The sequence below is a fragment of the Pseudomonas sp. P179 genome (assembly GCF_000478485.2).
Lineage (GTDB): Bacteria > Pseudomonadota > Gammaproteobacteria > Pseudomonadales > Pseudomonadaceae > Pseudomonas > Pseudomonas aeruginosa.
Genome location: NZ_KI517354.1, coordinates 5,351,463 through 5,407,150 on the forward strand (window position 1 = coordinate 5,351,463; position 55,688 = coordinate 5,407,150).

50 protein-coding genes and 1 riboswitch (2 of these 51 cut by a window edge) are annotated in these 55,688 nt (G+C 69.3%); of the genes, 26 read left to right on the forward strand and 24 right to left on the reverse strand.

Annotated elements, in window-relative coordinates; genetic code table 11:
* Both HMPREF1224_RS36975 and HMPREF1224_RS36980 read right to left on the reverse strand, forming a co-directional pair.
* A protein-coding gene (locus HMPREF1224_RS36975; protein WP_010793936.1) for a PAS domain-containing protein crosses the window boundary here: on the reverse strand, nt 1-1,904 show its 5' portion. Its footprint begins 673 nt before the window's first position; 1,904 of the gene's 2,577 nt are visible here — the first part of the coding sequence; the start codon lies at nt 1,902-1,904; its stop codon lies beyond the left edge, outside the window.
* Between the two features lie 228 nt (nt 1,905-2,132).
* Nucleotides 2,133-2,447: a LasR-specific antiactivator QslA gene (locus HMPREF1224_RS36980; RefSeq protein ID WP_003106944.1), complete on the reverse strand. Its 315-nt coding sequence runs from the start codon at nt 2,445-2,447 to the stop codon at nt 2,133-2,135.
* A 1,031-nt stretch (nt 2,448-3,478) separates the two neighbouring features.
* Here HMPREF1224_RS36980 and aprX point away from each other — a divergent pair.
* From aprX to aprI, 6 genes are all read left to right on the forward strand, one after another.
* Complete coding sequence (aprX, locus tag HMPREF1224_RS36985) at nt 3,479-4,723, forward strand: type I secretion system-dependent protein AprX (RefSeq protein ID WP_010793937.1); 1,245 nt, start codon at nt 3,479-3,481, stop codon at nt 4,721-4,723.
* 86 nt (nt 4,724-4,809) lie between these two features.
* On the forward strand, nt 4,810-6,591 hold the full coding sequence (aprD, locus tag HMPREF1224_RS36990) for an alkaline protease secretion ATP-binding protein AprD (protein WP_010793938.1): 1,782 nt from the start codon (nt 4,810-4,812) through the stop codon (nt 6,589-6,591).
* Nucleotides 6,588-7,886 (forward strand): alkaline protease secretion protein AprE, encoded by a 1,299-nt coding sequence (gene aprE / locus HMPREF1224_RS36995; RefSeq protein WP_010793939.1) that lies wholly within the window; start codon nt 6,588-6,590, stop codon nt 7,884-7,886. The genes aprD and aprE overlap by 4 nt, the downstream gene beginning before the upstream one ends.
* Before the next feature lie 3 nt (nt 7,887-7,889).
* Nucleotides 7,890-9,335 (forward strand): alkaline protease secretion protein AprF, encoded by a 1,446-nt coding sequence (gene aprF / locus HMPREF1224_RS37000; RefSeq protein WP_010793940.1) that lies wholly within the window; start codon nt 7,890-7,892, stop codon nt 9,333-9,335.
* 358 nt (nt 9,336-9,693) lie between these two features.
* Nucleotides 9,694-11,133, forward strand: coding sequence for a serralysin family metalloprotease AprA (gene aprA, locus HMPREF1224_RS37005; RefSeq protein WP_003086731.1), 1,440 nt, complete (start codon nt 9,694-9,696; stop codon nt 11,131-11,133).
* Between the two features lie 246 nt (nt 11,134-11,379).
* Entirely contained in the window at nt 11,380-11,775 is a 396-nt protein-coding gene (gene aprI, locus HMPREF1224_RS37010; protein ID WP_003082543.1) for an alkaline proteinase inhibitor AprI, read from the forward strand.
* A gap of 12 nt (nt 11,776-11,787) precedes the next feature.
* Here aprI and HMPREF1224_RS37015 read toward each other — a convergent pair whose 3' ends face one another.
* Nucleotides 11,788-13,413 carry a methyl-accepting chemotaxis protein gene (locus HMPREF1224_RS37015; protein WP_010793941.1) on the reverse strand — a complete coding sequence of 542 codons (1,626 nt, stop codon included), beginning with the start codon at nt 13,411-13,413 and terminating at the stop codon, nt 11,788-11,790.
* Nucleotides 13,414-13,652: 239 nt separating this feature from the next.
* Between HMPREF1224_RS37015 and lhpD the strand changes: the two genes are divergently transcribed.
* Nucleotides 13,653-14,657: a bifunctional delta(1)-pyrroline-2-carboxylate/delta(1)-piperideine-2-carboxylate reductase gene (lhpD, locus tag HMPREF1224_RS37020; protein WP_003082545.1), complete on the forward strand. Its 1,005-nt coding sequence runs from the start codon at nt 13,653-13,655 to the stop codon at nt 14,655-14,657.
* A 103-nt stretch (nt 14,658-14,760) separates the two neighbouring features.
* Here lhpD and HMPREF1224_RS37025 read toward each other — a convergent pair whose 3' ends face one another.
* The 10 genes from HMPREF1224_RS37025 to HMPREF1224_RS37070 all read right to left on the reverse strand — a co-directional run bounded on the left by HMPREF1224_RS37025 (nt 14,761) and on the right by HMPREF1224_RS37070 (nt 25,763).
* Nucleotides 14,761-16,341: an aldehyde dehydrogenase (NADP(+)) gene (locus tag HMPREF1224_RS37025; RefSeq protein ID WP_010793942.1), complete on the reverse strand. Its 1,581-nt coding sequence runs from the start codon at nt 16,339-16,341 to the stop codon at nt 14,761-14,763.
* Nucleotides 16,342-16,433: 92 nt separating this feature from the next.
* Nucleotides 16,434-17,351: a dihydrodipicolinate synthase family protein gene (locus tag HMPREF1224_RS37030; RefSeq protein WP_003116382.1), complete on the reverse strand. Its 918-nt coding sequence runs from the start codon at nt 17,349-17,351 to the stop codon at nt 16,434-16,436.
* Nucleotides 17,352-17,501: 150 nt separating this feature from the next.
* Nucleotides 17,502-18,536: a trans-3-hydroxy-L-proline dehydratase gene (locus tag HMPREF1224_RS37035; protein ID WP_010793943.1), complete on the reverse strand. Its 1,035-nt coding sequence runs from the start codon at nt 18,534-18,536 to the stop codon at nt 17,502-17,504.
* 25 nt (nt 18,537-18,561) lie between these two features.
* A complete protein-coding gene (locus tag HMPREF1224_RS37040; RefSeq protein WP_003082555.1) occupies nt 18,562-19,284 on the reverse strand; it encodes an amino acid ABC transporter ATP-binding protein in 723 nt (240 codons plus the stop codon).
* Nucleotides 19,281-19,925, reverse strand: coding sequence for an amino acid ABC transporter permease (locus HMPREF1224_RS37045; RefSeq protein WP_003082557.1), 645 nt, complete (start codon nt 19,923-19,925; stop codon nt 19,281-19,283). Before HMPREF1224_RS37045 ends, HMPREF1224_RS37040 begins: the two co-directional genes overlap by 4 nt.
* Nucleotides 19,926-19,935: 10 nt before the next feature.
* Nucleotides 19,936-20,601: an amino acid ABC transporter permease gene (locus tag HMPREF1224_RS37050; protein ID WP_003082559.1), complete on the reverse strand. Its 666-nt coding sequence runs from the start codon at nt 20,599-20,601 to the stop codon at nt 19,936-19,938.
* Nucleotides 20,601-22,343, reverse strand: coding sequence for a cis-3-hydroxy-L-proline dehydratase (locus HMPREF1224_RS37055; RefSeq protein WP_010793944.1), 1,743 nt, complete (start codon nt 22,341-22,343; stop codon nt 20,601-20,603). The genes HMPREF1224_RS37050 and HMPREF1224_RS37055 overlap by 1 nt, the downstream gene beginning before the upstream one ends.
* Before the next feature lie 58 nt (nt 22,344-22,401).
* A complete protein-coding gene (locus HMPREF1224_RS37060; RefSeq protein WP_003082561.1) occupies nt 22,402-23,223 on the reverse strand; it encodes an ABC transporter substrate-binding protein in 822 nt (273 codons plus the stop codon).
* Nucleotides 23,224-23,481: 258 nt separating this feature from the next.
* Complete coding sequence (locus HMPREF1224_RS37065) at nt 23,482-24,279, reverse strand: AraC family transcriptional regulator (protein WP_010793945.1); 798 nt, start codon at nt 24,277-24,279, stop codon at nt 23,482-23,484.
* Between the two features lie 41 nt (nt 24,280-24,320).
* Entirely contained in the window at nt 24,321-25,763 is a 1,443-nt protein-coding gene (locus tag HMPREF1224_RS37070) for an MFS transporter (protein WP_003082566.1), read from the reverse strand.
* 38 nt (nt 25,764-25,801) lie between these two features.
* Here HMPREF1224_RS37070 and HMPREF1224_RS37075 point away from each other — a divergent pair, with 38 nt between their 5' ends.
* Nucleotides 25,802-26,746 carry a helix-turn-helix transcriptional regulator gene (locus HMPREF1224_RS37075; protein ID WP_074198668.1) on the forward strand — a complete coding sequence of 315 codons (945 nt, stop codon included), beginning with the start codon at nt 25,802-25,804 and terminating at the stop codon, nt 26,744-26,746.
* Between the two features lie 36 nt (nt 26,747-26,782).
* Entirely contained in the window at nt 26,783-26,893 is a 111-nt protein-coding gene (locus HMPREF1224_RS45430; RefSeq protein ID WP_371106350.1) for a helix-turn-helix domain-containing protein, read from the forward strand.
* 149 nt (nt 26,894-27,042) lie between these two features.
* Here the strand turns inward: HMPREF1224_RS45430 and HMPREF1224_RS37080 are convergent, their stop codons facing one another.
* Complete coding sequence (locus HMPREF1224_RS37080; RefSeq protein WP_003114959.1) at nt 27,043-27,909, reverse strand: LysR family transcriptional regulator; 867 nt, start codon at nt 27,907-27,909, stop codon at nt 27,043-27,045.
* Between the two features lie 99 nt (nt 27,910-28,008).
* Here HMPREF1224_RS37080 and HMPREF1224_RS37085 point away from each other — a divergent pair, with 99 nt between their 5' ends.
* Entirely contained in the window at nt 28,009-28,911 is a 903-nt protein-coding gene (locus HMPREF1224_RS37085) for a DMT family transporter (RefSeq protein WP_010793947.1), read from the forward strand.
* Here the strand turns inward: HMPREF1224_RS37085 and HMPREF1224_RS37090 are convergent.
* The 5 genes from HMPREF1224_RS37090 to HMPREF1224_RS37110 form a co-directional block, all read right to left on the reverse strand.
* The gene (locus HMPREF1224_RS37090; protein WP_010793948.1) at nt 28,908-30,161 is read right to left on the reverse strand and encodes an NAD(P)/FAD-dependent oxidoreductase; all 1,254 of its coding nucleotides are present in this window, start codon (nt 30,159-30,161) and stop codon (nt 28,908-28,910) included. The genes HMPREF1224_RS37085 and HMPREF1224_RS37090 overlap by 4 nt on opposite strands.
* Nucleotides 30,158-30,394, reverse strand: coding sequence for a (2Fe-2S)-binding protein (locus tag HMPREF1224_RS37095; protein ID WP_003114956.1), 237 nt, complete (start codon nt 30,392-30,394; stop codon nt 30,158-30,160). Before HMPREF1224_RS37095 ends, HMPREF1224_RS37090 begins: the two co-directional genes overlap by 4 nt.
* The gene (lhpB, locus tag HMPREF1224_RS37100; RefSeq protein WP_010793949.1) at nt 30,391-31,506 is read right to left on the reverse strand and encodes a D-hydroxyproline dehydrogenase subunit beta LhpB; all 1,116 of its coding nucleotides are present in this window, start codon (nt 31,504-31,506) and stop codon (nt 30,391-30,393) included. The genes HMPREF1224_RS37095 and lhpB overlap by 4 nt, the downstream gene beginning before the upstream one ends.
* Complete coding sequence (locus HMPREF1224_RS37105) at nt 31,503-32,447, reverse strand: 4-hydroxyproline epimerase (protein WP_003082577.1); 945 nt, start codon at nt 32,445-32,447, stop codon at nt 31,503-31,505. Before HMPREF1224_RS37105 ends, lhpB begins: the two co-directional genes overlap by 4 nt.
* A 116-nt stretch (nt 32,448-32,563) precedes the next feature.
* Nucleotides 32,564-33,232, reverse strand: a complete 669-nt coding sequence (locus HMPREF1224_RS37110; RefSeq protein WP_003114953.1) for a GntR family transcriptional regulator — start codon at nt 33,230-33,232, stop codon at nt 32,564-32,566.
* Between the two features lie 244 nt (nt 33,233-33,476).
* Here HMPREF1224_RS37110 and HMPREF1224_RS37115 point away from each other — a divergent pair, with 244 nt between their 5' ends.
* The 12 genes from HMPREF1224_RS37115 (at nt 33,477) to HMPREF1224_RS37170 (ending at nt 46,665) form a co-directional block, all read left to right on the forward strand.
* Nucleotides 33,477-35,516, forward strand: coding sequence for an FUSC family protein (locus tag HMPREF1224_RS37115; protein WP_014603144.1), 2,040 nt, complete (start codon nt 33,477-33,479; stop codon nt 35,514-35,516).
* Nucleotides 35,517-35,563: 47 nt separating this feature from the next.
* Nucleotides 35,564-35,772: riboswitch (cobalamin riboswitch) on the forward strand.
* A 95-nt stretch (nt 35,773-35,867) separates the two neighbouring features.
* Entirely contained in the window at nt 35,868-37,718 is a 1,851-nt protein-coding gene (btuB, locus tag HMPREF1224_RS37120; protein ID WP_004348772.1) for a TonB-dependent vitamin B12 receptor, read from the forward strand.
* A 63-nt stretch (nt 37,719-37,781) separates the two neighbouring features.
* Nucleotides 37,782-38,393 (forward strand): cob(I)yrinic acid a,c-diamide adenosyltransferase, encoded by a 612-nt coding sequence (gene cobO, locus HMPREF1224_RS37125; protein ID WP_003086769.1) that lies wholly within the window; start codon nt 37,782-37,784, stop codon nt 38,391-38,393.
* Nucleotides 38,394-38,424: 31 nt separating this feature from the next.
* Entirely contained in the window at nt 38,425-39,732 is a 1,308-nt protein-coding gene (locus HMPREF1224_RS37130; RefSeq protein ID WP_003159855.1) for a cobyrinic acid a,c-diamide synthase CobB, read from the forward strand.
* A gap of 1 nt (nt 39,733) precedes the next feature.
* Nucleotides 39,734-40,390, forward strand: coding sequence for a 5,6-dimethylbenzimidazole synthase (gene bluB / locus HMPREF1224_RS37135; protein WP_003082592.1), 657 nt, complete (start codon nt 39,734-39,736; stop codon nt 40,388-40,390).
* Nucleotides 40,387-41,325: an adenosylcobinamide-phosphate synthase CbiB gene (cbiB, locus tag HMPREF1224_RS37140; protein ID WP_003159856.1), complete on the forward strand. Its 939-nt coding sequence runs from the start codon at nt 40,387-40,389 to the stop codon at nt 41,323-41,325. The genes bluB and cbiB overlap by 4 nt, the downstream gene beginning before the upstream one ends.
* Nucleotides 41,318-42,313 (forward strand): threonine-phosphate decarboxylase CobD, encoded by a 996-nt coding sequence (cobD, locus tag HMPREF1224_RS37145; protein WP_003133501.1) that lies wholly within the window; start codon nt 41,318-41,320, stop codon nt 42,311-42,313. The genes cbiB and cobD overlap by 8 nt, the downstream gene beginning before the upstream one ends.
* Nucleotides 42,306-43,778 (forward strand): cobyric acid synthase, encoded by a 1,473-nt coding sequence (locus HMPREF1224_RS37150; RefSeq protein ID WP_003112353.1) that lies wholly within the window; start codon nt 42,306-42,308, stop codon nt 43,776-43,778. The genes cobD and HMPREF1224_RS37150 overlap by 8 nt, the downstream gene beginning before the upstream one ends.
* Entirely contained in the window at nt 43,771-44,292 is a 522-nt protein-coding gene (gene cobU, locus HMPREF1224_RS37155; RefSeq protein ID WP_003123096.1) for a bifunctional adenosylcobinamide kinase/adenosylcobinamide-phosphate guanylyltransferase, read from the forward strand. Before HMPREF1224_RS37150 ends, cobU begins: the two co-directional genes overlap by 8 nt.
* Complete coding sequence (gene cobT, locus HMPREF1224_RS37160; protein WP_010793951.1) at nt 44,289-45,344, forward strand: nicotinate-nucleotide--dimethylbenzimidazole phosphoribosyltransferase; 1,056 nt, start codon at nt 44,289-44,291, stop codon at nt 45,342-45,344. Before cobU ends, cobT begins: the two co-directional genes overlap by 4 nt.
* A complete protein-coding gene (gene cobC / locus HMPREF1224_RS37165; protein WP_003120508.1) occupies nt 45,341-45,925 on the forward strand; it encodes an alpha-ribazole phosphatase family protein in 585 nt (194 codons plus the stop codon). The genes cobT and cobC overlap by 4 nt, the downstream gene beginning before the upstream one ends.
* Nucleotides 45,926-45,927: 2 nt before the next feature.
* A complete protein-coding gene (locus tag HMPREF1224_RS37170) occupies nt 45,928-46,665 on the forward strand; it encodes an adenosylcobinamide-GDP ribazoletransferase (RefSeq protein ID WP_010793952.1) in 738 nt (245 codons plus the stop codon).
* Here the strand turns inward: HMPREF1224_RS37170 and HMPREF1224_RS37175 are convergent.
* The gene (locus tag HMPREF1224_RS37175; protein WP_010793953.1) at nt 46,628-48,133 is read right to left on the reverse strand and encodes an MFS transporter; all 1,506 of its coding nucleotides are present in this window, start codon (nt 48,131-48,133) and stop codon (nt 46,628-46,630) included. The two genes, HMPREF1224_RS37170 and HMPREF1224_RS37175, sit on opposite strands and share 38 nt — an antisense overlap.
* 118 nt (nt 48,134-48,251) lie before the next feature.
* Here HMPREF1224_RS37175 and HMPREF1224_RS37180 point away from each other — a divergent pair, with 118 nt between their 5' ends.
* The gene (locus HMPREF1224_RS37180; protein ID WP_003109279.1) at nt 48,252-48,812 is read left to right on the forward strand and encodes a TetR/AcrR family transcriptional regulator; all 561 of its coding nucleotides are present in this window, start codon (nt 48,252-48,254) and stop codon (nt 48,810-48,812) included.
* 30 nt (nt 48,813-48,842) lie between these two features.
* Here the strand turns inward: HMPREF1224_RS37180 and HMPREF1224_RS37185 are convergent, their stop codons facing one another.
* Nucleotides 48,843-50,663: an acyl-CoA dehydrogenase C-terminal domain-containing protein gene (locus tag HMPREF1224_RS37185; protein WP_003109278.1), complete on the reverse strand. Its 1,821-nt coding sequence runs from the start codon at nt 50,661-50,663 to the stop codon at nt 48,843-48,845.
* Nucleotides 50,664-50,794: 131 nt separating this feature from the next.
* Here HMPREF1224_RS37185 and HMPREF1224_RS37190 point away from each other — a divergent pair, with 131 nt between their 5' ends.
* From HMPREF1224_RS37190 to HMPREF1224_RS37200, 3 genes are all read left to right on the forward strand, one after another.
* Nucleotides 50,795-51,244, forward strand: coding sequence for a MarR family winged helix-turn-helix transcriptional regulator (locus HMPREF1224_RS37190; RefSeq protein WP_010895547.1), 450 nt, complete (start codon nt 50,795-50,797; stop codon nt 51,242-51,244).
* A 73-nt stretch (nt 51,245-51,317) separates the two neighbouring features.
* Nucleotides 51,318-52,517 (forward strand): MFS transporter, encoded by a 1,200-nt coding sequence (locus HMPREF1224_RS37195; RefSeq protein ID WP_003449467.1) that lies wholly within the window; start codon nt 51,318-51,320, stop codon nt 52,515-52,517.
* A 164-nt stretch (nt 52,518-52,681) separates the two neighbouring features.
* Nucleotides 52,682-53,236: a glutathione peroxidase gene (locus tag HMPREF1224_RS37200; protein ID WP_003082631.1), complete on the forward strand. Its 555-nt coding sequence runs from the start codon at nt 52,682-52,684 to the stop codon at nt 53,234-53,236.
* A gap of 58 nt (nt 53,237-53,294) precedes the next feature.
* Here the strand turns inward: HMPREF1224_RS37200 and HMPREF1224_RS37205 are convergent, their stop codons facing one another.
* The 3 genes from HMPREF1224_RS37205 to HMPREF1224_RS37215 form a co-directional block, all read right to left on the reverse strand.
* Nucleotides 53,295-54,569, reverse strand: a complete 1,275-nt coding sequence (locus HMPREF1224_RS37205) for an outer membrane protein transport protein (RefSeq protein ID WP_003082638.1) — start codon at nt 54,567-54,569, stop codon at nt 53,295-53,297.
* 205 nt (nt 54,570-54,774) lie between these two features.
* Complete coding sequence (locus HMPREF1224_RS37210; RefSeq protein WP_003082640.1) at nt 54,775-55,254, reverse strand: hypothetical protein; 480 nt, start codon at nt 55,252-55,254, stop codon at nt 54,775-54,777.
* A gap of 221 nt (nt 55,255-55,475) precedes the next feature.
* Nucleotides 55,476-55,688: the final stretch of a TetR family transcriptional regulator gene (locus tag HMPREF1224_RS37215; RefSeq protein ID WP_003082643.1), read on the reverse strand. The gene runs 381 nt beyond the window's last position; the window shows 213 of its 594 coding nt (coding positions 382-594); the start codon falls outside the window, past its right edge — the gene reads right to left on this strand; its stop codon occupies nt 55,476-55,478.

Genomic DNA, 55,688 nt, shown 5'->3' on the forward strand with positions numbered 1-55,688 from the left:
TCGGTCCGCGCGCCTATTTCCAGGCGGCCGCCTTCGCCCATGGCGTCGCGGGCGTTCACCGCGAGGTTGAGGATGGCCAGTTCGAACTGGTGCGGATCCACAACCACCGCAGGCAGGCGTTCCGGGATCTCGATGCGGACCTCGATGGTCGGGCCGAGCGAGCGCTCGATCAGGTCGTGCATGCCTTCGACCAGCTCGCGCAGGGCCACCGCCTGCGGCTTGAGGGTTTGCCGGCGGGCGAAGGTGAGCAGGCGACCGACGAGGTTCCGCGCCCGTTCGGCGGACTGTAGCGCGCCGTCGATGAGGTCGGTGGAGCGGGCGTCGTCGAGCCGCCGGCGGATCAGTTCCAGCGAGGCCATGATCGGCGTCAGCAGGTTGTTGAAGTCATGGGCGATGCCGCCGGTCAACTGGCCGACCATCTCCATCTTGCGTGCCTCGTGAAGCTGCGCCAGGGCGCTTTCGCGCTGGGCGAGCATGGTCGCGACACGTTCTTCCAGGCTTTCGTTGAGTTCGCGCAGCTCGTTCTCGGCGCGTACCCGCGCGCTGATGTCCATGCACACGCAGAGCAGGCCGCTGGCGGCATGCTGCTCGTCCACCAGCGGCGTGACCTGGTTCTGCACCCACACCGTATCGCCGTCGGGGCGAACGTAGCGGCCGCTCATCTCGAACGCCGCGCCGGTCGCTCCGCCTGGCGCCGCGGGGAGGGCGAAGTCGGCGGGGTCGAGGATGTCCTGCATGCGCAGGCCGAGCAGGGTCTCGCGCGAACGGCCGGCGATCTCGCAGTAGCGATCGTTGACCCGGGTGAAGCGCCAGCTCCGGTCGCATACCGCGATGCCCGCGCTGGCCTGGTCGAACATCGCCGCCAGTTGCGCGGAACTGGTGCGCAGCGCCAGCTCCGCGCGGGCATGGGTGAGCGAGGTCCAGGCCAGCTTGGCGGCTTCCTCCGCCAGGCGGCGCGGATCTTCGCCGAGCGCCTGCGGATGGGCGAAGTGGATCGCCAGCAGCGCCTCCAGCCGGCCGTGGCGCAGCACCGGGACATGCAGCGTGGCGCCCAGCCCCAGGCGCGCGCGGCTCGCCGCCTCGTCGAGACTCATGCCGCGCTCCCCGGCGAGGTCTTCCCGCGCCACGCTGCGTCCGGCATGCAGTTCGCCGGACAGGGTGGCGCCGAACGACAGGTAGCGATGCCGACCGACCGCCGAGCGGCCGTCGTGGAGATAGTCGCGATGAACCTGGAAGGTCATGCCGTCGCCGTTGTCCTCGCCGAAGAATATCCGCGACGCGCCCAGCTCCTCGCCGAGCCGGCGCAGGGCGGTGGCTTCGATCTCCAGGGGATCGGCCAGGGACGGCAGGGTCTGGCCCAGTTCCAGGAGGAACGCCTGGCGGCGTTCGAAACGCACCCGCTCGGTGGTCTCGGTGACGATGCACAGCACGCCGCCGACGGAACCGTCGGTTTCCCGCACCGCCGAATAGGACACGTCGAAATAGACCGTCTCGCCGCGTCCATGGCGTTCGATGTAGAAGGGCCGATCCTTTGCCGCGAAGGTTTCACCGGTCTCGTACACCCCGCGCAGCAGCGGTTCGAGGTCATCCCACAGCTCCCGCCAGTTCTCTATCGCCGGCCGGCCGAGGGCGCGCGGATGCTTGTCGCCGATGCTCGGCGCGTAGGCATCGTTGTACAGGGCGACGAATTCCGCGCCCCAGAACAGCACGATCTGCGCCTTGGCCGGCAGCAGCGTGGCCATCGTCGTCTTCAGGCTCGCCGACCAGGCGTCCGGCGGGCCGAGGGGCGAACTGGCCGCGTCGAGGCTGAGCAACAGTTTCCCGACCGCTCCTCCGTTGGCCAGGAAGGCCGGTGGATGGTCGAGGGTGTTCGGGTCCGGTTCGATGGTGAAAGGCTGTGCCATGTCTGCGGAGTCTTGCTCGGTTCCGGTTGAGGTGGTGGGTCGTATGGAACATAGGAGGGCGGTGGGTGCGCTTGCGTTCAATCCGGCTGGGCGGGATGGCGCACGGGGGCGCTCGACCGTTACCGCGAGGCGGAGCCTGGCGACGATTTCGTACGCGGTGCCCGAGACCGCGATGGAGACCTGACGTCGGGGCGAACGACGCCACCGGCGTCATTCGCCATGGTCGGGTCAACCGGAACGTCGATCGGCTACCAGGCGCTGCTGCAGGCGCGTCAGGAAGGCCACTTCGAAGGCGGTCTTCTGCATCGGTGTGGGCAGGCTGTCGCGGCCGAAGGCGAAGGCGGTCCAGAGCTGGCCTTCGATCTGGTCGGCAAGCCAGTTCTCGGCCTGGCGGACGCCCTTGTCGATGGCGGGCTGGGCGGGAACCGGCCAGAGCAGGGAGAGACCGGGTTGCCGGTCGGCGGGGGGAATCTCGACCATCAGGTCCTTGTAGCGTTCGATGATTGCGTCGACGTGGGTCTTTTCCTTTTCATCCTTCGTCATGCTGGGTACTCCGTTTCTGAGAGTCACATGACCTGCCGCCTTCGCTGTCAATCGATGGAGGCAGGATCGCGCAGGGTTGACAGACCGGGAAACGGAACCGGCAGACCACGAGGGTCTCCCCACGCGATCCGCCATGAAGGCCCGCAGTTGGAAAACTGCGGTCCTGCAAAAGCATTCGCTGCTTTCGCATGCACCGCTCGGCGCATCGCGCCGTCTCTTCGGGCTGTCAAACCCGGTCACGGATTTGGCCGTGACGGGCGCAGGATAGGGGCAGGCAAGGCGGGGAGCAAGGGCGGGAACGGGTGACGGCAGAGGCTATCGGCAGGCAAGGCGTTGGCTGAAGCGATTCATTGAAATAACCCGGCCTTGGAGCGCGCCGTTAATCATCGTGTACCAGGAGAAAACAATCCGCCTGGACTGTTCGATTCAATATTTTGTGATGCGCTTCACGTAATAAGAGTATTCATTATGAGCCACGCAAAAGTGTCATTCGCTTCTTCGAAGAGGGCGCTGCCGAAGTTGCACGCTAGTTGGGCACGCCGCGAGGGCGGCTCGGCACTTTGGTGCATAAGGATATAACCCTTTCTTCATTTCTGATTTTCGTCAGAGTTCGTACCGGGGCGACCGTCCGTCATTCGATATTAATTAAAAGCGTCAATAATCCGTTTAGGAATCAGGGGCTTGGAAATCCACCTGGCAGAACTGACAGGTCGGTATGCCCAACCAAAGTATTGAACTGATTTAAGTGGTGGTACAAATTTGCCTTTCCCATGTTAGTCCTACTTAACAGGCGAAGCGGTGGAGAGCGCTCTGTTGCGGGCTGCTCGGGATTAAATGGGTTTCGCCCTCGGGGGGCTCCTGTCTTCCAATAAAAACAAGTTGTCGCCAGGCCTGATGAACTTTCAGGTACCCGCGTTCCGTTTTCTCGCGGAACTCACTGACTGCGCTTAACCGCGTGACCGGTTCGGTCGGTAAACAGCGACCTGCGCCGGAAACGCGATAACCGAGACAACTCAATCGAGGAACAGAAGATGGGATTATTCAATGCAGCCGCGAACCTGTTCGGCCAGGTCTACGAGCGTGCGACGCAGGTGGCCGCCACCGCCGTCACGGCGGTGGCGGACGTGGCCAGGACATTGGTGGGCTCCACCGTCGACGCCGCGGAGCAGCAGGTGCACGAAGCGCTTACATCGGTGCATGACGCCGTTGCCAGCGTGGAGCAGGCGCTGGAGGGTACGGTCGGCGCGGTGGCCGGCACGCTCGGCGAGATCGCCGGCGACGCCCTCGACACCGTAGGCTCCGCGGTCGGCACGCTGGGCGGGCTGGCCGGCAACTCGCTGGCGATCGCCGACGACTTGTTGCACGGGCGCGTCGAGCCGGAGGATTACCTGAAGCTGGTCGGTGACCTGGGGCAGGGCGTCGGTGCCACCGTCGGCCATGCCTGGGAATTCGGCAGCGACAGCCTGAAGGCCGCCAACGATCTCTACCACGCCGCCTACCAGGGTGGCTCGCTAAGCCTCGGCAATAGCGACGGCCTGCTCGGGGTCAATGTGATCGGCTCGCTGCTCGGCGGCAATCACGACCAGGGCGTGATTCCCGATAGCCGCGGCATCCTCGGCCCGCTGCCGATCAACGTCTCCCTCACCGAGCAAGGCCTGACCTTCGGCGGCGAGACGCCGCTGACTCCGCTGGTCACCGCAGCCCTGGCGCTGAATCCGATCACCGCGCCGCTGGTGCCGGTGCTGGCGCCGCTCAACCTCGGCGGCCTGGGAGTGGTCGGCTCGGTCGACAAGGAAGGCTTCAGCGCCAAGTTCTACGGTATCGCCGGACCCAGCTACAACCTCGGCGTGGCCAATCTCGGCGGCACCCTGGAGCTGGGTAGCTACAACGAGGTCAAGCTGCTGAGCTGGAACGAGGTGACCCTCAAGGACCTGCCCATCGTCGGCGGCATCCTCGGCTACGTGCCGGTGGTCAAGGACATCGGTGTCTCGCTGCCGACGCTGGACCTGCACTTCGACAGCAAGCTGTATGCGCAAACGATTGCCGGTGTCGATGTCGCCGGGGTCGGGCCGAAGGGCCAGATCGAGCTGGTGCATGACCTCGACAATGACCTGTCGATCGTCGCCGGTATCGCCGGGGATACCGCGCACAGCGCACTGGACGGGGCCGGCAAGGTGCTCGCGGCGCTGCTCGGCCACGGCGGCGAAGCGGCGCCGCCGACAATCCAGCTGATCGGCGCCGACCCGGCGCCGGAGCATCAGGCCCTGGCCGCCTGACGGCGAGGGAACGCCCGGCACAGGGAGGTGCCATCCGGGCTCATTCGGGATTCCAGCGGCAGTCGTGGCAGAAGTGAGCGCGCTCGATGGCAAGGCTCGGTTCCAGCGTTACCAACGAAATCAAACAGGCCCTGGCGGCCAGCCGCGGCGCATTGCGCAGCGTGGCGGCGTTCTCCGGGGTGATCAACCTGCTGATGCTGGTGCCCTCGCTGTACATGCTGCAGGTGTACGACCGCGTGCTGTCCTCGGCCAACGAAGTCACCCTGTTGATGCTGACCCTGATGGCGCTTGGCGTGTTCGTCTTCATGGGCGCGCTGGAGGCGCTGCGCAGCTTCGTCCTGGTGCGGGTCAGCGAACGCTTCGACGGCCAGTTGCACGGGCGGATCTACGCCGCCGCCTTCGAACGCAACCTGCGCGCCGGCGGCCAGGAGGCCAGCCAGGCGCTGCACGACCTGACCACCCTGCGCCAGTTCATCACCGGCCAGGCGCTGTTCGCCTTCTTCGACGCACCCTGGTTCCCGGTCTACCTGCTGGTGATCTTCCTCTTCGACCCCTGGCTCGGCCTGCTCTCGCTGGTCGGCGCGCTGGCCCTGATGGCCCTCGCCTGGTTCAACGAACGCGCCACCCGTGCGCCGCTGGCCAAGGCCGGCGAGTTGTCGATCAAGTCCGGCCAACTGGCCAGCAACAACCTGCGCAACGCCGAGGTGATCGAGGCGATGGGCATGCTCGGCAGCATGCGCGGGCGCTGGGAACGGCTGCACCAGGCGTTCCTCGACCAGCAGAGCCTGGCCAGCGAGCGCGCGGCGCGGATCAACGCGCTGAGCAAATACCTGCGCATCGCCCTGCAATCCCTGGTGCTCGGCCTCGGCGCCTGGCTGGCGGTGGAGGGACGCATCACCCCGGGGATGATGATCGCCGGCTCGATCCTGATGGGCCGTGCGCTGGGGCCTATCGACCAACTGATCGGCGTGTGGAAGCAGTGGGGCGCGGCGCGCGATGCCTATCGCCGGCTGAGCGGCCTGCTCGACGAATTCCCCGCCCGCGAGCGGCGCATGGAATTGCCCGAGCCGCGTGGCCACCTGCTGCTGGAATCGCTGGACGCGGCGCCGCCCGGCAGCGAGGCGCGCACCCTGCGTGGCCTGACCCTGGCGATCCCGGCCGGCTCGGTGGTCGGCGTGATCGGTCCGTCCGGCTCCGGCAAGTCGAGCCTGGCGCGGGTAGTGCTGGGCATCTGGCCGACCCTGCACGGCAGCGTGCGCCTGGACGGCGCCGAGATCCGCCAGTACGAGCGCGAGACCCTCGGCCCGCGCATCGGCTACCTGCCGCAGGACATCGAACTGTTCGCCGGCACGGTGGCGGAAAACATCGCCCGCTTCGGCGAGGTGCAGGCCGACAAGGTGGTGGAGGCGGCGCGCCTGGCCGGGGTCCATGAACTGGTCCTGCGCCTGCCGCAGGGCTACGACACCGTGCTCGGCGTCGGCGGCGCCGGGCTTTCCGGCGGCCAGCGCCAGCGCATCGCCCTGGCCCGGGCGCTGTACGGCGCGCCGACCCTGGTGGTGCTCGACGAACCCAACTCGAACCTCGACGACAGCGGCGAGCAGGCGCTGCTGGCGGCGATCCAGGCGCTCAAGGCGCGTGGCTGCACGGTGCTGCTGATCACCCACCGGGCCGGCGTGCTGGGTTGCGCCGACCGCCTGCTGGCGCTGAACGCCGGCCAGTTGCACCTGTACGGCGAGCGCGACCAGGTGTTCGCCGCCTTGAACAACCAGCGCGCCGCGTCGGCGTCGCAGCAGCGCGCGGACTACCGGGTGGCCGGCTACGGCGCGCCGCAGGTGGTGGCCGCGCCGCGCCAGGGAGGTGTGGAATGACCCGCACGGTGAAACGCGACGAGAACGCCTATGCGCGACTGGGCTGGCTGCTGGTCCTGTTCGGCTTCGGCGGCGCGCTGCTCTGGGCCGCCTTCGCGCCGCTCGACCAGGGCGTGGCGGTGCCGGCCACGGTGATCATCTCCGGCCAGCGCAAGTCGGTGCAGCATCCGCTGGGCGGGGTGGTCAAGCACATCCTGGTGCGCGACGGCCAGCATGTGGTGGCGGGCGAGCCGCTGATCCGCATGGAGCCGACCCAGGCCCGGGCCAACGTCGATTCGCTGCTCAACCGGTACGCCAACGCGCGGCTCAACCAGGCGCGCCTGCAGGCCGAATACGACGGCCGGCGGACCCTGGAGATGCCCGCGGGGCTGGCCGAGCAGGCCCCGCTGCCGACCCTCGGCGAGCGCCTGGAGTTGCAGCGGCAGTTGCTGCACAGCCGCCAGACCGCGCTGGCCAACGAACTCTCCGCATTGCGGGCGAACATCGAGGGGCTGCGCGCCCAGCTCGAAGGGTTGCGCCAGGCCGAGGGCAACCAGCGCCTGCAACAACGCCTGTTGAACAGCCAGTTGAGCGGTGCGCGCGACCTCGCCGAGGAAGGCTACATGCCGCGCAACCAGTTGCTCGAACAGGAGCGCCAACTGGCCGAGGTGAACGCCCGGCTATCGGAGAGCAGCGGTCGCTTCGGGCAGATCCGCCAGAGCATCGCCGAGGCGCAGATGCGCATCGCCCAACGCGAGGAGGAGTACCGCAAGGAAGTCAACGGGCAACTGGCGGAAACCCAGGTCAATGCGCGGACGCTCTGGGAGGAGCTGTCCTCGGCGCGCTACGAACTGCGCCACGCCGAGATCCGCGCGCCGGTCAGCGGCTACGTGGCCGGCTTGAAGGTGTTCACCGATGGCGGGGTGATCGGCCCCGGCGAATTGCTGATGTACATCGTGCCCAACAGCGACAGCCTGGAAGTGGAGGGCCAGCTCGCGGTGAACCTGGTCGACCGGATCCACAGCGGGCTGCCGGTGGAGATGCTGTTCACCGCCTTCAACCAGAGCAAGACTCCGCGGGTCACCGGCGAGGTGACCATGGTCAGCGCCGACCGCCTGCTCGACGAGCAGAACAAGCAGCCCTACTACGCGCTGCGCGCCCAGGTCGACGCGGCCGCGATGGGTAAGCTGAAGGGCCTGCAGATCCGCCCGGGGATGGCGGTGCAGGTGTTCGTCCGCACCGGCGAGCGCTCGCTGCTCAATTACCTGTTCAAGCCCCTGTTCGACCGCGCCCACGTGGCGCTGGCGGAGAACTGACCGATGACCATGCGCCGCCTGATGACCTGGCTGTTCGGCGCCTTCCTGTTGCTGCTGCGCGAGGACGCCTTCGCCCTCGGCCTGCTGGACGGCTATCACCTGGCCCTGGAGAACGACCCGCAGTTCCAGGCCGCGATCCAGGAGCACGAGGCCGGCAGGCAATACCGTGCGCTCGGCCGCGCGGCGCTGCTGCCGCGCCTGGTGTACAGCTACAACCGTGGGCGCAGCTGGTCCGATGTGACCCAGGCCACCACCCGCGGCGATTTCAAGGAAGACCGCGACTACGACAGCTACGTCTCCACCCTCAGCCTGCAACAGCCGTTGTTCGACTACGAGGCCTTCAGCCGCTACCGCAAGGGCGTGGCCCAGGCGCTGCTGTCCGACGAGCGCTTCCGCAGCCAGAGCCAGGAACTGCTGGTCCGGGTCCTGGAAGCCTATACCGGCGCGCTGCTGGCCCAGGACCAGATCGAACTGGCGCGGGCGCAGAAACGCTCCTACCGCGAGCAGTTCCAGCTCAACCAGCGCCAGTTCGAGCGCGGCAACGGCACCCGCACCGACACCCTGGAGACCCAGGCCCGCTTCAACCTGGCCCAGGCCCAGGAAATCGAGGCGCGGGACAGCCAGGATGCCGCCCTGCGCGAGCTGGAGCGGCTGGTCGGGGCGCCGCTGGAGATCGCCGACCTGGCGCCGCTCGGCGAACGCTTCCAGGTGCGCCCGCTGAGCCCCGCCAGCTACACCGCCTGGCGCGACCTGGCGCTGGTCGAGAATCCCGAGCTGGCCTCGCTGCGCCACGCGGTGGACGTGGCCCGCTACGAGGTCGAGCAGAACCGCGCCGACTTCCTGCCGCGCCTGGGCCTGTACGCCAGCACCGGCAAGTCCAAGTCCGGTTCGGAGAACACCTACAACCAGCGCTACGAAACCGACAGCGTCGGCATCCAGTTGAGCGTTCCGCTGTTCTCCGGCGGCGAGACCCTGGCGGCGACGCGCCAGGCCACGCATCGCATGGAGAAGAGCCATTACGACCTGGACGACAAGGTCCGCGAGACCCTCAACCAGGTGCGCAAGATGTACAACCAGAGCAGCAGCAGCGCGGCGAAGATCCGCGCCTACGAGATGACCGTGGATTCGGCGCGGACGCTGGTGATGGCCACGCGCAAGAGCATCGCCGCCGGGGTGCGGGTCAACCTCGACCTGCTGAACGCCGAGCAGGCGCTGTACAGCGCGATGAATGAGCTGTCCAAGGCCAAGTACGACTACCTCACGGCCTGGGCACGCCTGCGTTTCTACGCCGGGGTGCTGGACGAAGCCGACCTGGAACTGGTGGCGGCGAACTTCGTTTCCGGCGAGACGCCGGCGCGCCGCCGCGACTGCGCGACGACGGATTGCCCGGCGCCGCTGCACACCCTGTCGAAGACCGATACGGAGGAAAACCGGAGCGCGCTCAATTGAGACCGCGAAGGACGTGCGGGCAATTGTTCGCCTGGCGTGAAGTCGATGTCCCGGGCGGGTCGACAGAGGTCGAACAATACGCATGGAATTGTTTTTTCAATAAGGCGCTATTTATATGAAACGGTTTTTATAATATTCCAGTGTCTTCGGTAGTTTGTCTTTCCTGCATGATTTCATATATGCGGAATTCGTTCGTGCATATGCTTTAAGTGCAGCTTAATTTTTTTCATGAAACCTGTGGACATTGGAAAATGAGCTGTGTCAGTTTGGACTTCGGCCTGATCTGGCCGATAACTGCAATTATCCATCCGATAATTGTATCCGAGTTATTTCCTTTACAACTTAAAGGGATATGACAATGTCCAGCAATTCTCTTGCATTGAAAGGTCGTAGCGATGCGTATACCCAGGTAGACAACTTCCTGCATGCCTATGCGCGGGGCGGGGACGAATTGGTCAATGGCCATCCGTCCTATACCGTCGACCAGGCGGCGGAGCAGATCCTCCGCGAACAGGCGTCTTGGCAGAAAGCGCCGGGCGACTCGGTGCTGACCCTGTCCTATTCGTTCCTGACCAAGCCGAACGACTTCTTCAATACGCCGTGGAAGTATGTCAGCGATATCTACTCGCTGGGCAAGTTCAGCGCCTTCTCCGCGCAGCAGCAGGCCCAGGCCAAGTTGTCGCTGCAATCCTGGGCGGACGTCACCAATATCCACTTCGTCGACGCCGGCCAGGGCGATCAGGGCGACCTGACCTTCGGCAACTTCAGCAGTAGTGTCGGCGGTGCGGCGTTCGCCTTCCTGCCGGATGTACCGGATGCGCTCAAGGGGCAATCCTGGTACCTGATCAACAGCAGCTACAGCGCCAACGTCAATCCGGCCAACGGCAACTACGGACGCCAGACGCTGACCCACGAGATCGGCCATACTCTGGGCCTGAGCCACCCCGGCGACTACAACGCCGGCGAGGGCGATCCCACCTACGCCGACGCTACCTACGCCGAGGACACCCGCGCCTATTCGGTGATGAGCTACTGGGAAGAGCAGAACACCGGCCAGGACTTCAAGGGCGCCTATTCCTCGGCACCGCTGCTGGACGACATCGCGGCGATCCAGAAGCTCTACGGGGCCAACCTGACCACCCGCACCGGCGACACGGTGTACGGCTTCAACTCCAACACCGAGCGCGACTTCTACAGCGCCACCTCGTCCAGTTCCAAGCTGGTGTTCTCGGTGTGGGACGCCGGCGGCAACGACACCCTGGACTTCTCCGGCTTCAGCCAGAACCAGAAGATCAACCTCAACGAGAAGGCGCTGTCCGATGTCGGCGGGTTGAAGGGCAATGTGTCGATCGCTGCCGGGGTCACCGTGGAAAACGCCATCGGCGGCTCGGGTAGCGACCTGTTGATCGGCAACGACGTGGCCAACGTGCTCAAGGGCGGCGCCGGCAACGACATCCTCTACGGCGGCCTCGGCGCGGACCAGCTGTGGGGTGGCGCGGGAGCCGACACCTTCGTCTACGGCGATATCGCCGAGTCCTCCGCGGCGGCGCCGGATACCCTGCGCGACTTCGTCAGCGGCCAGGACAAGATCGACCTGTCCGGGCTGGACGCCTTCGTCAACGGCGGGCTGGTGCTGCAATACGTCGACGCCTTCGCCGGCCAGGCCGGCCAGGCGATTCTGTCCTACGACGCGGCGAGCAAGGCCGGCAGCCTGGCGATCGACTTCAGCGGGGATGCCCATGCCGATTTCGCGATCAATCTGATCGGCCAGGCGACCCAGGCCGACATCGTCGTCTGACGTGCTGACACGGGCGCGGTTCGGTGCGGCGGTACGAACCGCGGCCCTTCGGCCGGCCGGGCACTGTTCGAATTGATAGGTGTCTTCCACAGGAGCGAAGTTGTGAACTGTGGCGCGCCCGTGGGCCGGCGGCCCGGCGGACGAACGGAGGCCCGCGGCGCCTGGCGCGCGCTGGCGTTCGAAGCGAGGATGGCGGGCGGCGTTCGCCGTGTTATCCGATGTTCCAGGCTTGAAGGAGATCTCTCGATGTCGGCAAGCGCGAAGCTCTCCAGGATGGTTTGCTTGCTCTGCGGTTTTTTCAGCACAGGTATCAGTATGGCCAGCAGTCTGATTCTTCTCAGCGCTTCCGATCTCGCCGGGCAATGGACCCTGCAGCAGGACGAGGCGCCCGCGATCTGCCACCTGGAGCTGCGCGACAGCGAAGTGGCGGAAGCCAGTGGCTACGACCTGGGCGGCGATACCGCCTGCCTCACGCGCTGGCTGCCCAGCGAGCCGCGCGCCTGGAGGCCTACCCCGGCCGGGATCGCGCTGCTCGAACGCGGCGGCCTGACCCTGATGCTCCTCGGTCGCCAGGGCGAGGGCGACTACCGGGTGCAGAAGGGCGACGGCGGGCAGTTGGTGCTGCGCCGCGCGACGCCCTAGCTCGCTTGCGGGTCAGACCACGAAGCGACCGATCATGCCCTTGAGGTCGTTGGCCAGGCGCGACAGCTCGTGGCTGGCGCCGCGGGTCTGCTCGGCGCCCTGGGTGGTCTGCACGGCAACGTCGCGGATGTTCACCAGGTTGCGATCGACCTCGCGGGCGACGTGGGCCTGCTCCTCCGCAGCGCTGGCGATCACCAGGGTGCGCTCGTTGATCCGCGTGGCGTGCTCGGCGATCTCGCCCAGCGCGTGGTCGGCGGCCTCGGCCTCGTCGAGCATCTGCCGGGCGCGCTGGTCGTTCTCGCGCATCGCGGACACCGCGGTGTCGGTGCCCTCGCGGACGCTGGCGATCATGCCTTCGATCTCATGGGTCGATTGCTGGGTGCGGTGGGCGAGGGCGCGCACCTCGTCGGCGACCACCGCGAATCCGCGGCCCTGCTCGCCGGCGCGGGCGGCCTCGATGGCGGCATTGAGGGCGAGGAGGTTGGTCTGCTCGGCGATGGCGCGGATCACGTCGAGCACCTTGCCGATGTCCTGCGCCTGGCTGGCCAGGCCTTCCACCAGGCGCGCGGTCTGGCCGATCTCGGCGTTCATCTGGCGGATCGAGCGGACGGTCTGTCCGACCCGTGCGCGGCCGTTGCCGGCGGCCCGTTCCGAGAGACTGGAGGCCTCGGCGGTGGAGCTGGCGTTGCGCGCGACCTCCTCGACCGCCGCGCTCATTTCGTTGACCGCGGTGGCGGCCATCTCGATCTCATCGTTCTGCCGGGCCAGCGACCGGTTGCCTTCCTCGGTCACCGCGTTCAGTTGCTCGGCAGCGGCGGCCAGCAGCGCGGCGGAATCGCCGATCTGCTCGATGGTGTCGTGCAGGCTGGCCTGCATGCTGCGCATGGCCTTCATCAGTTGCGCCGGCTCGTCGTCGCCGTCGCTGGCGATCTCGCCGGTCAGGTCGCGGGCCGCGATGCGGTCGGCGCAGGACACCGCCTGGCGGATCGGCACGACGATGCTGCGGGTCAGCAGCCAGGCGATCGTCACGCTGGCCGCCAGGGCCACCAGCAGCACCGCGAGGATCGCGGTGGAGGCCCGGGAGTAGACATCGGCGGCTTCGGCGGTGGAGGCGCGGGCGGCCTCGCGGTCGAGGGCGATGAGTTGCTTCAGGGTCCGCTGCACCTGCTCGTAGCGCTGCAACTGGGCCCCGCCCATCAGCACGCTGGCTTCGTCGGTACGGTTGTCACGGGACAGCGCGAGCAGGGCGGCGTGTCCTTCGAGGTACTCCTGCTGGCGCTGGACGAACTGGTCGAGCAACGCGCGCTCCTCGTCCAGGACCAGCAAGGGGCGGTATTCCCTTTCCACCCTGGCGAGGGTAGCGATGACCTCGTCCATCCGTTGTTCCTGCTGGCGCATGCGCGTGGAGTCGTGCAGCAGCACGTGGTTCATCTCGCCGAGGCGCAGTTCGCTCATCAGGCCGCTGAGCTGGGCCGAGGCTTCGACGCTGGGCAGCCAGACCTCGCCGATATCCTTGGCGGCGCGGTTCAGCGAACCCATGCGGTTGTGCGCGAAGAGGCCGAGCGCCACCAGCAGCGAGGCGAGGATGGCGAAGCCGATGACGGCGCGTGGGGTGATGGCGATACGACGAAGAAGCATGGGGTGGTCTCCGACCGGGCTGTGGGAAGGTGCTTGGTCCTGTAGCGGGGCGCGGAAGGGTTTCTTGAGGGGATGCGGGGCTATTTGGAATTGCCTTACATGATTGCTAGGAATTTTCTGTAAGTTTTCGATGTGCTCGAGCCGGTTGTGCCGTTTTCGGCATGCTCCGGGTCGATTGAGGTCAAGAGAAGGCTGTCGCGGCAGGCCACCCTAGGGATTGGTCGAACAAGGAGAAGCCCGTGATCCGAATGACGCTGGACGAGGTCCGCGAGCTGGCCGTGCGCATCCTGCGCCGGCACGCTTTCAGCGAAGCCCATGTACAGGCGGTGGCCGATACCCTGGTGGCGGGGGAGCGTGACGAATGCGCGTCCCACGGTATCTGGCGGTTGCTCGGCTGCATCGCCACCCTGAAGGCCGGCAAGGTATCCGCCGACGCCGAGCCGGAACTGCACGACATCGCTCCCGGCCTGCTGCGGGTCGACGCCCATGGCGGGTTCTCCCAGTGCGCATTCCGGCTGGGGCTGCCGCATCTGCTGGAGAAGGCCCGCAGCCAGGGTATCGCGGCGATGGCGGTGAACCGCTGTGTGCATTTCTCCGCGCTATGGGTTGAGGTCGAGGCACTCACCGAGGCGGGCCTGGTGGCCCTGGCGACCACGCCGAGTCATGCCTGGGTGGCGCCGGCGGGCGGACGCAAGCCGATCTTCGGCACCAACCCGATCGCCTTTGGCTGGCCGCGTCCGGACGGCCCGCCGTTCGTCTTCGACTTCGCCACCAGCGCCGTGGCGCGTGGCGAGATCCAGTTGCACGAACGCGCCGGCAAGCCGATCCCGCTGGGCTGGGGGGTGGACGAGCAGGGCGAGCCGACCACCGATGCCAGCGCCGCGTTGCGAGGCGCCATGCTCACTTTCGGCGGGCACAAGGGCTCGGCCCTGGCGGCGATGGTCGAACTGCTCGCCGGTCCGCTGATCGGCGACCTGACCAGTGCCGAGTCGCTGGCCTACGACGAGGGCAGCCGTTCTTCTCCCTACGGTGGCGAACTGCTGATCGCCATCGATCCGCGGCGCATGCTCGGCGCCTCGGCGGAGGAGCACCTGGCGCGCGCCGAGACGCTGTTCGAAGGCATCGTCGAACAGGGCGCGCGCTTGCCCTCGCAGCGACGCTTCGAAGCGCGCGAACGCAGCGCCAGGGACGGCGTGACGATTCCCGAGGCTTTGCACCGGGAGCTGCTGGCGTTGCTGGAGTGAGCGCAAGGCGAGGGGCCGACCGGACAGCGTGGCGCAACGAGGACGACTGCGTAGGGCGGATAGCGCCAACGGCGTTATCCGCCATCCAGGCTTCCAGGCGTGCTCAATCCAGGGCCTCGCGCGTGCTCCGGCCATCGACCAGGCGCAGCAGGCCCAGCGGGTTGGCGTTCTTCAGGGCGTCCGGGAGCAGGCTGTCGGGGTAGTCCTGGTAGCACAGCGGGCGCAGGAAACGCTCGATGGCCAGGGTTCCCACCGAGGTGCCGCGAGCGTCGGAGGTGGCCGGGTAGGGGCCGCCGTGGACCATGGCGTCGCACACCTCGACGCCGGTCGGATAGCCGTTGAATAGCAGGCGCCCGGCCTTGCCTTCGAGCAGCGGGACCAGCCCGGCGAACGCCGCGAGGTCTTCCGCTTCGCCGATCAGGGTCGCCGTCAACTGGCCGTGCAGGTTGTCCAGCGCGCGGGCAAGCTGTTCCTCGTCGGCTGCCTCGACGACCACGGTGGCCGGGCCGAACACCTCATCCTGGAGCAGTTCGTCGCCTTCCAGCAACAGGCCCACGTCGGCCTTGAACAACTGCGGATGGGCCTGCCGCCCTTCCTGTGGCGCGCCGGCCAGGCGCCGGATGCCGGGGTGGCGCTCCAGGCGTTGCAGTCCTTCGACATAGCTGCGCAAGGTGCCGGCGTTGAGCATGCTCTGTGCCGGCCTGGCGGCCAGTGCCTCGCCCAGGGCCGCGACGAAGGCGTCGAAGCCGGGGGAGCGCAGGCCAAGCACCAGGCCCGGCTTGGTGCAGAACTGGCCGCAGCCGAGCGTCACCGAGGCGGCCAGCTCCTCCGCCACCTGGCGGCCGCGCCGGCGCAGGGCTTCGGGGAGCACCACCAGCGGATTGATGCTGCTCATCTCGGCGAACACCGGGATCGGCTGCGGCCGCGCCGCTGCCAGGTCGCACAGTGCGCGCCCGCCCTTGAGCGAACCGGTGAAGCCGACCGCGCGGATGGCCGGATGGCGCACCAGCGCCTCGCCGACGCCGCTGCCGTAGACCATGTTGAATACCCCGTCCGGCATGCCGCTGTCGGCCGCCGCCTGGAGGATCGCGTCGGCCACGCATTCGGCGGTGGCCATGTGTCCGCCGTGGGCCTTGACCACCACCGGGCAGCCGGCGGCCAGGGCGGCGGCGCTGTCGCCGCCGGCGGTGGAAAAGGCCAGCGGGAAGTTGCTGGCACCGAACACCGCCACCGGGCCGAGACCGATTCGCCACTGGCGCAGGTCGGGGCGCGGCGGGGTACGCCCGGGTTGTCCGCGATCGATGCGCGCGCCGTGGAAGTCGCCACGCCGCAGGACTTCGGCGAACAGCCGCAACTGGTTGGCGGTACGTGTCCGTTCGCCCTGGATGCGTACGGCGGGCAGCGCGGTCTCGCGACGGACCAGGGCGACGAAGTCGTCGCCCAGGGCGTCGAGGCGCGAGGCGATCGCCTCGAGGAATCCGGCGCGGCGCGCGGCGGACAGTTGCCGGTAGTGTGGATAGGCGCGTTCGGCGGCGCGGGCGGCGGCGTCGACCTCCGCCTCGGTGGCCTGGACGAAGGCGTAGGGCAGCGCTTCGCCGCTGTCGGCGTCGAGGCTGCGCAGGATGAGGTTGCCGGCGGCGCTGCGAGCGCCGCCGACGTAGTTGTGACCGAGGATACTGGGCATGGGGCCTCCCTGGGGACGGTGGACGGAATGCTCTGCCGCTGGCTCTCGCCGGCCGCTCCCTGGGGAGCGAGGCGGCGAGGGCGCGGCGCCGGCTACAAGCCGACGTCCGGCAGCGCCGGCCGGCTGGCCAGGGCCTTGGCCATGATCCGCTCGACGTGCTCGCGATCGGCGCCGCGCAGGGCCAGGCGCGGTGGACGGGTGAGGGCGCTGCCGCGACCGGCGAGTTCCTCGCAGAGCTTGATGCACTGCACCAGGTCGGGACGGGCGTCGAGATGGAGGATCGGCATCAGCCACTCGTAGATCGGCATCGCCTCGGCGAAGCGCCCGGCCCTGGCCAGGCGGAAGATGGTCTCGCCTTCCTTCGGGAACACGTTGGACATTCCCGAGATCCAGCCCTGGGCACCCACCGCCACGCTTTCCAGGACCACGTCGTCGAGGCCGGCGAAGAGGATGAAGCGCTCGCCCACCTGGTTGCGTACGTCGATGAAGCGGCGGGTGTCGCCGGAGCTGTCCTTGAAGCAGACGATGTTCTCGCAGTCGGCCAGGGAAACCAGGATGTCCGGGGTGACGTCGTTCCGGTAGATCGGCGGGTTGTTGTAGACCATCACCGGCAGGTCGGTGCCGCTGGCCACGCTGCGGAAATGCTCGGCGGTCTCGTGCGGCTTGGAGGAATAGACCAGCGCCGGCATCACCATGATGCCGTCGACGCCGACCCGCTCCACCGCCTTGGCCACCTTCGCCGCGCCGGCGCTGGTGAACTCGGCGATCCCGCAGATCACCGGCACGCGGCCGCCGGAGGCATCCTTGGCGACCTCGGTGACGGCCATCTTCTCCTCGATGGTCAGCGAGGTGTTCTCGCCGACGCTGCCGCATACCACCAGCCCGGACACGCCGTCGCGCACCAGGTTGGAAATGACCGTGTGGGTTTCCTCCAGGTTCACCGAGAAATCGGCGTTGAATTGGGTGGTGACTGCGGGGAATACGCCGCTCCAGTTGACGTGCTTGCTCATGGTTTCTCCTTTCTTCGTATTTCGTATACGAATTCAGTCGGACCGCTGCGGTCCGAGTCACAGGGCGACGGCAGCGTTCGCCGTCGTGGGCGATCCGGTACGCGCCGGATCGGTTTCCGCCCGGCCGCTGCCTGCGGTCGGGCGGGGTGGTCAGCAGTGGCCGCCGGGCCAGGTGTCGGACAGCCGATAGCCTTGCGGCCAGGGATCGTCCGGGTCGAGCAGGTACTGGTGGATGCCGGTGATCCAGGCCCGCCCGGACAGGCACGGGAGGATCGCCGGACGGCCGCCGAGTTCGGTCAGCGACTCGATGTGGCAGTGGAATTCCGAACCGATGATGGAGCGCCCGACGAAGCGTTCGCCGACCCGCAGCTGGCCTTTCGCCTGGAGCACCGCCATCCGCGCCGAGCAGCCGGTGCCGCAGGGTGAGCGGTCGATCTTGCCGGGGCGGATGATCACCGCGTTGCTCGCGCCGAGGACACCGTCGCGGCGCTCCGGCGGCGCGGCCAGCTGGCAGAAGGACAGATGCTCCCAGTCCGGGTTGGTCGGGTGGTGGAAGCCCAGTTGTTCGTTGGCCGCGTGGGTGATCTTCAAGCCGGTGGCGACCAGCTCGGCGGCCTCGTCGGCGCGCAGGGCGAAGCCCAGGCGCCGGGCGTCGGCGATGACGAAGCTGTCGCCGCCGTAGGCGGTGTCGACCTGTAGCGAGCCGAGGCCCTCGACTTCGATCCAGGCGTCGAGGCGGTCGGCGAACGACGGCACGTTGCGGATTTCCACCCGCTCGGCCTTGCCGTCGCGGCATTCCGCGCGGGCCTCGATCAGCCCGCCCGGCGCTTCCAGCAGCAGCCGGGTCAGCGGTTCGCGCATCGGCAGGATGCCGCTGTCGAGCAGTACGGTGGCCACGCACAGCGAATTGGAACCGGACATCGGCGGGGTGTCGGCCGGCTCCATGATGATCCAGCCCATCTGCGCGCGCGGGTCCTTGGCCGGCACCAGCAGATTGGCGTGGCGGAACACTCCGCCGCGCGGTTCGTTGAGGACGAAGTTGCGCAGGTCCTGGTCTCTGGCGATCCAGCGCGACTGTTCCCAGAGGGTGGCGCCGGGCGGTGCGGCGACGCCGCCGACGATCACGTCGCCGACCTCGCCTTCGGCATGGCAACTGACGATGTGGACGATCCGCTGCGAACGCATGGCTATCTCCTGTGCGGGGGCGGGCTCAGAGCACCGAGCGGAGGAATTCCACCGTCTCCGGCCGCTGCGGGTTGCCGATCACCTGGTCGGGGGTGCCGATCTCGTGGACCAGGCCATTGCGGAAGAACGCCACCCGGTCGGACACGTCGCGGGCGAAGCGGATCTCGTGGGTGACCAGGACCATGGTCATGCCTTCCTCGGCGAGCAGGCGCATGGTGTCCAGCACCTCGCCGACCAACTGCGGGTCGAGCGCCGAGGTGGCTTCGTCGAACAGCATGTAGTCCGGCGACATCGCCAGCGCCCGGGCGATCGCCATGCGCTGTTGCTGGCCGCCGGAAAGGCGCTGGGGGAAGACCTTGAGCTTGTCGCCGAGACCGACGTGGGTGAGTTGCTTCAGCGCCATCGCCTCGGCTTCGGCGCGGCTCTTGCCGAGCACCTTGCGCGGCGCGAGCATGACGTTTTCCAGCACGGTCAGGTGGGGGAAGGCGTTCCACTGCTGGAAGACGATGCCGATCTTCCGCCGCAGGCGGTTGAGGTCGGTACCGCGGGCATGCACGTCGATGCCGTCGACGCGGATGCTGCCGCGCTGGATCGGCTCCAGGCCGTTGATGCACATCAGCAGGGTCGACTTGCCGGAACCGGAGCCGCCGATGATCGACAGCACCTCGCCCTTGTCCACCCTCAGGTCGACACCCTTGACTACCTCGAACTGGCCGTAGGCCTTGTGCACGTCGCTGATCTCGATCATTGCTGCCATCTCCGTTCCAGCCGGGCGCCGAGTCGCGCGACCACCCAGCTCATGAGGTAATAGACGAGCCCCGCGATGCAGAGCACGAAGAGCGGTTCCTGGATGCGCGTGACGATGGTCTGCGAGGCGCGCAGCAGTTCGACGATGCCGATCCAGAGCACCAGCGAGGTGTCCTTCATCACCGACAGGGTCAGGTTGACCCAACCGGGGAAGGCCACCCGGGCGGCCATCGGCAGGACGATGTGGAACAGGTCCTGGCGATAGCTCAGGCCCAGCGAACGCGCCGCCCGGCGCACGCTCGGCGGTACCGAGAGGACGCCGCCGCGGACCACCTCGGTGCAGTAGGCGGCGGCGTACACGCCGAGCACCAGGCAGGCCACGGCGAAGGCGCTCCAGTCGAGGCCGAGGATGCTCTTGAAGGAATTGAGCAGGACGAACTGGATCAGCAGCGGCACGCTGCGGAATACGTCGAGCAGCGCCGCCAGCGGCAGGCTGGCGCGTGGCAGCAGGGCGCGGAGCAGGCCGAAGACGACACCCAGCAGGGTGCCGATCAGCATCGCCATGGCGGTGATGGCGAGGGTGGTCCAGGCGCCTTGCAGGAGGAACAGCAGGTCGTTGGCGGTGAGGCTGGTGGTGAACACGGCATTCCCCTCAGTAACGGAACAGGCGCCAGCCCAGCAGGCGGGCGGCCAGCACCAGCAGCTTGGCCATGGCGAAGTAGAGGACGGCGGCCAGGGCGAAGTATTCGAAGGTGCGGAAGGTCTTGACGTTGAGTGCCTGGGTGACGCCGGTGAGGTCGTCGGTCAGGCCCACCACCACGCCGAGGGAGGTCATCAGCATGGCCCAGACCAACTGGTTGGTCAGCGGGTAGAACACCACCCGCAGCAGCTGCGGGATCACCACCAGGCGATAGGCCTGCGGCGCGCTCATGCCTAGCGAGCGGGCCGCCCGCAACTGGGTCTCGGGCACCGCCTGGAGGCCGCCGCGGAAGGTCTCGGCGAGGTAGCCGGCGTTGTTGAAGGTGACCCCGGCGAGCAGGGCGAACCAGGAACTGACGTGCAGGCCGAAGGAGCCCAGGCCGAAGTAGAGGATGTAGATCTGGAACAGCGCCGGGGTATTCCGCGCGATGGAGATCCAGGCTCCGGCGGCGGCGCGCAGCGGGCGGTTACCGCCGAGCCGGGCGAAGGCCAGGAGCAGGGCGATGAGGATGCCGAAGAGCATCGACAGCGCGGTGACCTGGAGCGTCACCAGGCTGCCGGCGAGCATCTCCGGCAGGGCGTTGAACGCCGAGCGCCAGTGGAAGGTGTAGTCGAACATCAGCAGTCCTCGCTCAACCAGGCGGGCAGCCCGGCGGGGGCCCGCCCGCCGACGGCGGCCTCGACGCAGCCGGCGAGGCCGGCGAAGCGCACCTGGCGGCCGACCAGTCCGGGGGCGTAGTGGGCATACTTGGCGGAGTTGGTCATCAGGGTGCGCGCGCCCGGCGGCACCAGCGGTTCGTCGAGCATGCACCAGCAGGTGTCGGTGACCAGCCGCGCGCCGAACGCCTGCAGCGTCGCCAGGTGCCCGGCCGCTTCGGCCTGGGCGACGACCTGCCGGCTGCTGGTGATCACCAGCGCTACCTCCGGGTGTCTGCGGCGGCCGTGGCAGAGCGCGGCGAGCTGGGTGAATTCGCTGGCGGAGAAGTGCGGGTTGCCCAGCGCCACCAGGTCGATCCGCGTCTCGCCGGCGCTGTCCAGCTCGCGCCAGGCGTCGCGCAGGCGCTCGCGTCCGACCCGCAGGGTCCGCCGCGGCGCGCGGCCGCCGAAGGCGCTGGCCAGGTCAGGGGCTTCCGGGGTGACGCCGATGACGTGGAACATCGGCACCGAGGAACTGGTGCCCAGCGCCGCGCCGAAGGCCTTGAGCGCGTCGTGGTCCGGCTGCCGCTGCCGCAGGCCGTCGATCGCCGGGATCTGTCCGGCGCAGAGCAGGCCGCAGAGGTAGCCGAGGGTCGGGTAGAAGGCATCGTCGACGCTGCCGAGGTCTTCCACTTCGATCAGTACCCGCGCCTGGCGCTGCTCGTCGAGGTGACAGCCGGCCAGCGGCGCGCGACCGGTGAGGGCGCAGCAGATATCCATGAAGTCGGCGTACTTGTTGGTGCGTGCGCCGAGCACGCTGTTGGCGAAGAGCACCGCGTTGGACTCGGCCCAGACGATCTGTTCGCCGGCCCGCGCGCTGTCGTCGAGCAGGTAGGGCGCGCAGGTGAAGCTGGGCTGCGCGCCCATGTCGAGATAGGCCCGGGCCAGGGCCGCGGCTGGCTCGCCGAGGGCGGCGGGTACGCCCTGTTCGCGCCAACGGCGCTGGTCCACGGAGATGGCGTTGAGGGTGGTCGGTACCCGCACCCGGGCACCGAGGTCGCGCAGGGTCTCGGCGAAACGCAGGCCGGCCGGGCCGGTGTAGATGCAAGCGTCGATGTGCGCGCGCTGGATGTCGATCAGCCGTTGCGCGCCCTGCAACGCCGCCATGCGCAGGACGATGCGCATCGCCAGGCGTGCGGCTTCGCCGTGTTCGCCGGCGAGCAGGGCCTGGTCGAAGGCGTCCAGTCGCGGGCCGGCATCGGTCGCCAGCGCTTCGGCGGGTCGGGCCTCCAGCGGCGGCGGGGCATCGCGGTGGAGTTCCAGGCGTCCGTCGGCCAGGCGCGCCCAGGGATAGGCGGCGAGTTCGTCGAAGCGCTCGCCGAGACAGGCGATGGGTAGCGAGCGGCCGAACAGTTCCTCGGCGACGATCGCGCCGAGGGCGAGGATTTCGTCCGGTTCGCGCAGGAGGATCGCCGCCGGCGCACGTCCGCCGAGGATCAGTTCCAGCAGTACGCTGCTGCCGGTACAGGAGCCGCGCCCACCGGGAATCGCCAGCAGCCTGCCGTGTAGATGGCGGCCGCTGAGCGGGTGGTGACGGTCGATCACTTCCGCGCTGCGCGGGTCGACGCCGCCCCAGAAGCTCAGGCCGGTCGGTGCGTACAGCAGTTCGCCGGACGCGCTGCCGGCGACCAGGGTACGGGGAACGATGAGGTGTGCGTGCTTCATCGGCGCATCCAGGACGGGGGGAAACGGCGCGGCCCGGCGGCGGACCGCGCCCTCGGCTTCAGCGGTAGACCGCGCTGGTGGTCAGCTCCGGCGCCGTGCCGCCGACCCATTTCTGCGCCAGCTCGGCGTAGCGGCCGGTGCGCACCTGCTGGTTGATGAACAGGTTCAGGTAGTTGAGCAGGCCGTATTCGTTGCGCTTGGCGCCGAGGGCCACGTAGTCGATGTCATAGGGCGCGTCGCCGGCGATCTTCAGGCCCTTGTACTTGCCCGACTTGATCCACGAGGCGGCGACGGTGGAAGAGACGACCGTGGCGTCGATATGCCCCTGGCTGATCGCCAGGGCGGTGTCGGCCTCGGACTGGTAGGCGCGGAAGCTGCCCTTGGCGTCGCCCCAGGCCTTGCTGTCCTTCTCCAGGGCCAGCGCCTCGAAGGTGCCGGCGGTGCCGCCGACCGGGCGGCCCTTGAGGTCCTCGTAGCTGGCGATGCCGGTGTCCTCGCGGGTCAGTACCACCTTGACGAAGGCGAAGTAGGGGATGCTCATGCCGATGGTCTTGGCCCGCTCCAGGGTGTCCGAGGTGGATGCGACGATCACGTCGGCGCGACCCGACACCAGCGCCGGGATGCGGTCGGGAAAGGGCGTCTCGACGATCTCCGCCTTGACGTCCAGGGCCTTCGCCAGGTCGTTGCAGTAATCGACGTCGAAGCCCACCGGGTTGTTCTGTGCATCGCGCGAGCCCATCGGCGGAAAGTCCAGGGTGACGGCGCAGCGCAGCTTGCCGGACTCGATGATGTCGTCGAGCTTGTCGGCCTGGGCGAGACCGGCGAGGGAACAGCCCAGGGCAGCGGTGAGGGCTAGGGCAAGGGTCTTCTTGGTATTCATGGGGGCCTCTGGCGATGCGGTTGAGTGGGAGGGCGGCAAATCCCGTATTTGTGATTTCGTATACGATATTTTTAAGTGAGCAATGGCTGTGCCAGAACCTCGTCCGACGGCGATAAAAAACCTTTCGCTGGAGCGCGACCGCTTTGGCTGGCGCGTCGCTGTGCCAGGCCGCGCCGGACTGCGCCCCGCTCGGGCGCGGCCGGCGGTGTTACAAAAGGGAGCAGGATTGCTACCGCCGCCCCGTGGCGGGGCGAGGCGTTACGCTTTTCGGGGCTGGCGATGGGTCTCGCGGTACTGGCTCGGCGAGAGTCCGGTGAGCGCCTTGAACTGGCGGCTGAAGGCGCTGTGGTCGGTGTAGCCGCAGCGCAGGGCGATCTCGGTGATCGGCGCGTCGCCGGCGAGCAGTTGCGAGGCGGCGCCGAGCCGCGCCTTGTGGATCATCTGCCGTGGGGTGAGCTGGAAGATGCGCTTGCAGTGACGTTCCAGTTGCGCCACCGAGAGCCCGGCGATGGTAGTGAGATCGGCGAGGCTGAGCGGCTGGTCGTAGTGCTCGCGGATATGCGCATCCACCGCCGCCAGCCGCCCGTAGGCCGGGTGCGCCGACTGCGCCGCCGGCAGGTCGTGGGAGATGCCGGCCATGCCGATGATCGCCCCGTCGGCATCGCGCAGCGCCTGCTTGTGGGTCAGGCACCAGCCCGGCTGGCGACCGGGATAGAGGTGCAGCTCCAACTGGTTCTCCAGCGTCGCGCCGCCGCGCAGCACGCGCCGATCCTGCTCGGCATAGAGCGGACCGAGGCTGGAAGGGAAGACCTCGTCGGCGCTGCGGCCGAGCAGTTCGGCCTTGTCCTTCACGCCGCAGCGGCGTGCCAGGGTGCGGTTGACCAGGACGTAGCGGGCGCGCTCGTCCTTGACGAAGAACACCACGCCGGGCATGGCGTCGAGCAGCGCCTCGACCTGGCGCAGGCTGGCCAGCAGGCTGGCGAGGTCGGCGGGGGGCGGGGCGGCGAGCAGGTCGTGCATCGGGGCGAAGGCCTGGCTGGGGGACCGCGCCAGCATACGGGGCGCCGGCGGCCGGGAACAGGGCCCGGCCGCGCGCCTCAGTTGCCCGGCGAGTCGCAGCGCAATGGCACCGTGCGCACGCGGCGCAGGTAGAAGAGGCAGGTGGCGCCGAGCAGCAGCGTCATCAGGACGAACTCGACGGCCAGGGTCGTCTGCGTCGCTTCCAGGTAGTCGCCATGGCGCTCCAGCCTGTGCGCGAACACCGCGCCGAGCAGCGCCGAGCCGAGGCCGAGGGAGGCCTGCTGGACGGTGGCGAGCATGGCGCTGCCGGCGCCGGCCTGGGCGGTCGGCACCTCCGAGAGGCCGATGCGGAAGAAGCTGCTGACGATGAACGCCTGGCCGAAGCCGATCACCAGGGTCGCCGGCGCCAGGTTGAGGATGCCCGGCTGCGGCCAGACCCGTTGCAGGGTCAGCATCAGGCCGAGCAGGCCGCACATCTGGATGACGCAGCCGAGCAGCAGCAGGCGTACCGGGCCGATCCGCGCCGCCACCCGGGCGGTGAGCAGCGCCGAGACGAAGTAGGAGGCGCCGAGGGCGATGAAGGCATTGCCGGCCTGCACCGGCGAGAGACCGGCGCCGGCCTGCAGGGCCAGGGCAAGGGCGAACATGAAGCCGCTCCAGCAGGCGAAGAACAGGATCGCCAGCAACAGGCCGAAGCGGATGCTCGGCAGGCGCAGCAGCGACGGCGGCAGCAACGGCCAGGCCTGGCGGCGTTCCTGGCGCAGCTCGGTGCGCCACAGCCAGGCCAGCAGCGGCACCGCCGCCGCCAGCAGCAGGGCGCAGGGCCAGGACCAGTGCAGCGATGGGCCGAGAGCCAGCGGCAGCAGCAGGCAGAGGATCAGCGCGGCGAGCAGCAGGGTGCCCGGCGCGTCGACGCGGGCGGCATGCTCGGCGCGGGTCTCCGGTACCCAGCGGCGGCTGCAAAGGAGAATGCCGAGGCAGATCGGCAGGTTGATCAGGAACACGCTGCGCCAGCCGAGGCCGCCGATATCGGCGGAGACCAGGAAGCCGCCGAGCACCTGGCCGACGACGAAGGCCAGGCCGCCGATGGCGCCGTAGGCGGCCAGCGCGCGGGAATGCGCGTGGCCGCTGAGGCTGACATGCAGGGTGGCGAGAATCTGCGGCACGACCAGCGCCGCGCCGACGCCCTGCAGGGCGCGCGCCACCAACAGCAGCCAGACCGAACCGGCCAGCCCGCAAAGCAACGAGGCGACGGCGAACAGGGCGACGCCGAGATCGAACAGGCGGCGACGGCCGTAGTTGTCGCCAAGCCGGCCGCCCATCGCCAGGCACACGGCGAAGGCCACGCCGTAGACGGCGACGATCAGTTCCAGTTCGGTTTCGCTGGCGCCGAGGGAATGGGCGAGGGCGTCGAGGGCGACGTTGACGATGGAGAAATCGATCATCGGCAACAGTTGCCCCGCCAGCAGGATGCAGAGCCCGGCGAGGCCGAGCCGCGACGACGAGACGGTGCTGGGCATGGGCGGAGTCCTTGTGCGGAAGGGAGTGGGCTGGCAGCATGCGCTTCTGGCTAACCCGGTACCAGTTCTTGCTTATCCTGGTATTGGCGCTACCCGTCTGCCCTTCGGAGGACTTCGCCATGCCACTCGACGCCCCTGCCAGCCACTCTGCGGAAAGCCCCGCGCAGCCGTCCCGCGCCGAACAGCTGGGGGCCTTCCTGCGCCGCCGGCGGGAAAGCATCGAGCCGCAGCGGGTCGGCATTTCCCGCCTCGGCCGCCGACGCACGCCGGGCCTGCGTCGCGAGGAGGTGGCGCAGCTCGCCGGGGTCGGCGTGACCTGGTACACCTGGCTGGAGCAGGGCCGCGCGGTACGCGCCTCGGAGCAGGTGATCGGAGCCATCGCCCGGGCCCTGCTGTGCAACGAGACGGAAACCCACCACCTGTTCAACCTCGCCGGGCTGGCCGCGCCGACCTCGGCGCGGCGGGCGGTCTGCGAGAAGCCCTCGGCCGCCACCCAGTCCATCCTCGATGCCCTCGACCCGTTGCCGGCCATGGTGCAGAACGCCCGTTTCGACATCCGCGGCTACAACCGCGCCTATTGCCGGCTGGTGGGCATCGACCTGGCGGAGATCCCCGAGGAAGACCGCAACTGCATCTACCTGGCGCTGACCCACGAGCGCTGGCGCTACTGCATGGCCAACCGCGAGGAGGCGTTGCCGCGGATGGTCGGCTTCTTCCGCGCGGCAATGGTCGAGCGCATGGGCGATCCGCTGTGGGAGCGGCAGTTGCAGCGCTGCCTGGAGGCTTCGGCGGAGTTCCGCGAGATCTGGCGGCGCAACGAGGTGATGGGTATCGAAAACCAGCTCAAGCGCTTCCGTCATGCGCGCTGCGGCGAATTCGAACTGCAGCAGACCAACTGGTGGTCGGCGCCGAAGAACGGCGATCGCCTGCTGGTCTTCGTCCCCCTCGACGACCACGCCCGCGACTGCCTGGAGCAACTGTGAGTCGGCGCCCTGTCCCGTAGCCAGCGCCTGCTCGACCTGCTGCAGATTCTGCGCCGGCACCGTTACCCGGTGGCCGGGCATGTGCTCGCCGGCGAACTGGGGATCAGCCTGCGCACCCTCTACCGCGATATCGCCACCCTGCGATAGCAGGGCGCGCACATCGAGGGCGGCGCCGGCGCCAGGCGTTGCTGCGCGAGTGGCGTGAACGGGAAAGCATCGCCGCGCAGTGAGCGACTGCTGCCGGAAACTGACAGACGGCCACCGCCTGCGGGTCTAGCGCCCGGCGCTGTAGCGGCTCAGAGCCGGAACTCCTCGGCGATCAGTTCGCCGAGGCGCTCCAGCGCCGGCGGCCGTTCTCCCGGGGCGAAGGCCAGGCGAATGCGGTGGGCGGGCAGTTCGGCGAAGCCCTCCGCCGGCCCCAGCACGCGCATCGTCGGGCCGACCCGCGCACGGTCGATCACGCCGATCGCCAGGCCGCCTTCGATGGCCGCTTCCAGCGCCGTCGCGCCGGGACTGCTGACCACCGTGCGCCAGCGCCGGCCCGTCGCGCCGAGGGCTTCCAGCAGCGCCTGCCGATAGGGACAACCCTGGCCGTGCAGGGCCAGCGGCAGCGGGCGTTGCGGATCGATCCGCAGGCCGTGGCCGGCGACCCACACCGGCTGGGTGCCGCCGATCTCGCGGGAGTGCCCGTCGTACGGGGTTTCGTCTTGCGCTTGCACCAGCAGGGCGAGGTCCAGCTGGCCGCGCCGCAGGCGTCCGGCCAGCCTGCCGCTGGCGTCGGTGAGCACCTCCAGCTCCAGCGCCGGCAGTTCCGCGCCGAGGCGTGGCAGGAGGCGGCCGAGCAGCTTGCCGGCGTATTCCTCGGAAATGCCGAAGCGCACCCGCAGCGGCTCTTCCCGTCTGCGCAACCCGGCGAGCACGCGGTCGTGGGTCTCCAGCAGCTCGGCGGTCTGGCGCTGGAACCGCTGCCCCAGCGGGGTCAGCCGCACCGACTGGTTGTCGCGCTCGAACAGCCGGCCGCCGGCCAGTTCCTCCAGGCGCCGGACGTGGGTGCTCACCGCCGAGGGGCTGCGGTTGAGGTGGCTGGCCGCGGCGAGAAAGCGGCCGAAGCGCAGGATGGCATGGAAGGTACGCAGCAGCTCGATATCCAGGTTGGCGCTCATGGTTCCGATTTCCTGCATGACTGGTGCAGATAGTTTCGTTTGATAGTAGCGGCGGAGGCCGCCTAGCCTCGACTCGAACCTGACCGACGGAGGCGAGCGATGCGCGCGACCACCTGCACCCCGCGAGCGATGCCCGGGGCGACCCGCCTGCTGGCCGTGCAACTGGGCATGGTACTGGCCTGGAGTTCCGGCTTCGTCGGCTACCGCTATGCCATGGAACAGGCGCCGGTGTTCCTCACCAGCTTCTGGCGCTTCGCCGTTTGCCTGGCGCTGCTGCTGCCCTTCGCCTGGGCCGGGCTGCGCCGGTTGTCGGCGCGCCAGTGGCGGCGCCAGGCGCTGATCGGGGCGTTGGCCTACGCGGGCTACATCGCGCCGATCGCCAAGGCCATCGAACTCGGCGTCTCGCCGGGCGTGGCGGCGCTGATGGCCGACCTGTTGCCGCTGCTGGTGGCCTTGCTGGCGCTGGTCCTGCCGGGGCAGCGAACGCGGCCGGGGCAGTGGCCGGGGATCGCCCTGGGCGTCGCCGGGGTGCTCTGGGCCGGGCATGCGGCGCTGGCGCTGGGGCGGGCGCCGGGCTGGGCCTACGGCCTGCCGCTGCTGGGCATGCTGGCGCTGGCCCTGGCCACCCTGTTGCAGAAGAGCTGGGACGATGCGCCGGGATCGCTGGCCGTGGTGCTGTTCGTGCAGATCGGCGCCGCGCTGCCGGCGTTCGCCGGCCTGGCGCTGGCGGAGGGTAGCCTGCGGCCGCCGCTGTCCGGCGGATTCCTGTTCGGGCTCGCCTGGCTGGTGCTGCTGCCCACCTTCGGCGGCTACGGCCTGTACTGGCTGGGCCTGCGCCATCTTTCCGCACAGGGTGGCAGCGCGGCGCTGTACCTGAGCCCGGCGCTGACCCTGCTATGGGCGCACTGGATGTTCGCCGAGCCGCTGACACCCATGCTGCTGGGTGGCCTGCTGCTGTCGCTGGCCGGCCTCGGCTGGCTGTATCGCGCCGAGCGTCGCTAGCCGGCGTCGCCCTGCCAGCAGGCCAGGGTCTCCAGGCGCGCCGGGCTGAACGGCGGACGCGGCGCCGGAGGCGTCCAGCCGAACAGGAATTGCGCGGCGCTGCCGCATATCCGCCCCTGGCAGGCGCCCATGCCGCAACGGCTGTGCAGCTTGGCCTCGGTCCAGCCGGCATGCCCGGCCAGCGCGGCCAAGGGGACGTCTTCGCAACGGCAGACCAGGGTATCCGCCTCCGCCAGTTCACGCAGTTCGGCACGCAGGGCGAAGTGTCGCGCCAGGGTGTCGGCGAAGCCCTGCCAGCGTCGCCGTCGTGGCCACAGGCGGCGAGCCGCGTCGCGCTCGTCGACGGCGGCATGGCCGGCGATGGCGCCTTCCACCAGGGCCAGTTCGCTGCCGCCGAAGCCGGTGCATTCGCCGGCGGCGTAGTGGTCGGGCAGGCTGCCGGCCTGCCATTCGTCGACGGCGAGCGCCGGGCCGTCGAGGCGATAGCCGAGGGCCTGGCCGAGTTGCACGTTGGGCACCAGGCCGAAGCCGCAGGCCAGGCGTTCGCAGGCGATCTCGCGGACCCGACCGCCTTCGCGCAGGCGCACGGCTTCCAGGCGCTCCTCGCCGAGGGCGGCGAGCACGTAGCTGTCGGCGCGGTAGCTACGGGCGAACAGGCCGGCGGCCTGCCACAGCTTGCCGGGCCAGCGCGGGAGGCGTACGGCGAAGGCGGCCAGGGTTCTCGCCGGCGCCTGTTCGGCGACGCGCAGCAGGCGCGCCCCGCACTGGCTGGCGCTGGCGGCGCTGGCCAGCAGCAGCGGGCCGGAGCCAGCCACCACCAGGCGCTGGCCGGCCAGTGGCAGGCCGCCCTTGGCCAACGCCTGCAGGCCGCCGGCGCCGGTGACGCCGGGGAGGGTCCAGCCGGGAAAAGGCAGCAGCAGTTCGCGGGCGCCGGTGCAGAGGACCAGGCGTCGGTAGCCGACCTGCCAGCCACGTTGCGGGTCTTCCAGCAACAGGCGCCTGCCGGGACCGCAGGCGACCACCCGGGTCGCCGGGAAGTGCTCGACATTGGCCTGCCCGGCCAGGCGTTGGCGCATCTGGTGGGCACGCGGCGGCAGGCTGGCACGCGGGCCGTCGCGCCAGATCTGTCCGCCGGCGGCCGGGTTGTCGTCGACCAGGGCGATGCGCGCGCCGCTCGGCGCGGCGGCCAGCGCTGCGGCCAGGCCGGCGGGGCCGGCACCGACGATCAGCAGGTCGTAGTCGGCGCTCATGCCTGGGTCTCCACGCGCATGCCGGATTGGCAGACGGTCTGGCAGGCCAGGCGTCGCCGACCGTCGATCAATACCCGGCATTCCTGGCACGCGCCCATGCCGCAGAACGGCGCGCGCCGCCCGCCGCCGACCGCGCTGCGGGAGCAGCCGTCGCCGCCGAGGGCGAGGGCGGCCGCCACGCTGGTACCGACGGCGACCCGCAGCGGACGCCGGTCGATGAACAGTTCGATCATGGACGGGCACTCCTGGAGCTGGAGAGGAAGCGTTGCGGCAGATAAGGCGTGGCATCCAGCGGCGGCGTTTCGCCGAACAACTGGGCGGCGAGCAGGCGCGCGCTGCCCGGCGCGGTGGTCACGCCCAGGCCCTCGTGGCCGACCGCCAGCCACAGGCCCGGCTGCGCCGGGTGCTCGCCAAGCAGCGGCAGGCCGTCCGGAGTGGCAGCGCGGAAGCCGGTCCAGGCACGGATCGCATTGAGGCCGGCGAGCCCCGGCAGGTAGTCCAGGGCACGCCGCAGCATGCGCGCCAGCACCGGGCCTTCCACCTGCGGGTCGAGCGTGTCGAACTGCCGCGAGGAGCCGAGGAAGACCTGCCCGGTGGGGCGCGGCTGGGCGTTGAAGGCTACCGAGGTACCGCTGCTGGCGTGGGCGCTGCTGACATAGCCGAGTTCCACCAGTTGATGGCGGAGGGTGCCGGGATAGCGGTCGGTGATCAGCAGGTGGCCTTTCTTCGGGCGGATCGGCAGCTCCGCGCACAGCTCGCCGGCATGGATGCCGTTGGCCAGCACCAGCGCCTCGGCGCTCAGCCAGCGGCCGTCGGCCAGGCGCAGGCGGCTGCCGTCCACTTCGCTGACTTCGGCGTACAGCCGGCGCAGGCGCGGCCCGGCCTGGTCGAGCAGCCAGCGCGCGGCGTTGGGCGCGTAGAGGATGCCGTCGCCGGACACCTCCAGGGCGCCGGCCAGGCCCGGCCGCAGGGCCGGTTCGAGGGCGTACAGGCGCGCGGCGCCAAGCATCCGGCAGGCAACGCCGGCGGCTTGCAGCGCCTGGCGCTTGCGTTCGGCCTCGGCGAGTTCGCTGGCGTCGGCGGCCAGCCAGAGGGTGCCGCAATTGCGGTACGCGCAGTCTTCCGGCAGATCCGCCGCCCAGGCGCGCCAGGCCTGGATCGAGTAGTCGCTGAGGGCCAGTTCGGCCGGGTTGTCGTCCATCGCCACCAGATGGCCCATGCCCACCGCGGTGGCACCGCCGCGGCGGCTGTCCAGCACCAGTACGTCGAGGCCGCGACGCGCCAGTTCATGGGCGCAGGCGCTGCCGACGATGCCGGCGCCGACCACGATGACCTCGGCGTTCACCGGCGGATGCCCCAGGCGAACGGATCGTCGTCCGCCAGCAGCAGGGTGGCTTCCGCGCTGACGTGGGCGCGGCCGCGGATGGTCGGCACGATGCGCCCGCCGGGCTGGCCGTCGAGCCATTCGTAACGCCCCTCGAACTGGCTGCCGATCACGCTCGCCTGGCGCCAGGGCTGGCCGGGCAGCAGCTTGCCGTCGGCGGCCAGGCAGGCCAGCTTGGCGCTGGTGCCGGTGCCGCAGGGCGAGCGGTCGTAGGCCTTGCCGGGACAGAGCACGAAGTTGCGGCTGTCGGCGTGGGGATCGTCGGCGAACAGTTCGATGTGATCGATGGCGCCGCCGTCCTCGCCGCGGATGCCCTGGTCTTCCAGCGCCTGCTGGACGGCGACGGTGTAGGCGGTGAGGGCGTCGAGGTTGTCGCCGGCGATGCGCTGGCCGTGTCCGGCGACCAGGAAGAACCAGTTGCCGCCCCAGGCGATGTCGCCGCTGACCCGGCCGATGCCGGGCACTTCGACGCTGACCTGGCGACGGTAGCGGTAGGCCGGCACGTTGCGCACGCTGACCGAGCCGTCCTCGTGGAGGGTCGCCTCGACCTCGCCGACCGGCGTCTCGATGCGGTGCACGCCGGGACCGATCCGCCCGAGGTGTGCCAGCGAGGCGACCAGGCCGATGGTGCCGTGGCCGCACATGCCGAGGTAGCCGCTGTTGTTGAAGAAGATCACTCCGGCACAGGCTTCGGGATCGACCGGTGCGCAGAGCAGGGCGCCGACCAGTACGTCGCTGCCGCGCGGCTCGAGGATGCAGGCGGCGCGCCAGGCGTCGTGGCGCTCGCCGAGCAGGCGCCGGCGCTCAGCCATGTCGCCCTGGCCGAGATCGGGAAAACCGCCGATGACCAGGCGGGTGGGCTCGCCGCCGGTATGCGAATCGATGATGCGGATGCGTTGCATGGTGGCCCTCGCCTGTGCCGGGGAATGCGCCACAGGGTGGCGTTTCGGCGGGGCGGGGCGCTTGAGGGTTTTCGCTCAGGTGGATGACGAAAGCGGCATAGCCGGGATGGCCCGGCTCAGGTGCTGGCCGGGCGGTTCGGCAGGTGTTCGTAGAGGGTCCGGCAGACCCCGACGATATGTGCCTCGATCAGTGTCGCGGCCCGTTCGGCATCGCCGGCGCGACAGGCGGCGACGATCTCGCGGTGTTCCTGGTCGGCGCGCTGCTTGCCTTCGGACAGGCTCATCTGCATGCGCAGGTAGCGTTCCAGCTTGTCGTGGATGGAGCGGATCAGGTTGACCAGGAACGGCCGCTGCGCCGGTTCGTAGAGGCAGGCGTGCAGTTGCCAGTTGAGTTCGGCCCAGCGGCCGACGTTGTCTTCGCCGACGAAGTCGGCGCAGATCGCCTCGGCGCGGGCGAAGGTGGCCTCGTCCATGTTCGGCACCGCCAGGCGGATCGCCTGGACTTCGAGCAGCACCCGCACTTCGAACATCTGCGCCAGTTCCGGTTCGGAAATACGCGTCACCACCGCGCCCTTGTTGCGCTGGAACAGCACCAGGCCTTCCGCCTCCAGGCGCTTGAGGGCCTCGCGGACGGGAATCTTGCTGACATTGAAGAGTTGCGCGATGTCGTCCTGGCGGATCGGTTCGTCCTCGGCGAAATGCCCGGCGATGATCGCTTCGCGCAGGTGCTTGGCGATGATCTCGGAGGCCGAGGGGGCGATGCCCAGGTTAGGGGCGTTGAGCATGGAGAGAGGCAAGCGGGACAACCTGCATGGCGTTGGGAACGTGCGGGATATTGTATACGAACGCTTGGCGCGTGCCGCTGCCGGTTGGCGCCTTCTGCGCAGGCGTGTTGGTCGGCTCCAGTGGGCCTCCGTGGCGCATGTTTCGCAGGGCGAAACGCTCTTCCGGAAAGTTCGCGGAGAGGCTGGACAATAGAAAATTAGCTTGCTAATAATTCGCTCGCTCATGTATTTCGGGGCGTCCGCGATGGCCAAGCCTTCCTTCTTTTCCTCCGACCTGGTGCAGGTGCTGCTGTGCCCGCGTCTGCACGAACTGCAGTTCGCCGTGAAGGCCCTGCTGGCCGGCGGGTTGGCCCTGTACCTGGCCTTCGGCCTGGAGCTGGAGCAGCCGCAATGGGCATTGATGACGGTGTTCGTGGTCAGCCAGCCCTATAGCGGCATGGTCCTGGCCAAGGGCATGTTCCGCCTGATCGGCACCTGCGCCGGTGCGCTGGTGTCCATCGGCATGGTCGCACTCTATGGCCAGGCATCGCTGCCCTTCCTCCTGCTGATGGCCCTCTGGCTGGCGTTCTGCACCGCCGGCGCGTCGCTGCTGCACAATCATGCGTCCTACGGTTTCGTCCTGGCCGGCTACACCGCGGCCATCGTCGCCCTGCCGGCCAGCGCCGATCCGGCGACGGTGTTCGACCAGGCGGTGGCCCGCTGCTCGGAGATCGGCCTGGGCATCCTCTGCGCGGCGCTGGTGAATGTGCTGCTCTGGCCGCGGCGCCTGGAACGCCAGTTGGCGAACCAGGGCAAGGCGGCCTGGGAGGCCGGCTTGCAGGCGGCCGCGGCGGAGCTGCGCGGCGCCGACGAACGCGGCGAGCTGCTCGCGGCGCTGGGGCGGATCGCCGCGGCGGACGCCCAGCGCGACCACGCCTGGTTCGAGGGCGCGCTCGGCCGCGCCCGTTCCCAGGCCTTGCGCGTGCTAGGCCTCGACCTGCTCGGCCTGCTGCGCGCGGCGCGCAAGGTGGCTCGCGAGCGGAGGCTGCTCGATCCGGCCAGCGCGCACGCCTTGCAGCCCTGGCTGGAAGAACTCGAGGCACTGTTGCGCGAGGGCCGCCAGGCCGAGTTCGAGGCCTGCCGGCAGCGCTTGCGCCTGGCGCTGGACGCGGCGCATGGACAGTTGCACCTGTGCCTGGTCTGCCTCGAACGCCTGCTCGGCGAGGCGAGGGCGGCCGGGCGCAGCGTCGAGGCGCTGGTCTATGGCGCGCCCACCCGCCAGGCGCCGGGCGCCATCGCCTGGCACCGGGACATCGAGCGCGGCGTGCTGTTCGGCCTGCGCAGCGCCCTGGCGTTCCTCTGCGTGGCCGCGTTCTGGCTGGCCAGCGCCTGGCCGAGCGGGTTGGGCGCGGTGTCGATCACCGGGGTGGTGCTGAGTCTCTTCGCCAGCCGCGACAACCCGGCCCAGGCCGGCCTGAACTTCCTTCGCGGGATCCTCCTGTCGATCCCGCTGGCCGGCTTCGTCGCACTGTTCTACCTGCCCGGCGTGGACGGCTTCCCGCTGCTCTGCCTGGGCCTGGGCGTACCGCTGTTCTTCGCCGCGCTGTGCGTGAACCGGGCGAGCCTGGCCGGGATCGCCTCGCCGTTCTGCATCTTCTTCGTGAAGAACGTCGCGCCGAGCAACAGCATGAGCTACGACCTCGCGCACTTCCTCAACAACGCCCTGTCGACGGTGCTCGGGGTGGCCTTCGCCGTGCTGGTGTTCAACCTGGTCAGCCTGCGACCGGGCGAACGCCATTACCGGCGCATGCTGCAGGCCACCCTCGGCGACCTGGCGCGGCTCACCCTGCGCTCGCCGGCGCAGGCCGAGGCCTGGTTCGGCGGGCGCACCGCGGATCGCCTGATCCGCCTGGCGCAGCGCTACGACCGTTTGCCGGAGGGGCGCCGCCAGCCCTGGTCGGACGGCCTGATGGGACTCGACTTCGGCGACGAGCTGCTCTACCTGCGGCAGTGCCTGGAGGAGGTCCCGGCGTCCCTGGCGCAGGCCCGCGACCGTTACCTGCGGCGCCTGCGCCTGGCGCTGCTGGGCGATGGCCCGCGGGCCGAGCGTGAACACGCCCTCGACCCGCCGACCGCGCGCCTGCTCAAGGCCCTGGCCGCCAGCCCGCTGGCCGGCAGCGAACGCGGCGAGCTGGCCGGCGCCGCGCTGGTGCAGTTGCAGGCCACCTGGCGGCAGTGGTGCCGCAGCCATGCTCCGGCCGGGACGGCGCTGCGCACGGACCCGCTCCCCGGAGCCGGGCGCTAGTTCTGCGGTGGCCGCCCACATTGACCGCGCAAGCCCCGAACCACTAAGCTGCGCGCCTTGCGACAGGTGCCCCGCAAGGGGTGAAACAGGGAAGCTGGTGCGTTCCGTCGGAACCAGGCCAGCGCTGCCCCCGCAACGGTAGGCGAATCAGACAGCCGCTCGATGACCACTGTGCTCCGGCATGGGAAGGCGCGGCTGGAAGCGTCCAGCGCTTCGCTCGCGAGCCCGGAGACCGGCCTGACGCACCCACGGCATCGCGGAGGGCGCTGTCGGACGCCTCCTGCCGTCGCTTCGTCCTCCGTCTGCCTCAACCCAGGTCGCGCGGGTGAGAGCGACGGAGCAGCGCAGAGCATGAACAGAGTTTTCCTGACCCCGGCAGCCGTGGCGCTGTGCGGCGCGTCTTCCCTGAGCCTGGCCGAACCGGTCAGCCTTGCCGACCAGGTGGTGACCGCCACCCGTACCGCCCAGACCGCTTCCCAGAGCCTGGCGGCAGTGAGCGTCATCGACCGCGAGGATATCGAGCGCAGCCAGGCGCGCAGCGTGCCGGAGCTGTTGCGCCAGGTACCCGGCGTGTCGCTGGCGAACAACGGCGGTTTCGGCAAGAACACCACGCTGTTCCTGCGCGGCACCGAGTCCGACCATGTACTGGTGCTGATCGACGGCATCAAGGTCGGCTCGGCCAGCGCCGGCCTCACCGCGTTCCAGGATTTGCCGGTGGAGCTGATCGAGCGCATCGAGGTGGTCCGCGGGCCGCGTTCCAGCCTGTACGGCTCGGAGGCCATCGGCGGGGTGATCCAGATCTTCACCCGGCGCGGCGACGGCCAGGGCGCCAAGCCGTTCTTCTCCGCCGGCTACGGCACCCATCAGACCCTGGAGGGTAGCGCCGGGGTCAGCGGCGGCGCTGGCAACGGCTGGTACAGCCTAGGGGTGAGCAGCTTCGATACGGCAGGCATCAATACCAAGCGCGCCGGTACTGCGGGCTATGAGCCGGACCGCGACGGCTACCGCAACCTGTCCGGTAACCTGCGCGGCGGCTATCGCTTCGACAATGGCCTGGAACTCGACGGCACGCTGCTCAGGGCCAAGTCGCACAACGACTATGACCAGGTTTTCGGCAACTCCGGTTTCAATGCCAACGCCGACGGCGAGCAGAACCTGGTCGGCGGCCGTGCCCGCTTCACTCCGTTCGATCCCTGGCTGGTGACCCTCCAGGCCGGGCGCAGCGAGGACAAGGCCGATGCCTATCAGGATGGCCGTTTCTACTCGCGCTTCGATACCCGTCGCGACAGCCTGTCCTGGCAGAACGACCTGACCCTGGCCGAAGGCCATGTACTGACCCTCGGCTACGACTGGCAGAAGGACGAGATCAGCAGCAGCGAAGCCTTCAGCGTCGACTCGCGGCTGAACAAAGGCTGGTTCGCCCAGTACCTCGGCCAGTACGGTCGCCAGGATTGGCAACTGAGCCTGCGCCGTGACGACAACCAGCAGTTCGGCGTGCACGACACCGGCAGCGCCGCCTGGGGCTACGCGCTGAGCGACGCGCTGCGCTTCACCGTCAGCTACGGCACGGCGTTCAAGGCGCCGACCTTCAACGAACTCTACTACCCCGACTACGGCAATCCCGACCTGGACGCCGAGACTTCGCGCAGCCTGGAAGTCGGGCTGAGCGGTACGCATGGCTGGGGGCACTGGGCGGTAAATGCCTTCCGTACCAACGTCGACGACCTGATCGGCAACGATCCGCGTCCGGCGCCGGGGCGCCCCTGGGGGCAGCCGAACAACATCGACGAAGCGCGCATCCGTGGCGTCGAACTGGTCCTCGGCAGCCAGTGGCTGGGCTGGGACTGGAACGCCAACGCAACCTTCCTCGACCCGCAAAACCGTTCCGGCGGCGTCAACGACGGCAACGAGCTGCCGCGCCGGGCGCGGCGGATGTTCAACCTGGAACTGGACCGGCGCTTCGAGCGTCTTTCGCTGGGCGCCAGCGTGCACGCCGAAGGCCGACGCTATGATGACCCGGCCAACAAGGTGCGCCTGGGCGGCTACGCCACCCTCGACCTGCGCAGCGAGTACCGGCTGAACGACGAATGGCGTCTGCAGGGCCGGATCGCCAACCTGTTCGGTGCCGACTACGAAACCGCGTATGGCTACAACCAGCCTGGCCAGGCGGTCTACCTCAGCGTGCGCTACCAGGCTCTGTGAGGCCGGGTATTTCGAATGAACGAGGCGACGGCGCGGCCGCGTCGCCGCAAGGAGTGATCGACGATGAACGAATCCCCCGAGAAGGACCAGCGCCACCGCGAGCGGATGGAGCGCAAGAAGGCCGTGGTCGACGAGAAGATCGCCCAGGCCCGCGACGAACGCGGCGTGCTCCTGGTGCATAGCGGCAACGGCAAGGGCAAGAGCAGCTCGGCCTTCGGCATGGTCGCGCGGGCCCTGGGCCATGGCATGAAGGTCGGTGTCGTGCAGTTCATCAAGGGCGCCGCCAGCACCGGCGAGGAAGCCTTCTTCCGGCGCTTCCCCGAGGAAGTCAGCTATCACGTGATGGGCGAGGGCTTCACCTGGGAGACCCAGGACCGCCAGCGCGACATCGCCAAGGCCGAGGCGGCCTGGAAGGTCGCCGCGCAATTGCTGGCCGACCCGGACGTTGGCCTGGTGGTGCTGGACGAACTGAACATCGCCCTCAAGCACGGCTACCTGGAACTGGACAGGGTCCTCGCCGACATCCAGGCGCGCCCGGCCATGCAGCATGTGGTGGTGACCGGTCGCGGCGCGCAGCCGGGGATGATCGAGGCCGCCGACACGGTGACCGAGATGAGCCTGGTCAAGCACGCGTTCAAGGCCGGGATCAAGGCGCAGAAAGGAGTGGAGTTCTGATGCCCGCGCCATGCGCGGAGACGCTTCGCCCATGACCCAGGCACGCTGTCCGGCCCTGCTGATCGCCGCCCCGGCCTCCGGCCAGGGCAAGACCACCGTCACCGCCGCTCTGGCCCGCCTGCATGCGCGCCAGGGGCGACGGGTGCGGGTGTTCAAGTGCGGACCGGACTTCCTCGACCCGATGATTCTCGCTCGCGCCTCCGGCGCGCCGGTCTACCAGCTCGACCTGTGGATGGTCGGCGAGGCCGAAGCGCGACGCCTGCTGGCGCGGGCCGCCGGCGAGGCCGACCTGATCCTCATCGAAGGGGTGATGGGCCTGTTCGATGGCAACCCCTCGGCGGCAGACCTGGCGCGGCGTTTCGGCGTGCCGGTGCTGGGGGTGATCAACGGCGCGGCGATGGCCCAGACCTTCGGCGCGCTGGCCTACGGACTGGCGCATTTCCAGCCGGACCTGCCGTTTTCCGGAGTGCTCGGCAACCGCGTCGGCAGCCAGCGCCACAGCGACATCCTGCGCGATTGCCTGCCGCCCGGCATGCGCTGGTTCGGCGGTCTGCCGCGCTCGGCCGAATTCGAATTGCCGAGCCGCCACCTGGGCCTGGTCCAGGCCGAGGAACTGGCCGATCTCGATGTGCGCCTGGACGCCGCCGCCGACGCCTTGCGGGCCAGCGCCGAGACCGACCTGCCGGAGCCGGTGACCTTCGAGGTGCCCGCTCCGGCGCCGCTGCAACGCAGCCTGGAAGGCGTGCGCATCGGCGTGGCCCGCGACGCCTCGTTCGCCTTCCTCTACCAGGCCAATCTCGACCTGCTGCGCGAACTCGGCGCCGAACTGGTGTTCTTCTCGCCGCTGCAGGACCAGGCGCTGCCCGCCGTGGACAGCCTGTACCTGCCGGGCGGCTATCCCGAACTGCACCTGGGGCGCCTGCAGGGCAATCGCGCCATGGCCGAGGCGATCCGAGCCCACCATGCCGCCGGCAAGCCGCTGCTGGCCGAGTGCGGCGGCATGCTCTACCTGCTCGACTGCCTGGAAGACGCCGACGGCGAGCGCGGCGAACTGCTCGGCCTGCTGCCGGGCCGGGCGCGCCTGCAGAAGCGCCTGACCGCCCTGGCCTTGCAGGAGGTCGAGCTGCCGGAAGGGCGGCTGCGCGGGCATACCTTCCATCACTCGACCCTCGACTGCGCCGTCGAGCCTCTGGCCCGTGGCGTCTGCCCGAACGGCCGGAACACGGCGGAGGCGGTGTTCCGTCTTGGCCGGCTGACGGCTTCCTATATCCATTTCTACCTGCCTTCCAACCCGCAGGCCGCCGCCGCGTTGCTGGCGCCCGCGCGAGACGCCGACTGACATGTCCGATTCTTCTCACGCCTTCAGCGCCACGGAACGCGCCGCCGTCTACCGGGCCATCGCCGAGCGCCGCGACATGCGCCACTTCAGCGGCGGCAGCGTGGCGCCGGAGCTGCTCGCGCGGCTGCTGGAGGCCGCGCACCAGGCGCCCAGCGTCGGCCTGATGCAACCCTGGCGCTTCATCCGTATCACCGAGCCGGCGTTGCGCCGGGCCATCCACGGGCTGGTCGAGGAGGAACGCGGACGTACCGCCGAAGCCCTCGGCGAGCGCTCCGACGAGTTCATGCGGCTCAAGGTCGAGGGCGTGCTGGATTGCGCCGAACTGCTGGTCGCCGCCCTGATGGACGACCGCGAACGCCATGTGTTCGGTCGCCGGACCCTGCCGCAGATGGACCTGGCGTCGCTCGCCTGCGCGATCCAGAACCTCTGGCTGGCCAGTCGCGCCGAGGGCCTGGGGATGGGCTGGGTATCGTTGTTCGATCCGGCCGCGCTGGGCGAGTTGCTCGGCCTGCCGCCCGGCAGCGAGGCGGTGGCGGTGCTCTGCCTGGGCCCGGTGGCGGAGTTCTACCCGGCGCCGATGCTGGCGCTGGAGGGTTGGAGCGAACCGCGTCCGCTGGCCGAGCTGGTCTACCAGAACCGTTGGGGCGAGCGAGCATGAGCGCACTGCTGGGTATCCTCGGCGTGGCGCTGGATGCGCGCTTCGGCGAGCCGCAGGGCTGGCACCCGCTGGTCGCCTTCGGCCGCCTGGCCGATCGCCTGGAGCGCCGTTTCAACCGCTCGCGCCTGGCCGGCGAGGGTGATCCCGGGGTCGGCTGGCGCAGCCACGGGGTGACCGCCTGGGTCCTCGCGGTACTGCCGCTGACCCTGCTGGCCTGGGCGCTCGCTGAACTTCCCTACCTCGGCTGGCTGGTCCAGGCCCTGGCGCTGTACGCCGCGCTCGGCCTGCGCAGCCTCGGCGAGCACGCCGAACCGGTGGCGCTGGCCTTGCGCGCCGGCGACCTGGACGAGGCGCGGCGACGTGTCGGCTACCTGGTCAGCCGCGATACCCGCGAACTGGACCAGGCCGGGGTCGCCCGCGCGGCCACCGAATCGGTACTGGAGAACGGCAGCGACGCGGTCTACGCCGCCCTGTTCTGGTTCGCCGTGGCCGGCGCGCCGGGGGTGGTGCTGTATCGCCTGAGCAATACCCTGGACGCGATGTGGGGCTACCGCAACGCGCGCTTCGAGCGCTTCGGCTGGGCCGCGGCGAAGATCGACGACATCCTCAACTACCTGCCGGCGCGGCTGGTGGCGCTGACCTACGCGCTGCTCGGCGACACCCGCCAGGCCCTGCGCTGCTGGCGCGAGCAGGCGCCGCAATGGGACAGCCCCAACGCCGGCCCGGTGATGGCCGCCGGCGCCGGTGCGCTGGGGGTTTCCCTGGGCGGCGCGGCGATCTACCACGGCGAGCTGCACCAGCGGCCGCTCCTCGGCAGCGGCCCGCAGCCGCAGGGCCGCGACATCTATCGGGCCCTGGCGCTGGTGCGCCAGGGCGTGCTGCTCTGGCTGCTGGTGCTGGCCGGACTCTGGGCCATGGGGTGGCTGCATGCTTGAACACGGAGGGCGGTTGCGCGAGGCGGCGCGCCGCTACGACATTCCGCTGGCGGACTGGCTGGACCTGTCCACCGGCATCGCGCCCTGGCCGTTTCCGCTGCCGGCGATCCCCGAGCAGGCCTGGACCCGCCTGCCGGAGAGCGACGACGGCCTGGAAGCCGCCGCCTGCCTCTACTACGGCGCCGAACGGGTATTGCCGCTGGCCGGCAGCCAGGCGGCGATCCAGGCCCTGCCAAGGTTGCGGCGGGGCGGGCGGGTCGGCGTCCTGTCGCCGTGCTACGCCGAGCACGCCCACGCCTGGCGCCAGGCCGGGCACCTGGTGCGGGAGATCGGCGAGGCCGAGGTCGAGCCCTATCTCGACAGCCTCGACGTGCTGCTGGTGGTCAACCCGAACAACCCCACCGGGCGGGTCTTCGAGCCCGCCGAGCTGCTGGCCTGGCATGCCCGCCTGCAACGTCGCGGCGGCTGGCTGCTGGTCGACGAGGCGTTCATGGACTGCACCCCGCAGTCGAGCCTGGCGGCCTGCAGCAACCGGCCCGGATTGATCGTGCTGCGCTCGTTCGGCAAGTTCTTCGGCCTGGCCGGCGCGCGGCTCGGCTTCGCCCTCGGCGAACGGCCGCTGTTGCAGGCGCTGGCCGAGCAGCTCGGCCCGTGGACGGTCAATGGCCCGGTGCGCCATGTGGCCCAGAGTGCCTTGCGCGACCGCCAGCAACAGCGCCAGCAGCGCGAGCGCCTGCTGGCCGCCAGCCAGCGCCTGGAGGAACTGCTGCGCCGCCACGGCTGGCCGCCGGCGGGCGGCAGCGCGCTGTTCCAGCGCCTGGTCGATCCACGCTGCGCGGCGTTGCACGACTACCTGGCGCGGCGCGGCATCCTCACCCGCCAATTCGAGCAGCCGGCCAGCCTGCGCCTCGGCCTGCCCGCCGACGAGGCCGCCTGGGCCCGGCTCGATGCCGCGCTGCTCGGCTTCAAGGAGCCTGCTCATGAGTGATCGCGGGCGGACCCTGATGGTCCAGGGCACCACCTCGGACGCCGGCAAGAGCACCCTGGTGACCGCGCTGTGCCGCTGGCTGGCCCGGCGCGGCGTCGCGGTGGTGCCGTTCAAGCCGCAGAACATGGCGCTGAACAGCGCGGTCACCGCCGACGGCGGCGAGATCGGCCGCGCCCAGGCGGTCCAGGCCCAGGCCTGCCGGCTGGCGCCGCACACCGACATGAACCCGGTGCTGCTCAAGCCGAACACCGACATCGGCGCCCAGGTGATCATCCATGGCCGCGCGGTGACCAGCATGGACGCCGCCGCCTACCACGACTACAAGCGCGTGGCGATGGAAGCGGTGCTGGCTTCCCATGGGCGGCTCGCCGCCGCCTACCGGGTGGTGATGGTGGAGGGCGCCGGCTCGCCGGCGGAGATCAACCTGCGCGCCAACGACATCGCCAACATGGGCTTCGCCGAAGCGGTGGATTGCCCGGTGATCCTGGTCGCCGATATCGACCGCGGCGGGGTCTTCGCCCACCTGGTCGGCACCCTGGAACTGCTCTCCGACTCGGAGCGGGAGCGGGTCAAGGGCTTCGTCATCAATCGCTTCCGCGGCGACATCGCCCTGCTGCAACCCGGCCTCGACTGGCTGGAGGCGCGCACCGGCAAGCCGGTGCTCGGCGTGCTGCCCTATGTCAGCGACCTGCACCTGGAGGCGGAGGACGCCATCGACACGCGCCAGGCGGCCAAGGTCGGGCCGCGCCTGAAGGTGGTGGTGCCGGTGCTGCCGAGGATCAGCAACCACACCGATTTCGATCCGCTGCGCCTGCACCCCCAGGTCGAGTTGAGCTTCGTCGGCCCCGGCCAGGCGCTGCCGTCGGCGGACCTGATCGTCCTGCCCGGCTCGAAGAGCGTGCGCGCCGACCTCGCGGCGCTGCGCGAGCGTGGCTGGGACGAGGCGATCCTCCGTCACCTGCGCTACGGCGGTCGCCTGCTGGGGATCTGCGGCGGCCTGCAGATGCTCGGCGAGCGCCTGCACGATCCGCTCGGCCTGGAAGGCGCGGCCGGCAGCAGCGCTGGCCTCGGCCTGCTGGCGTTGGAAACGACCCTTGAGGCGGACAAGCAATTGCGCAACGTACAGGGCCGCCTGAGCCTGGAGGATGCGCCGCTGTCGGGCTACGAGATCCATGCCGGGGTCACCCGTGGCGAGGCCCTGGCGCGGCCGGCGGTGGTGCTCGACGATGGCCGCGCGGATGGTGCCCGCAGCGTCGACGGGAACGTCATGGGCACCTACCTGCACGGCCTGTTCGAATCCACCGCGGCCTGTTCGGCGCTGCTGCGCTGGGCCGGCCTGCGCGAGGTCCAGGCGGTGGACTACCAGGCCTTGCGCGAACGCGACATCGAGCGGCTCGCCGACCTGGTCGAGCGCCACCTGGATACCGGGCGATTGCTCGCCCTCTGCGGAGAACCCCATGCGTGACCTGATCCTTGGCGGCGCCCGTTCCGGCAAGAGCCGCCTGGCCGAGCGCCTGGCCGCCGAGAGCGGGCTGGCGGTGAGCTACATCGCCACCGCCCAGGCCGGCGACGGCGAAATGGGCCGGCGCATCGCCGAGCACCGCGCGCGCCGCCCGGCCCACTGGCGAACCCTGGAGGAGCCTCTGGCGCTGGCGGCGACGCTGCGCAGCGAGGCCGAGGCCGGACGCTGCCTGCTGGTCGACTGCCTGACCCTGTGGCTGACCAACCTGCTGCTCTGCGACGATCCCCAGCGTCTCGACGGCGAGCGCGAGGCGCTGCTGGAATGTCTCGGCGAGCTGCCGGGACGGATCATCCTGGTCAGCAACGAAACCGGGCTCGGCGTGGTGCCGCTGGGCGAACTCAGCCGGCGCTACGTCGACGAGGCCGGCTGGCTGCACCAGGCCATCGTCGAACGCTGCGAACGGGTGACCTTCACCGTCGCCGGCCTGCCCATGCCGTTGAAAGGAGAACCGCTATGAGTCTGCAATGGTGGCGCGACACCTGCCGCGAGGCGGACCCGCAGATGCGCCGGCGCGCGGCCGAACGCCAGGACCGGTTGACCAAGCCGCGCGGCTCGCTGGGCCGCCTGGAGCAAGTGGCGATCGACCTGGCGGCGTTGCAGGGGCGCGAACGACCGAGCCTGGAGAGGATCTGGGTGACGGTCTTCGCCGGCGACCACGGGGTAGTCGCCGAGGGCATCTCGGCCTATCCGCAGGCGGTCACCGGCGAGATGCTGCGCAACTTCGTCCGCGGCGGCGCGGCGATCAGCGTGCTGGCGCGCGAACTCGGCGCCGGCCTGGAGGTGGTCGACCTGGGCACCGCGTTCCCCCTGGAAGCCTTGCCCGGCGTGCGTCACCTGCGCCTGGCGGCGGGCACCGCGAACTTCGTCGAGGCCCCGGCGATGGGCGCCGAACAGTGCCTGCTGGCGCTTGAGGCCGGGCGCGAAAGCGTGCGCCGCGCCGAGCAGGCCGGCAGCCAGCTGTTCATCGGCGGCGAGATGGGCATCGGCAATACCACCGCGGCGGCGGCCATGGCCTGCGCGCTGCTGGATGCGCCGGCGAGCGCGCTGGTCGGGCCGGGAACCGGGCTGGACGCCAGCGGCGTGGCGCACAAGGCCGCGGTGATCGAGCGTGCCCTGGCCCTGCACGGCGCCCATCGCGCCGACCCCTTCGAAACCCTCCGCCGTCTCGGTGGCCTGGAGATCGCCGCGCTGGCCGGCGCCTACCTGGCCTGCGCGCAGAAAGGCATGGTCGCCCTGGTCGACGGCTACATCTGCAGCGTCGCGGCGCTCTGCGCGGTGCGCCTGAACCCGGCCTGCCGCGACTGGCTGCTGTTCGCCCACAGCGGTGCCGAGCCGGGCCATCGCCATGTGCTCGAAGCCCTGGCGGCGCAACCGCTGCTCGACCTCGGCCTGCGCCTGGGCGAGGGCAGCGGCGCGGCGCTGGCGGTGCCGCTGCTGCGCCAGGCCTGCGTGCTGCACGCGGGGATGGCGACCTTCGCCGAAGCGGCGGTCTCGGACCGCCCGGCATGAGCCTGCGCCTGGACCTCCTGCGGCATGGCGAAACCGAGTCCGGCGGCGGTTTCCGCGGCAGCCTCGACGACGCCTTGACCGCGCGTGGCTGGGCGCAGATGCGCACGGCGGTGGAAGGCGGACGCTGGGACCTGCTGGTCAGCTCGCCATTGCAACGTTGCCGCGCCTTCGCCGAGGAACTGGCGCAGCGCCAGGGGATCGAGCTGGAACTGGAAAACGATCTGCGCGAACTGCATTTCGGCGCTTGGGAGGGGCGCTCGGCGGCCGCCCTGATGGACGGCCACAGCGAGGCGCTCGGCCGCTTCTGGGCCGATCCCTACGCCTTTACCCCGCCGGGCGGCGAGCCGCTGTCCGAGTTCGAGGCGCGGGTGCTGGCCGCCCAGCGACGCCTGCGCCAGCGTCACGCCGGCCGTCGTGTGCTGCTGGTGACCCATGGCGGCGTCATACGCCTGTTGCTCGCTTGCGCCCGTGGCTTGCCGCGCGAGCGCTTGCTGCAGGTGGACGTCGGTCATGGCGCACTGTTCGGCCTGCGCGCCGGAGAGGGCGACGATCGCTGGCACGAATGCCGGGAAGGGGAATAGCCATGCGCGAAGCCTTGCGCTCACTGCTGGTCGCCTTGCAGTTCCTCACCCGCCTGCCGGTGCGCCTGTCGGCGATGCCGACGCCGGAACAGTTCGGCCGCGCGGTGCTCTGCTATCCACTGGTCGGGGTGCTGATCGGCGTCGTGCTGTACGCCGCGGCTCTGTCGCTCGATGGTACGCCGCCGCTGTTGCAGGCAGCCTTGCTGCTGAGCCTGTGGGTGGCGCTGAGCGGCGCGCTGCACCTGGACGGCCTGGCCGACATGGCGGACGCCTGGGTCGGCGGGCTGGGCGACCGCGAGCGGACCCTGGCGATCATGAAGGACCCGCGCAGCGGCCCGGTGGCGGTGGTGGTCCTGGTACTGGTCCTGTTGTTGAAGTTCTCCTCCCTGGCGGCGCTGCTCGGCCAGGGCGAGGCCGGGTTGTTGCCGCTGGCCCCGTGGCTGGCGCGCAGCAGCCTGCCGCTGCTGTTCCTGACCACGCCATACGCGCGCCCCGGCGGCCTCGGCCAGGCCATCGCCGAGCACCTGCCGGCGCGCAGCCTGCCGTGGGTGCTGGGGGTGAGTTTCGGCCTGGCCCTGGCGTTCGGCCTGGCCGGCCTGCTGGCGTTGCTGGTGACGCTGATGCTCTTCGCCTGGCTGCGCAGCCGTTTCCTCGCGCGCCTCGGCGGCACCACCGGGGACACCGCCGGCGCGCTGGTCGAACTTACCGAGTGTGCGGTGCTGGTGGCGCTGGCTCTGTAGCCGGACGCGGCTGGCGCAGGACCGCCATGGCGCTGAGGAAGAGCAGCGCGGCGGCGGCCAGCAGCACGGCGACGAAGGCCTGGTCGAAAGCCTGCCGGGCAAGCTCGACGAGCCGCGACGCGACCTCCGGCGCCAGGCCCTCGGCGACCAACAGGGCGTCGTCGAGGCTGTCGCGGACCCGCGCCGGCAGCTCGGCCGAGGGCAGCCTCAGCGACATCCCGTAGACGAAACTCATCAGGCTGCCGAGCAGGGTCACGCCGATCACCCCGCCCAGTTCGTAGGACACGTCCTCGATGGCGGCCGCCATTCCGGAACTCTGTTCGTCCACGTTGAGCATCACCGCGGTGGAGGCGGCGGTCATCGCGCCGCCGAAGCCGACGCCGAGCAGCACCAGGCTGGCCAGTTGCGCTCCGGTGGCGGCCTGGTAGGACAGGGCCAGGCCGAGCAATCCGGCGCTGCCGAGCAGCAGGGAGGCGCACATCACCCGGTTCTCGCCCCAGCGCGGCACCAGCCAACCGGCCAGCGGCCCGACCACCAGCGAGGCCAGCGGGATCGGCAGGACGAACAGGCCGGCCTTCAGCGGCGTCAGGCCCTGCACCAGTTGCAGGTGCTGGCTGAACACCAGTTCCATGCCGACCAGCGCCATGGTCGCCACCAGGGCCACCGCGACGCCGCGGGCGAAGCGCCGGTTGCGGAACAGCGCGAAGTCGATCATCGGCTCGCGGGCGCGGCGCTGGCGGCGGACGAACAGGTACAGGCAGAGCATGCCGCCGAGCGCGGCCAGGACGGCCAGCCCGAAGTCCGGGGCGCGCGCGCTGAGTTCCTTGATCGCATAGACCACCCCGACCAGGCCGAACATCACCTGCAGCGAGCCGAGGGCGTCCCATGGTCGCCGTGACTGGCCGCCGCAGGCCGGGATGGCCGGCAGCGCCAGCAACAGGGCGATGGCCACCACCGGGACGTTGATGAGGAACACCGAGCCCCACCAGAAGAACTCCAGCAGCACGCCGCCGACCACCGGCCCCAGCGCCGCGCCGGCAGAGGCGACGGAGGCCCAGATGCCGATGGCCAGGGCGCGTTCGCGTTCGTCCTGGAAGACATGGCGGACGATCGACAGGGTCGCCGGCATCATCAGTGCCGCGCCCACCGCCAACCCGGCGCGGGCGGCGATCAGCGCCGCGGCGCTGGGGGCGAAGGCGGCGCACAGCGAGGCCAGGCCGAACAGCGGCAGGCCGGCGAGGAACAGCCGCTTGTGGCCAAGGCGGTCGCTGAGCAAGCCGGCGCCGGGCAACAGGCCGGCGACCACCAGCGGATAGGCGTTGACGATCCAGAGCTTCTCCGCGGCCGTCGCACCGAGGTCGTGGGTCAGGCGCGGCAGGGCCGTGTAGAGCACGGTCATGTCGATGATGATGAGGAACAGGGCGCTGGAGACGATGGCCAGGACCAGCCAGCGGTTCTGCCGGAACATGGGATAACCTCTGTGGCGAACGGTTCTTCGCTCGCCGTGGATAACGGGAATTGCGCGCCACGGGCGGACGCGTGAAAATATAAATACATACGTATGGATTTAAACTCAAGAGGTAGCCATGGGACGCCGACGAACGATCGACCGCGACCAGTTGCTCGATGCCGCCGAGGCGGTGATCGCCCGCGAGGGCGCGGCCGGCCTGACCATCGATGCGGTGGCGAAGGAAATGGGCATCACCAAGGGCGGCGTGCAGTACTGCTTCGGTACCAAGGACGCGCTGATCGACGCGATCTTCGAGCGCTGGGGCAAGGCCTACGACAGCCTGTTCGAAGCGGTGGCGGGGAAGCAGCCGACGCCGCTGACGCGGGTTCGCGCGCATGCCGAGGCGACCCAGCGTTCGGACGAGTTGTCCAGCAGCAAGGCGGCGGCGCTGATGGCGGCGCTGATCCAGACGCCCGAGCACCTGGAGGGCAGCAACCAGTGGTATCGCAGCCGGTTGGAAGGCCTGGACCTGTCCGCACCCGAGGGGCGCCGTGCGCGCCTGGCGTTCCTGGCGGTGGAGGGCGCCTTCATGTTGCGCTACTTCCGCCTGATGGACATTGGCCAGGACGAGTGGGACTCGATGCTCGACGACGTCCGTGCGTTGTTGCTGACGGCGGCTGGCGCCAGCGGAGACTGAGGCTCCGCTGGCGCGCTGCGGGTGGTCGCCTCAGTCGAAGGCGAAGTGCTCGCTCTTCAGGTCCATGATCGAACCGGTCGGCTTCGCCATCGCCGCCGCGTGGCCCTTGGCGCGCGGAAGCAGGCGGGCGAAGTAGAACTCGCTGGTGGCGATCTTGGCCTTGTAGAAGTCCGCCGACTCGCTGCCGCCCTGGCGCAGTCGCCGGCGCGCAGCGGCTTCCTGGAGGGCCCAGGAATAGGCCAGCGTGGCGTAGCCGGAGAACATCAGGTAGTCGTGGCTGGCGGTACTCACCAGATCGCGTTGCTTGCGCGCGGTGAGGGCAATGCGCAGGGTCAGCAGGTTCCATTGGGCGCAGAGCTTGAGCAGCACCAGGGCGCGGCCGCGCATGCGCGGCTCGTTCTTCAGCAGGTCGACGGCGAACCGGGCCACGCCCCTGGTGAAGTCGCGCACGGCCTTGCCCTGGGTCATCAGCAGGACCTTGCGGCCGAGCAGGTCGAGGGCCTGGATGCCGGTGGTTCCTTCGTAGAGGGTGGCGATCCGCGCGTCGCGGACGATCTGCTCCATGCCGTGTTCGCGGATATAGCCGTGGCCGCCGAACACCTGCATGCCGAGGTTGGCGCTTTCCAGGCCGAGTTCGGTCAGGCAGCCCTTGAGGATCGGCGTGAGGAAGCCGAGCTTGTCGTCCCAGCGTTCGTATTCGGCGTCGTCGTTGCTGAGGATGCCCTGGATCATCCGGTCGGCGTACTGGGTGGCCAGGTAGACCAGCGCCCGGCCGCCTTCGGCGATGGCTTTCTGGGTCAGCAGCATGCGCCGCACGTCACCGTGGTGCATCAGGCTGTCGGCGACCTGGTCGGGTTCCTTGGTCCCGGAGAGCGCGCGCATGGAGCGGCGTTCGCGGGCATAGGCGAGGGCGCCCTGGTAGGCCAGCTCGGCGGTGGCCACGCCCTGGATGGCGGTGCCGATGCGGGCGCTGTTCATGAAGGTGAACATGCATTCCAGGCCCTTGTTCGGCGGCCCGATGAGGAAGCCGGTGGCGCCGTCGAAGTTCATCACGCAGGTGGCCGAGGCCTTGATCCCCATCTTCTTCTCCAGCGCGCCGCAACTCACGCCGTTGCGCGGGCCGAGCGCGCCGCCTTCGCCGGGAAGGAACTTGGGCACGATGAACAGGGAAATGCCGCGGGTGCCCTTCGGTGCGTCCGGCAGGCGGGCGAGGACGATGTGGACGATGTTCTCGGTGAGGTCGTGTTCGCCGGAAGAGATGAATATCTTCGTCCCGCTGATGGCGTAGCTACCGTCGGGGTTGGCCTCGGCGCGGGTCTTCACCTGGCCGAGATCGGTGCCGCACTGCGGCTCGGTGAGGCACATGGTGCCGCCCCAGCGGCCCTCGGTGAGCGGAACCAGGTAGGTCTGCTTCTGTTCCTCGGTGCCGTGCTGCATCAGGGTGTTCATCGCGCCGAGGGAGAGGCCGGGATACATGGAGAACGGCCAGTTGGCGGTGCCCATCATCTCCTGCTTGAGCGCGCCGAGGCTCATCGGCAGGCCCTGGCCGCCGTACTCCACCGGGTGCGAGAGGCCCTGCCAGCCGCCGGCGACGTAGGCCTCGTAGGCCTCCTTGTAGCCCTTCGGCGTCCGCACTTCGCCGTTCTCCAGGTGGCAGCCTTCCTCGTCGCCGCTGTGGTAGAGCGGGGCGATCACTTCCTCGCAGAGCTTCGCGCATTCGCCGAGGATCGCATCGACCATGTCCGGCGTGGCTTCGGCGCCGTTGACCAGGTTGCGGTAATGCTCGGGGAAATCGAAGACTTCGTTGAGCAGGAAGCGCGTGTCGCGCAGCGGGGCTTTGTAAACGGGCATGGCTACCTCGGCGATGGATGGACGGGCGCCGGGTGCTCCCGGTCGCCGCTGACAGCGCGAGTTATAGGCCAGCGCCCGGTGTCCGGCCTTGGCAGGGGCAACAGACGGCGTTGGCAGTTCGGACAATCCGCTTGACCGACGAGAGGTACGGGTATATACACGCATCCATGCTACCGACCCAATGCCTCTGTACCAAACTGCGTCGCGCCGCCCGCAGCGTTTCCCGCTTCTACGACGAGGCGCTGGCCGATACCGGCCTCAAGGTGGCGCAGTTTTCCCTGCTGCGGCATTTGCGGCGCCTGGACCGGCCGAGCATTTCCGAACTCGCCGAAGCCATGGGACTCGACCGCAGCACCCTCGGTCGCAACCTGCGGGTGCTGGAAGGCGACGGCCTGCTGCGCCTGACCGGTGGCGAGGACCAGCGCAACCGCCTGGTCGAGCTGACACCTGCCGGGCTGGATGCCCTGGAGCGCGGAACGCCGGCCTGGGAAGACGCGCAGCGGCGTCTCGCCGGGCGCCTTGGCGAGGAGCGCAGCGGCGCCTTGGCGGCGTTGCTGGCGGAACTGGAGCGACTGGACTGACAACCGACGAAGCCTCTCGCCGAGGCGCTTCGTTCACGATAAAGCGGGTATATACCCGTAGATGGAGCGACCCATGCCGCGTGCCGCCTTCTGGATCCTGCTGTCCGGAGCCCTGATCCTCGCCCTGTCCCTCGGCGTGCGACATGGCTTCGGCCTGTTCCTCGCGCCGATGAGCGCCGACTTCGGCTGGGGCCGCGAAGTCTTCGCCTTCGCCATCGCCTTGCAGAACCTGGTCTGGGGCCTGGCCCAGCCGTTCACCGGGGCGCTCGCCGACCGCTACGGCGCGGCGCGGGCGGTGCTGGTGGGGGGCCTGCTGTACGCCCTCGGCCTGGTCCTGATGGGACTCTCGCAGTCGGCCACCGGGCTGTCGCTGAGCGCCGGCCTGCTGATCGGCCTGGGCCTTTCCGGCACCTCGTTCTCGGTGATCCTCGGCGCCGTCGGCCGCGCAGTGCCGGCGGAGCAGCGCAGCATGGCGATGGGTATCTCCAGCGCGGCCGGCTCCTTCGGCCAGTTCGCCATGCTGCCCGGTACCCTCGGCCTGATCGGCTGGCTGGGCTGGTCCTCGGCCCTGCTCGCCCTGGGCCTGCTGGTGGCGCTGATCGTGCCGCTGGCCGGGCTGATGAAGGATCGCCCGTTGCCGCCGCAGGGCCACGAACAGAGCCTCGGCGAAGCGCTGCGCGAGGCCTGCGCGCATTCCGGGTTCTGGCTGCTGGCGCTGGGCTTCTTCGTCTGCGGCTTCCAGGTGGTGTTCATCGGCGTACACCTGCCGGCCTACCTGGTCGACCAGCACCTGCCGGCGCAGGTCGGCACCACGGTGCTGGCGCTGGTCGGGCTGTTCAACGTGTTCGGCACCTACATCGCCGGCTGGCTCGGCGGGCGCTGGTCGAAGCCGCGCCTGCTGACCGCGCTGTACCTGGTGCGCGGGGTAGTGATCGTGCTGTTTCTCTGGCTGCCGCTGAGCGTCTACAGCGCCTACGCCTTCGGCGTGGCCATGGGGCTGCTGTGGCTGTCCACGGTGCCCCTGACCAACGGCACCGTGGCGACCCTGTTCGGCGTGCGCAACCTGTCGATGCTCGGCGGCATCGTGTTCCTCTTCCACCAGTTGGGCGCCTTCCTCGGCGGCTGGCTGGGCGGGGTGGTCTACGACCGCACCGGCAGCTACGACCTGGTCTGGCAGTTGTCGATCCTGCTAAGCCTGCTCGCGGCGCTGCTCAACTGGCCGGTGCGCGAGCGTCCGGTGGCGCGCCTGCAGGTGGCCGGAGGCGCGGCGTGAAGCTGGCCTGGCTGCTCGCCGCCGGGGCGCTGCTGGGACTCGCCTGGTGGGGCTGGCAGCGTGGCGGACTGGCGCTGCTGGAACTGGGCATGGGCGCATGCTGATAGGTGGCGATAGGCGCGGGGAAGGGTAAGCTGGGACATTCGTCGCCAAGGAGCCATTCCATGAAACCTCGCGTGCTGTTGTCCGTCCTGGCGCTCGCCGGGCTGCCGCTGAGCGGCTGGGCCGCCGATTGCCCGGAACTGCTGCAGGGCCAGTTGACCAAGCTGCGTTCCAAGGAAAGCATCGATCTTTGCCAGCGTTACGCCGGCAAGCCGCTGGTGGTGGTCAACACTGCCAGCCACTGTGGCTTCACCCCGCAGTTCAAGGGGCTCGAGGCGCTCTACCAGCGTTACAAGGGGCAGGGCCTGGAAGTGCTCGGGGTACCTTCCGACGACTTCAAGCAGGAAGCCGCGGATACCGCCGAGACCGCGAAGATCTGCTATGGCAACTACGGCGTGACCTTCGCCATGACCCAGCCGCAGCACGTGCGCGGCGACGAGGCGATCCCGCTGTTCCGCCAGTTGGCCGAGCAGAGCGGCCAGGCGCCGCGCTGGAATTTCTACAAGTACGTGGTGGATCGCCAGGGCAGGGTGGTCGCGCAGTTCTCCAGCAAGACCACCCCGGACGATCCGCAGCTCCAGGCCGCCATCGAGAAGGCCATCGCCAGCCAGCCCTGAGGGTCGGCCAGGCATGAAAAAGCCGGGCAATGCCCGGCTTCTTCGTTGGCGCGTGCGATCAGAAGCGATAGGTGACCTGGGCGGTCAGGCCATGCGCGCTGTTGTCGTACTTGGCGCTGTAGGCCGGCTGCAGGGCGCTGCCTTCCTGGTTGACGCCGGCGGTGGTTTCCCACAGGTAGGCGTAGGCCACGTCGACGGTCAGGTCCTGGTTCGGCGACCAGCCGGCACCGACGGTGAAGACCTTGCGGTCGCCCACCGGGATGCGCACGTTGCGGTCCTCGTTGGAGGTCGGCGACGGCTCGTAGGCAAAGCCGGTGCGCAGCACCCACTCCGGGGTGGCCTGGTAGGAGGTACCTACCGAGAAGGACCAGGTGTCGCGCCAGTTCAGGTCTTCGCCGATGGTGTTGAAGCCCAGGGCCTGGCCGAGCGCCGGTACGCCGCTGTTGCGCACCTCGATCTTCTCCAGGCGGCTCCAGCGGGTCCAGACGGCGCCCAGGTAGCCCGTCCACTTGTCGTCGAACTTGTGGGTGATGGAGGTATCCACCGATTCCGGCAGGGTGATGTCCAGCTTGGCATCGTACTTGCCGTTCAGGCCCAGGGCACCCGGAGCGTTCTTCACTTCGGTGTTGCCGCCCAGGTGGTACTTGACCTTGGAGTGGTAGGTCAGGCCCCAGGTGGTGTCGTCGGTCAGGTCGACCATCACGCCGACGTTGTAGCCGATGGCGGTGTCGTCGCCCTTGATGTTGATCTTGGTATCGCCGTTGCTGCCGAGCAGGCCATTGGTGGCCAGGGTGTTCTTCAACTGGCCGTCGATGCGGTTGAAGGTCGGACCGAAGCCGACGGAAACCTTGTCGTTGATCTTCCAGGCGATGGTCGGCTGCACGGTGATCACCTGCACCTTGCTATAGGAGCCGTGGGAGCTGCCCATGAAGCCGTTTTCGTAATCGTTGATGATGCCGTAGGGCACGTAGATGCCCAGGCCGAAAGTGAAATCTTCGTTGATCGGCGTGGAGAAGTAGCCGAACGGTACGGCGGCCAGCGGTACCGAGTCGCCCTTGTTGCTGCCCTGGGCGGTGCTGTGGGCCTGGCTGATGTCGTCCTTGGCCTTGACGATGGCCAGACCGCCGCTGACTTCGGTGCGTTTCAGCTTGGACAGGCCGGCCGGGTTGCCGTAGATGGTGCTGGCATCGAGCGCGGACGAGGCGCGGCCGGCGTAGGCGGTGCCGGCGCCGCTGGCGCTCTGTTCGTTGATGGCGATGCCGTTGGCGAGGGTGTAGGTGGAGACAGCGCTAATGGTCAGTGCGAGAGAGGTTTTAAACCATATTGTTTTCATTGTTGGAGCAACTCCTGTGTATAACGGCGCGCAAACTACCAAGATTCCCAGACCGGCGCCAGTGTTCCGAAGTTCCGCAGGGTGCGGAACAGAGCGGTTGGCTCCGGTGCCAGTGAAGCGAAGGTAGCGCAACCGTTCGTGTCTGTATGTAAAAAATTTTCTGACCGGTTGGTCTGTTTCGGACGCGGGATTTTTCCATTCGCCGTCAGGCGACCTGGCTGAGGCTGCCGATGCAGCGTTGCCAGGCGTCGATGAACTCGTGCAGGCGACCGTGCGGCTGGAATACCTGGCGCCACACGCGAGCCTGGGCGAGGTGGTCGTGCTGGTCGGGCAGTGGCAGTCGCGCGGCTTCCACCAGCGACCAGGCGATGGCCGTGCTGTAGCGCAGGTTCACCGTCAGTTCCAGGTGCGGCGCGGCGAGGAAGGCATGCTGGCTGGCCAGGCCGCGGACCCGGCTGGCGCGCTCCGGGTCCAGCGCCAGGTACTGGTCCCAGAGCTGCTGGTGGCGTTCGCTGGCGATCCGGTACAGGCCGTGGCCACGGCGGTCGTCGAGGGCGCTCCCCAGCGCCGACTGGCAGGCCGCCGCGCCCAGCAGCAGCGCTTCGGCGGCGGGGCTGTGGCAGGACAGGTAGTCCAGGGTCGGGCGTATCACGTGCTGGCAAAGATCGTTGGCGGAAATACCCATGACGGCCTCGCGCAAGGTGGATCGGCGGGGCCGGGCAGTTTGGCAGCTTCTATTCCGATGGCCCCGCCGATAGCGGACTTAGCCGCTTGATTTGAAGTGTAGTGAAACAAGTCAGCTGTAAAGGACTGTTTTTAAATTGTTTCCAGCTTTAGAGAACAGCTGATATGCCCGCTGGAAATTAAACCGGCGCGTCCTTGCTTCGCTTGTGCTGGGCGGCATTCTCAGCCCCTGCGCAGGCTGTAGAGGAAGTCGCGGATGATGGCTTTCACTTCATTGGCCGCTTGCCGCTTGTTGCGTGCATCGCGAAGACTCATCGCGGCCTGGGTAAGGAAGCCGTAGAGCTGGCCGACCAGGGTTTCCCGGCGGTAGTCCTTGAGTTCGCCACTGGCCGCCAGTTCGTCCACCAGGCGCCCGACGTAGCGCAGCGTGTGGCG

Bases quoted from the DNA above. Each gene is read 5' to 3' on its own strand.
- bluB (WP_003082592.1), top strand. From the start codon at position 39,734: ATGTCCGATTCTTCTCACGCCTTCAGCGCCACGGAACGCGCCGCCGTC.
- HMPREF1224_RS37060 (WP_003082561.1), bottom strand. From the start codon at position 23,223: ATGAATACCAAGAAGACCCTTGCCCTAGCCCTCACCGCTGCCCTGGGC.
- HMPREF1224_RS37195 (WP_003449467.1), top strand. From the start codon at position 51,318: ATGCCGCGTGCCGCCTTCTGGATCCTGCTGTCCGGAGCCCTGATCCTC.
- HMPREF1224_RS37070 (WP_003082566.1), bottom strand. From the start codon at position 25,763: ATGCCCAGCACCGTCTCGTCGTCGCGGCTCGGCCTCGCCGGGCTCTGC.
- btuB (WP_004348772.1), top strand. From the start codon at position 35,868: ATGAACAGAGTTTTCCTGACCCCGGCAGCCGTGGCGCTGTGCGGCGCG.
- HMPREF1224_RS37050 (WP_003082559.1), bottom strand. From the start codon at position 20,601: ATGTTCGACTACACCTTCCACTGGCGCTCGGCGTTCAACGCCCTGCCG.
- HMPREF1224_RS37170 (WP_010793952.1), top strand. From the start codon at position 45,928: ATGCGCGAAGCCTTGCGCTCACTGCTGGTCGCCTTGCAGTTCCTCACC.
- HMPREF1224_RS37080 (WP_003114959.1), bottom strand. From the start codon at position 27,909: ATGAGCGCCAACCTGGATATCGAGCTGCTGCGTACCTTCCATGCCATC.
- aprE (WP_010793939.1), top strand. From the start codon at position 6,588: ATGACCCGCACGGTGAAACGCGACGAGAACGCCTATGCGCGACTGGGC.
- HMPREF1224_RS37025 (WP_010793942.1), bottom strand. From the start codon at position 16,341: ATGCCCAGTATCCTCGGTCACAACTACGTCGGCGGCGCTCGCAGCGCC.
- aprD (WP_010793938.1), top strand. From the start codon at position 4,810: ATGGCAAGGCTCGGTTCCAGCGTTACCAACGAAATCAAACAGGCCCTG.
- HMPREF1224_RS37075 (WP_074198668.1), top strand. From the start codon at position 25,802: ATGCGCTTCTGGCTAACCCGGTACCAGTTCTTGCTTATCCTGGTATTG.
- HMPREF1224_RS37105 (WP_003082577.1), bottom strand. From the start codon at position 32,447: ATGCAACGCATCCGCATCATCGATTCGCATACCGGCGGCGAGCCCACC.
- HMPREF1224_RS37150 (WP_003112353.1), top strand. From the start codon at position 42,306: ATGAGTGATCGCGGGCGGACCCTGATGGTCCAGGGCACCACCTCGGAC.
- HMPREF1224_RS37180 (WP_003109279.1), top strand. From the start codon at position 48,252: ATGGGACGCCGACGAACGATCGACCGCGACCAGTTGCTCGATGCCGCC.
- cobT (WP_010793951.1), top strand. From the start codon at position 44,289: ATGAGTCTGCAATGGTGGCGCGACACCTGCCGCGAGGCGGACCCGCAG.
- aprI (WP_003082543.1), top strand. From the start codon at position 11,380: ATGTCGGCAAGCGCGAAGCTCTCCAGGATGGTTTGCTTGCTCTGCGGT.
- HMPREF1224_RS37110 (WP_003114953.1), bottom strand. From the start codon at position 33,232: ATGCTCAACGCCCCTAACCTGGGCATCGCCCCCTCGGCCTCCGAGATC.
- HMPREF1224_RS37065 (WP_010793945.1), bottom strand. From the start codon at position 24,279: ATGCTGGCGCGGTCCCCCAGCCAGGCCTTCGCCCCGATGCACGACCTG.
- HMPREF1224_RS37115 (WP_014603144.1), top strand. From the start codon at position 33,477: ATGGCCAAGCCTTCCTTCTTTTCCTCCGACCTGGTGCAGGTGCTGCTG.
- aprA (WP_003086731.1), top strand. From the start codon at position 9,694: ATGTCCAGCAATTCTCTTGCATTGAAAGGTCGTAGCGATGCGTATACC.
- HMPREF1224_RS37200 (WP_003082631.1), top strand. From the start codon at position 52,682: ATGAAACCTCGCGTGCTGTTGTCCGTCCTGGCGCTCGCCGGGCTGCCG.
- cobD (WP_003133501.1), top strand. From the start codon at position 41,318: ATGCTTGAACACGGAGGGCGGTTGCGCGAGGCGGCGCGCCGCTACGAC.
- cobO (WP_003086769.1), top strand. From the start codon at position 37,782: ATGAACGAATCCCCCGAGAAGGACCAGCGCCACCGCGAGCGGATGGAG.
- HMPREF1224_RS36980 (WP_003106944.1), bottom strand. From the start codon at position 2,447: ATGACGAAGGATGAAAAGGAAAAGACCCACGTCGACGCAATCATCGAA.
- HMPREF1224_RS37095 (WP_003114956.1), bottom strand. From the start codon at position 30,394: ATGATCGAACTGTTCATCGACCGGCGTCCGCTGCGGGTCGCCGTCGGT.
- cobU (WP_003123096.1), top strand. From the start codon at position 43,771: ATGCGTGACCTGATCCTTGGCGGCGCCCGTTCCGGCAAGAGCCGCCTG.
- HMPREF1224_RS37185 (WP_003109278.1), bottom strand. From the start codon at position 50,663: ATGCCCGTTTACAAAGCCCCGCTGCGCGACACGCGCTTCCTGCTCAAC.
- HMPREF1224_RS37030 (WP_003116382.1), bottom strand. From the start codon at position 17,351: ATGAGCAAGCACGTCAACTGGAGCGGCGTATTCCCCGCAGTCACCACC.
- cbiB (WP_003159856.1), top strand. From the start codon at position 40,387: ATGAGCGCACTGCTGGGTATCCTCGGCGTGGCGCTGGATGCGCGCTTC.
- cobC (WP_003120508.1), top strand. From the start codon at position 45,341: ATGAGCCTGCGCCTGGACCTCCTGCGGCATGGCGAAACCGAGTCCGGC.
- HMPREF1224_RS37015 (WP_010793941.1), bottom strand. From the start codon at position 13,413: ATGCTTCTTCGTCGTATCGCCATCACCCCACGCGCCGTCATCGGCTTC.
- HMPREF1224_RS37090 (WP_010793948.1), bottom strand. From the start codon at position 30,161: ATGAGCGCCGACTACGACCTGCTGATCGTCGGTGCCGGCCCCGCCGGC.
- HMPREF1224_RS37130 (WP_003159855.1), top strand. From the start codon at position 38,425: ATGACCCAGGCACGCTGTCCGGCCCTGCTGATCGCCGCCCCGGCCTCC.
- HMPREF1224_RS37210 (WP_003082640.1), bottom strand. From the start codon at position 55,254: ATGGGTATTTCCGCCAACGATCTTTGCCAGCACGTGATACGCCCGACC.
- HMPREF1224_RS37085 (WP_010793947.1), top strand. From the start codon at position 28,009: ATGCGCGCGACCACCTGCACCCCGCGAGCGATGCCCGGGGCGACCCGC.
- HMPREF1224_RS37035 (WP_010793943.1), bottom strand. From the start codon at position 18,536: ATGCGTTCGCAGCGGATCGTCCACATCGTCAGTTGCCATGCCGAAGGC.
- aprX (WP_010793937.1), top strand. From the start codon at position 3,479: ATGGGATTATTCAATGCAGCCGCGAACCTGTTCGGCCAGGTCTACGAG.
- HMPREF1224_RS37205 (WP_003082638.1), bottom strand. From the start codon at position 54,569: ATGAAAACAATATGGTTTAAAACCTCTCTCGCACTGACCATTAGCGCT.
- aprF (WP_010793940.1), top strand. From the start codon at position 7,890: ATGACCATGCGCCGCCTGATGACCTGGCTGTTCGGCGCCTTCCTGTTG.
- HMPREF1224_RS37040 (WP_003082555.1), bottom strand. From the start codon at position 19,284: ATGATCGAGATCAGCGACGTGCACAAGGCCTACGGCCAGTTCGAGGTA.
- HMPREF1224_RS37055 (WP_010793944.1), bottom strand. From the start codon at position 22,343: ATGAAGCACGCACACCTCATCGTTCCCCGTACCCTGGTCGCCGGCAGC.
- HMPREF1224_RS37175 (WP_010793953.1), bottom strand. From the start codon at position 48,133: ATGTTCCGGCAGAACCGCTGGCTGGTCCTGGCCATCGTCTCCAGCGCC.